A 45,164-nucleotide genomic window follows, 5' to 3' on the forward strand; every position below is an offset into this window, starting at 1 on the left:
ATCGAGGCCGCCTGACCCGGGGGGTCTCCCCGCCGAGGGGAGGGCATGCGGCGGGGCCGGTAGAGTCGGGGCCTCATGCCGGGAATGCCGCGAGTGCTTGCCGTACAGAACGGAGCGAACGGGGGGTCCTGGGCGGTTCGGGGAATGGCTGGCCGCCGCCGGGGTCGCCGTCGACGTGATCACCGCTTTCGACGGGTCCGCCCTCCCGTCACGGCTGGAGCACGACGGCCTGATCGTGCTCGGCGGCGGTTACCTGCCGGACGACGACGACAAGGCCCCCTGGCTGCCGGCCGCCCGCGCCCTCGTCGAGCAGGCCCTCGCCCGGTCGGTGCCGTTCTTCGGTATCTGCCTGGGCGGGCAGATGCTGGCCTCGGTCGCCGGCGGGAAGGTCCAGGGCGACGCCGGGGCCCCCGAGCACGGCAGCACGTCCATCACCATCAGGGCCGAGGCGGCGGACGACGCGGTCTTCGGCGGGCTGCCCGCCGTCGTGCCGGCGGTCGAGAACCACATCGACGCCATCACGGCCCTGCCGCCGGGCGCCGTCTGGCTCGCCGAGACCGAGCGCTGCCCCTACCAGGCCTTCCGGCTGGGCGACCGCGCCTGGGGCGTGCAGTTCCACCCCGAGGTGGGGCCCGAACGCATCCTGCAGTGGGACGCCGAGCACACCCGCCGGCGGGGTCTCTACCTCGACGAGCTGTACGCCGCCGCCGTGGCCGACGACCCTCTCGCGCGGACGGCCTGGGGTGAGGTGGCGTTCCGGTTCGCCGCCGTGGTCGAGCAGGGCGCCTGAAAGCCTCGCGCCTGCACGATACGGACGGAACCGTCCGAACCACGTCGGGAACCCATGTGATCCGCGAATCCGGCCGAACTCGGCATCCGTCGAGGACGGTCCTTTTGTGGCATATGAGACCTATGTGACCTGCGGTTTCGCCGTCCTGCCTAACCGAAAGGTGCCATTGGCCTTACCTCTCATGCCGCTTGGCGCTACTTGAACGCGTGGCGCGTTCCAAGCGGCCACAGTGGCTGTGCGGCACTTCGAGAGAGGTAGCTTCCGTATGGCACGTGGCGGAACGGCTTCCCACAACGGCATGCCTCCCGGTGTGCGCCCGCTGACTGTGGGCGACCCGGTCGTCATCGGGCACTACCTGCTGCTCGGCCGGTTGGGCAGCGGCGGAATGGGCGTGGTCTACCTGGCCGAGCACCCGGGCGGGGGATACGTCGCGCTGAAGACGCCGCATCCGGTGCACCTGGGGGACCCGACGCTGCGGGCCCGCTTCGCCGAGGAGGTCGCGTTCTCCCGGCGCGTGGTGCCGTTCTGCACGGCCGCCGTCATCGAGGACGGTCTCGACGGCGAGCGGCCCTACCTCGTCACCGAGTACGTCCCCGGTCCCGCGCTCTCCCAGGTCGTCGCCGCCGGGGGGCCGCTCACCCCCGACCTCGCGTACGGCGTGGCCCTCGGCACGGCCGCCGCGCTCGTGGCCACGCACGAGGCCGGGCTGGTCCACCGGGACCTCAAGCCCGGCAACGTGCTGCTGTCGCCGCGCGGGCCGTTCGTCATCGACTTCGGGATCGCCCGCGACCTCGACGTCGCGATGGCGCACACGCAGGCCGGCCAGATCATGGGCAGCCCGGGCTGGGTCGCGCCCGAGCGGCTTCGCGGCCACCACGCCATCCCCGCCTCGGACGTCTTCTCCTGGGGCTGCCTGGTCGCGTTCGCGGCGACCGGGTTGCATCCGTTCGGCGCCGGCGACCTCGACGTGCTCACCCGGCGCATCCTGGTCGAGGAGCCTCGGATCGACGCCGTGCCCAAGCTGCTGCGGGGCGGCGTGGCGGCGGCGCTGCGGCGCGAGCCGGCCGACCGCCCGGACGCCGCCTGGCTGCTGGCCTCCCTGCTCGCCGCGGGCGGGGTCCACGTCACCGCCGACCCCCCGGCGGGCGGTCGCCGCCGTGCTCGACGAGATCTGGCAGCCCGTGCCCTACCCGGCGGGGACCATTCCCGGTCGGGCCGCACGTGGTCAGCGCACGCGGGGCAGGGCCGCGCAGGAAGCGGCACAGGGATCGGCGCAGGGGCTGACGCAGGGCAGGGCGGCGCGGCGCCGGGCGGCGCGCTCGCGGGCCCAGATGTCTCACGCGGGCTTCGCGGCGCTCGCCACCGTGACGATCGCCGCGATGACGGTGATCGCGGCGGGCACCGGGTCGGCCCACATGGAGAGCACGGCGGACCCGCCGCCCGCGTTGCCGGTGGTCATCCCCGGTGAGGACAGCGCGCTGCCGCCGGAGGACGTGCTGGCCACCGCCCGGCCGCCGGTGGTGCCCATCGCGGACAACGCCCGGCCCAGGGTGACGGTGACGGCCACGCGGACCATGCCGCCGCCCGGCTCGGTGCCAGGACGGGCGACCGCGGATGGCGGGTGGACCACCCCGGTGCCCTCGCCGCCGGCCGCCGGGGTGACCCTTCGTCCAGGGGAGGGGCGCTGCGTCACCGGGCGGCCGAAGGACTGCCGTTCCACCCGGCCCTCCCCACCGGGACAGCCGGGACACCCCGGGCAGCCCGGCCAGTCTGGGCAACCGGGGCAGAGCCACTCCCCGGTTCCGTCCTCGGGGATCAGCCAGGAGCCGCAGTGGGGCGACGGGGAGTCGCCACCGCCGAGCCCGAGCCCGCCGCCGGAGAGCCGGCCGCCCAGCGTGGTGGCCACCCCCGCGCCGTCCATACCCTGAAACGCCGTCGTGGGCAGGCGCGTCCATGCAGCATGCTGAGTGTTCATGAACGCAGCTCTCGAACTCGACGACGTGACCGTCCGCGTGGTCGGCCGGACCCTGGTGACCGGGGCCGACTGGCGGGTCGAGCACGGCCAGCACTGGGTGATCCTCGGCCCCAACGGCGCGGGGAAGACGACGATGCTCTCGGTCGCCGCGGCCGTACGGCATCCGAGCTCGGGGACGGCCACAGTGCTCGGGCGGCGGCTCGGCCGGGTCGACCTGCGGGAGCTGCGCCGGAGCATCGGCCTGGTCGCGGCCAGTCAGCGGCTCGTGGACGAGTCGCTGCTGGAGGAGGAGGGCGCCACCGCGCTGACCGTCGTGCTCACCGGGCACACCGGGACGAGCGCGCCGTTGTGGGACCGGTACGGCGACGAGGAGCGGGAACGGGCGCACCGGCTGCTGGCCGACCTCGGCTGCAAGGACCTGGCCGACCGCAGGTTCCAGGTGTGCTCGCAGGGGGAGCGGGCTCGGATCCGGGTGGCCAGGGCGCTGATGGCCGATCCGGCGATCCTGCTGCTCGACGAGCCGTTCGCGGGCCTCGACCTGCCGGCGCGGGAGGACCTGATCGAGGCGCTGGAGGACCTGGCGCGCACCCGGCAGGGGCTCACGACCGTGATGGTCACGCACCACCTGGAGGAGGTGCCGGCCACCACGACGCACGCCCTGCTGATGCGGGACACCCGCATCCTGACCGCGGGTCCCGTGGGGGAGGTGCTCACCGGGCCGAAGCTGTCCGAGTGCTTCGGCCGTAGGCTGCGCATCGACTCGCTGGACGGCCGCTGGTACGCCCGCGCGCTGCGGGTCTGACCGGCCCCGCGTACGGCGAGGCCCCGCCGCCGATCCGTCAGATCCCCGGGGGTGACCTGCGGATGGGCGGCGGGGCCCGCCACCGACCTGTGTCCGAGATGTCCGCTGTGGTTAGTGAGCCCCGGCGAACTGCGCCTCCTCCGTCGAGCCCTTCAGGGCCGTCGTGGAGGAGTCCGGCGCGACGGCCGTGCTGACCAGGTCGAAGTATCCGGTGCCGACCTCGCGCTGGTGGCGGGTGGCGGTGTAGCCGCGACGCTCGGCGGCGAACTCGGCCTCCTGGAGCCCGACGTACGCCGTCATGCCCTCCTGCGCGTAGCCGCGGGCCAGGTCGAACATCGAGTAGTTCAGCGAGTGGAAGCCGGCCAGGGTGATGAACTGGAACTTGTACCCCATGTGGCCCAGCTCGCGCTGGAACTTGGCGATCGTCGCGTCGTCCAGGTGCTTCTTCCAGTTGAAGGACGGCGAGCAGTTGTAGGCCAGCATCTGGTCGGGGTACTCCCGCTTGATCGCCTCGGCGAACTCCCGGGCCACGTCGAGGTCGGGCGTGGAGGTCTCCATCCACAGCAGGTCGGCGTACGGCGCGTAGGCGAGGCCCCTGGCGATGCAGGCGTCGACGCCGTTGCGGACCCGGTAGAAGCCCTCGGCGGTGCGGTCGCCGGTGCAGAAGACGCGGTCACGGGGGTCCACGTCGCTGGTCAGGAGGGTCGCGGCCTGGGCGTCGGTCCGCGCGATGACCAGTGAGGGGACGCCCGCCACGTCGGCCGCGAGGCGGGCCGCGTTCAGGGTCTTGATGTGCTGGCCGGTGGGGATCAGCACCTTGCCGCCGAGGTGGCCGCACTTCTTCTCCGAGGCGAGCTGGTCCTCCCAGTGCACGCCCGCCGCGCCGGCCGCGATCATGGCCTTCATCAGCTCGAACGCGTTGAGCACGCCGCCGAAGCCGGCCTCGGCGTCGGCCACGATGGGCGCCAGCCAGTGCGGGGCGTCCTCGTCGCCCTCCGCCCAGCTGATCTGGTCGGCCCGCAGCAGCGCGTTGTTGATCCGGCGGACCACGGCGGGGACCGAGTTGGCCGGGTAGAGGCTCTGGTCGGGGTAGGTGTGACCACTGAGGTTGGCGTCGGCGGCCACCTGCCAGCCGGACAGGTAGATGGCCTTGAGGCCCGCCTTCACCTGCTGCACCGCCTGGTTGCCGGTCAGCGCGCCCAGGGCGTGGACGTACTCCTCGTGATGCAGCAGGTCCCACAGGCGCTCCGCGCCGAGCCGGGCCAGCGTGTGCTCCTCCTGCACCGAGCCGCGCAGGCGGACCACGTCCTCGGCCGTGTAGGTCCGCTCGACGTTCGTCCACCGCGGATTGGTGTCCCAGTCCTGCTGCAGCCGCTGGGCGGCTGCGGTGAGGCGATCCGACATCTCCGGTCACTCCCTTGTTGCGTACGTTGTCGTCACCTGGGGCTTGCTTCCGAGTTTGTGTCGATATCAAGACACTCACAAGGAGGCGCCAGTGGAAAGAACGCCAAATCTTCCGATTTCTGGAAGACTGGCGGGTATTCGACAGTGAAGAAACGCAGAGTTTTCGCTATGGACTAGACCAATCCGCGTGGGGTGGATCACGTACCGCTGGAAGAAACGCGGATTTTTCGCATAAGATCAGGCCATGACCTCCGTCCTGGGTGAAGAACCGCTGTCTTTGACGCACGAGCTCGATCTCCTGGCCTTCGGCCAGCGGCTCAAGCACCTGCGCAAGCAGCGCGGTCTCACGCTCTCCGAGCTCGGCGAGCGCGTCGGGAGAGCGCCCAGCCAGCTGTCGCTGCTGGAGAACGGCAAGCGCGAGCCCAAGCTCTCGCTGCTGAAGTCGCTGGCCGCCGCGCTGAACGTGCCGGTGGAGGAACTGCTGCGCAGGCAGGCGCCGAACCGGCGGGCCCAGCTCGAGATCGCGCTGGAGGAGGCCCAGCGCGACCCGCTCTACGCGGGGCTCGGGCTGAACCGGTTGAAGGTCTCCTCACGGGTGCCGAACGACGTGCTCGAGCACATCCTGGGCCTGTTCGAGGAGCTCAAGGCCAGGGAGGCGAAGGGCACGGCCACGCCGGAGGAGGCGCGGGCGGCCAACGCCGAGCTGCGGCGCAAGCAACGCGAGCTGGGCAACTACTTCGAGGAGATCGAGAAGGCCGCCGCCGAGGCCCTGACCGCAGTCGGCTACCGGACCGGCGCGTTGTCGGAGAGCACCGTCCAGGCGCTGGTGTCGCACTTCGGGTTCGCCGTGCACACCGCCCCCGACCTGCCGCGGTCGGCGCGGTCGGTGACCGACCTGCGCAACCGGCGCATCTACGTCAAACGCCAGCAACTGGGCATGCACACGCCGCGTACCGTGCTGCTGCAGACGCTCGGGCACATCGCGCTCCAGCACCACAAGCCGCGCGACTTCGCCGACTTCCTGCGCCAGCGGGTGGAGGCCAACTACTTCGCCGCGGCCGTCCTCGTGCCCGAGGCGGCGGCCGTGCCGTACCTGCGGGAGGCCAAGCAGGACAAGGCGCTGTCGGTGGAGGACCTGCGCGACGTGTTCGCGGTGTCCTACGAGATGGCGGCGCACCGCTTCACCAATCTCGCCACCCGCCACCTCGACATCGTCTGCCACTTCGTGCGCAACGACGCCGGAGGGATCATCTACAAGGCGTACGAGAACGACGGGATCGTCTTCCCGGCCGACGAGCAGGGGGCGATCGAGGGCCAGCGGATGTGCCAGCAGTGGTCGGGCCGCCAGGTGTTCCTCTCGCCCGACCGGTTCTCGCTGTACTACCAGTACTCCGACTCGCCCACCGGCACGTACTTCTGCGTCGCCCACGTGGACCCGTCGCAGGAGAAGGACTTCGCGATCACGCTGGGCGTGCCGTACCGGGAGTCGCGGTGGTTCCGCGGGCGCGAGACCACCCACCGCACGAAGTCGAACTGCCCGAACGGCGAGTGCTGCCGCCGCCCGCCGGCCGAACTCGCCCAGCGCTGGGAGGGCTACGCGTGGCCGTCGGCGCGCGCCAACTCCCACGTGCTCGCCGCGCTGCCGCCCGGGTCGTTCCCCGGTGTCGACGAGGCCGACGTGTACGCGTTCCTGGAGCGCCACGCCGCTCACGGCTGAGAGGCCCTGCCACGCCTGGAACCCCGACCAGGCCCTCGCCATCCGGGAGCCGCGGTTCCCTCCGGGTGACAAAGGCAGAAAAAAGTGCCTTCTGCCGCCGACCGTGGCACTCGTGCAAGATCGAGGCCGTGAGATTCCTTGCCGCCACCCTGCTGTCCGACGATCCGAGCCTGCCCGGGTACGTCCCGGGCGGCGAGCGTGAGCGGTTCCGGGAGGTCGTCGACTTGGCGGTGTGGGCCGAGCGGATCGGCTACGACGCCTTCGGGGTCGGGGAGCGTCACAACCCGGTGTTCCTGTCGTCGGCGCCGGCGGTGGTGCTGTCGCACATCGCCGCGAAGACGACCCGCATCCGGCTGGTCACGACCGTGGCGGTGCTGTCGCTCGCGGATCCCGTACGGACCGCCGAGGAGTACGCGACGCTCGACCATCTCAGCGACGGACGCCTGGATCTGATCATCGGTAAGGGGAACGATCCCGTCTCGCCCGGAATGTTCGGCGTGGCGGAGGACGAGCTGTGGGACCGTCTGGAGGAGAGCTACGAGCTGGTTCGGCGGCTGTGGCGCGAGGAGCGGGTGACCTGGTCCGGACGGTACCGGCCCGAGCTGAAGGACGCGACGACCCGGCCGCGCCCGTTCCAGCGGCCGGCCCCGCGGGTGTGGCACGGCTCGGCGACGAGTGAGCGCTCGATCGACCTGGCCGCGAAGTGGGGGGACCCGCTCTACTCGGCCAACGGGTTCCGGCGCACCGAGCACTACCTCGGCCTGGTGCGCCGTTATCGGGAGCGGCTCGCCCGGTACGGGCACGACCCGGATTCCGCGCTGGTGGGCGTGGGGGCGCACTCGCCGGTCATCACCGATCGGTCCCAGGACGCGCTCGCCCTGGCCCGGCCCGCCTTCGAGTCCTTCCGGCGCATGCCCGTCGCCAGCCGCAACCACTTCCCGTTCGACTCGTTCGAGGACTTCCTGGCGAACGGGTCGGCGCTGGTGGGCACGGCCGAGCAGGTCACCGCCAAGCTGCTGGACCTGCATGCCTCCTTCGGCAACCAGGTCTTCGGCGTCGGCCTGGAGGGGTTCTTCTTCGCCGATTCCGCGGTCACCCGGGCCCACCTGGAGCGCTTCTTCGCCGAGGTGGTCCCCGTCGTGCGCAGGGAGATCCCCACCCCCGCCTGGGAGGCGGCGGCGGCCGATTCCCCACTGGACCTACCGGGAGGGTGAAGTAATATCGCCGTGGGGGTGGGGTGCCATGGCCGCGAGATCCTCCGACGGCGACACGCGACGGGAGTGGGTGCCCGCGGTCCTGGCCGCACGCGACGACACGACCCGCCGGGTACGCGAGGTGCTGGACCGGGTGGGCGAGAAGTGGGCGGTGACCGTCATCGCCGAGCTCGGCAGGAAGCCGCGGCGCTACAACGAGCTGCGGCGTGCCATTCCGGGCGTCAGCCAGCGCATGCTGACCGCGACCCTGCGCGGCCTCGAACGCGACGGACTGGTGCGGCGCACCGTGCATCCGGTGGTCCCGCCGCGTGTCGACTACGAGCTGACCCCGCTCGGCGGGACCCTGCTGGACACCGTGTCGGCGCTGCTCGACTGGGCCGTGGAGCACATCGACGACGTCGACGGGGCCCGCGCCGAGTACGACGGCCGGCAGGAGGTCGCGGCTCCGGGATGACGTCCGAGCGGGTCGGGACGGCTCAGGCGCCGACCTCGATCACGATCTTGCCGCGGGTGTGACCGTCCTCCACCACCCGCAGCGCCGCGGGCGCCTGCTCGAAGGGGAACACCTGCGTGACGAACGGCCGGAGTGCGCCGGTCACAGCCAGGTCCGCCACCGCCTCCAGTACCGCTCTGTCGCGGACCCGCTCGACCGGCGAGCCGCCCAGACGGTCGACCGTCTCCCAGTCGACCGCCGTGATCAGCTTTGACCGGTCCTCCAGCAGGCCGGCCACCTCCTCCAGCGCGCTGCCGCCGACCAGGTCGTAGATCGCGTCGACGCCGTCCGGCGCCGCGGCCCGCACGCGGTCGGCCGCGCCCGGTCCCGGCTCGACGTGGACCACGCCCAGCGACTCGAGGAAGTCCTTCTTGCCCGCACCGGCGGTGCCGATCACCCTCACACCGGTGTGCTTGGCGATCTGCGCCGCCGCCACCCCGACGCCCCCTCCGACGCCGGTGATCAGCAGGGTGGCGCCGGGCGGCAGACCCAGTTGCCGCACGCCGTCGTACGCGGTGGCGGCCGCGATGGGCAGCGTCGCCGCGTCGGCGAACGACAGGCCGGCGGGCTTGGGCGCGGTCAGTTCGAGCGGAAGCAGCGCGTACTCGGCGTACCCGCCGGCGACGGTGTTGCCGAAGACCTCGTCGCCGGGCGCGAACTCGCCGGCGCCGTCCCCCACCTCCTCGACCACTCCGGAGACCTCGCCGCCGAACACGGCCGGGAAGTCGACCGGAGCGATCTGCGCGAGGTAGCCGCTGCGCCGCTTCCAATCGACGGGGTTGACCCCCGCCGCCCGCACCGCGACCAGCACCTGCCCGGGACCGGGGACCGGCCGCTCCACCTCCGCGAACGTCTCCACCTCCGGACCGCCGTACTGCGTGAACACGTATGCCTTCGGCATGGGAACCTCCTGTCTCGGACATGTGCGACAGGAAATAACCTACTCAACATGTAGGGCTTATAGGAATAGGGCTTTCGCGGTGAACATGAGGACATGCCCGGCGAGCGGTCGTCCGGGCGTTATGCCCGGCTCAACTCGTCGGCGGGCGCCGGTCAGTTCCCGGCGGCGCCGGTCAGTTCCCGACTGGTCATTTCTCGACGGCGGCGCGGACGAACGCCATGAGGTGCTCGCGCAGCGCCTCGCGTCCCTCGGGGGTCGCCGCCTCCTCCCCGACCGTGATCCGGGCGAGCTGTGGCATGACGGTCGGCCACATCGCCATGCCCACCAGCGTGAACACCATCCGGGCGACCGAGGCGTCCGGCTCCCGGCCGAGGCCCTCGGCGAGCGATTCGGTCTTCGACCGGCACTTGTCCACCCGGAGCTCCTGGCCGGGCAGCAGGTCGTCCTCGCCCCGGTAGTGCAGGGCCTCCCACATCAGCAGGCGTACCAGGTCGGGGTGGGTGGAGTAGAAGTCGAAGAGGTTGCCGACGTACTCCTCGGGGTCCTTGCCCGGCATCGCCACCGCAGCGGCGACCTCGTCGAGGGCCGTCTTGATCACGGTGTCGAACAGCTTCTCCTTGCTGCCGAAGTGCCCGTAGATCCGCTCCTTGTTGACGCCCGCCCGCTCGGCGATGCGGTCCACCCGGGCGCCCGCCACGCCGTAGGCCGCGAACTCCGTCCGGGCGGCCTCGAGCAGGGCGGCCTTGGTGGCGGCGGTGGGGTCCTTGGCGTCTTTGCGGGGCGACATCGGCTTCCTCCGTGTTCATAAGCGGCCGGGGGGTTCAGGGGTGGTCTCAGCATACCCGTCTCGGCCACCAACTAGTTGGTTGACAGCCAACTGGTTGGTTGGCTAACGTCCTCGGCCATGAGCACATCGACGTCCGTCCTCCTCCCGCCCGCCACGGGCGAGAGCCATGCCTCCGCGCGGCGTACCGTGGCCGCGTTCGTGCCGGCCGGGCTCCTCGCCACCGGGCACCTCTACGTCGTGATCCCCCTGCTGGCCCGGATGTCGGCCGACTGGGGCGCCCCCGCCGCCGTCCTGACCTGGCTCGTCAGCGCCTTCGGCCTCGGCTACGCCGGCGGCTTCCTGGTGTTCGGCCCGCTGTCCGACCTGTACGGCAGGCGCCGCGTGATGACCTGGGGCATGGCGGCCACGGCGGTGACGACCGCGCTGGTCGCGCTGAGCCCCGGGACCGGGGCGGCAGTCGCTCTGCGGGTGGTGGAGGGCGTCACCACCGCCGTCTTCGCCCCCACCGCCTTCGCCTACATCGCCGAGCGCGTCGAACCCCGCCATCGGGCGGTCGCGATGACCTCCGTGGTCAGCGCGCTGTTCGCCTCGGCAGTGGTCGCCCAGCTCGCCGGCAAGGCGCTCGTCGACCTGCTCGGGTGGCGGCCGGTCTTCCTGCTCGGCGGCGCCGCGTTCGCCGTCGTGACCGTGGTGCTGCGCCGGGTGATGCTGCCCGACACCGCCCGCCGTGCCGGAGCGAACCCCTATGCGGTCGTCCCCGCGCTGCTGCGCGACCCGCGCCTGGTTCTGGTGTACGCCGCCACGCTGACGGTCCTCGGCGCGTTCGTCGCCCTCTACACCGCGTTGCAGCTCGAAGGTCCCGCGGGCATCGCCGGCGACCCCTCCGCGCTGCTGGCACTGCGGGCCACCGCGCTGCCGGCGATCATCGCCATCCCGTTCGCCACGCCGTACCTGGCCCGGATCTCCCCGGCCCGCAGGGCGGCGCTGGCGATCGGTCTCGCCGCGCTGCTCGCGCTGGTGGTCGGGCTGGCCGCCCCCGGCGTCGCCGCGCTGGCGGTGCTGCTGGCCGTCTTCGCCTTCGCGATCGGCGTCGCCGCCCCCGCCGTGATCGAGACCGTGGGCCTGCTGGCCGGTCCCGCGCGGGCCACGGCCGTCTCCCTGTTCACCTTCTTCCTGTTCACCGGGGCCAGCATCGGTCCGGTCGTGGCCTCGGCCGCCGCGCCGTACGGCTTCGCCGCCCTCATGTACGGCGTGGCGGGGGTGCTCGTGCTGGGAGGGGGACTCGTGCTGATCGCCTCCTCCGGCCGCCGCATAAGGTGATGCCAGTGAACGTGGCGGACAGGGGGAGGACGGGCGTGCTGCCTGAGGTGGAGGCCTGGCTGAGTCGGCGTACCTCGTCGGCGGCCGACTGGCCGGCCCGCGCCCTGCTGTCCGCCAAGGGGGGCGCCACTGTCTCGGTGGTGCTGCCCGCGAGGAACGAGGAGGAGACGGTCGGAGAGATCGTCTCCGCCGTGCGCCGTGACCTCGTCGAGGCCGTGCCGCTCGTGGACGAGCTGGTCGTGATCGACTCCCGGTCGTCGGACGACACGGCGGCCCGGGCCTTACGCGCCGGGGCGAAGGTCTTCGCGCAGGACGAGATCCTGCCCGAGCTGCACGACCCGAGCTATGACGGCAAGGGCGAGGCGCTGTGGAAGTCCCTCGCGGTGACGACCGGCGACCTGGTGGTTTTCGTCGACGCCGACCTGCGCGAGTTCCGGACCTCGTTCGTGACCGGCCTGCTCGGGCCTCTGCTGGCCGACCCCGCCGTCGGATACGTGAAGGCGTGCTACGACCGGCCGCTGCTCGGCGCGACGGAACCGAACGCCGGGGGCCGGGTCACCGAGCTGGTCGCCCGGCCGCTGCTCAACCTGCACTGGCCGCTGCTCGCCGGGTTCGTGCAGCCGCTCGCGGGCGAGTACGCCGGGCGCCGCGGGGTCCTGGAACGGGTGCCGTTCGTCACCGGGTACGGCGTGGAGCTGGGACTCCTCATCGACCTCCTGGACATGGTGGGGCTCGACGCGCTCGCCCAGGTCGACCTGGGCCGCCGGGTCCACTCCCACCAGTCGACGGAGGCGCTCGGCGGGATGGCCGGGCAGATCATGCACACCGCCTGGGCGCGGCTGGAGCGCCAGGACAAGATCGTTCCGTTGCACGAGCCGTCCGCGCGGCTCGTCCAGTTCGAACGCGGCCCCGCCGGGCACCGCCCGCTGACGCGGGACGTCGGCGTGGCCGAACGCCCGCCGATGGCGACGATCCCGCAGTACGCGTCCCGGCTACGCTGAGCGGCTCCTTCCGCCGAGGTGTTACCGTTGGTAACACCAAGGAGAGGAGAGCCCCCGATGACCTTCTGCCCCGAGTTGAGCGACGACCTCCGCGAACTGCGCGACTGGGTCCACGAGTTCGCCCGGGACGTCGTCCGCCCGGCTGGGGCGGAGTGGGACGAGCGCGAGGAGACGCCCTGGCCGGTCATCCAGGAGGCCGCCAAGATCGGGCTGTACTCGCTGGACTTCTTCGCGCAGCAGTGGTTCGAGGAGTCGGGGCTCGGCCTGCCCGTGGCGTTCGAGGAGCTCTTCTGGGGGGACGCCGGGATCGGCCTGTCGATCGTGGGCACCGGCCTCGCCGCCGCCTCCATCGCCGCGAACGGCACCCCCGAGCAGATGGGGGAGTGGCTGCCCCAGATGTTCGGCACTCCCGACGACGTCAAGCTCGGCGCGTTCTGCTCCTCGGAGCCGGACGCCGGCAGCGACGTCGGCGCGATCAGGACGCGGGCCGTCTACGACGAGGCGAAGGACGAGTGGGTCCTCAACGGCGTGAAGACCTGGGCCACCAACGGCGGCATCGCCAACGTCCACGTCATCGTGGCCTCGGTCGACCCTTCCCTCGGCACCCGGGGCCAGGCGTCCTTCGTGGTCCCTCCCGGCACGCGCGGCCTGTCCCAGGGGCAGAAGTTCAAGAAGCACGGCATCCGCGCCTCGCACACCGCCGAGGTCGTCCTGGACGACGTACGGGTGCCCGGCCGGTGCCTGGTGGGCGGTAAGGAGAAGCTGGACGAGCGGCTCGCCCGGGTGCGCGCGGGCGCGCGGTCCGGCGAGCAGGCCGCGATGCGGACGTTCGAGACCACCCGTCCCCTCGTCGCCGCCATGGCCGTCGGCGTCGCCCGCGCGGCCTTCGAGTACGCCCGCGACTACGCCCGGGAGCGCGAGCAGTTCGGCCGCAGGATCGGGGAGAACCAGGCGGTCGCCTTCCTGCTCGCCGACATGGCCACCCGGGTGGACGTCGCCCGGCTGATGACCTGGCGGGCGGCGTGGATGGCCCGGCACGGACGGCGGTTCGAGCAGGCCGAAGGATCGATGAGCAAGCTGGTCGCGAGCGAGACGGCCGTCTGGACGACCGAGCAGGCCATCCAGATCCTCGGCGGGGCCGGCTACACCCGCGAGCACCCGGTCGAGCGCTTCCACCGCGACGCCAAGATTTTCACGATCTTCGAGGGCACCAGCGAGATCCAGCGCCTCATCATCGGCCGCGCCGTCACCAACCTGCCGGTTCGCTGAGTCGATCGCCAACCGCGACCTGACATTCAGGCCCCTTGACGACCGGACGGCCTGCTGACGGTTGGTGGCTGGTCGCGGATCAGCTGTCAGTAGGGCCGGCGTCGACTACGGTTCGGGCACGAGGTCATGCGCTCAACCAGGTACACGATCACGTACCCGGTCCGGCTGGCAGGCATCGCTGCCAACTCGTGCGTCTCGTTGGCCCGCCCTCGGCGCACCACCCCGGAGCTCGGGCGGCGCTCAGTCCGTGTCCGATCCGGTCTTCCACGCGAGACGGAGCTGCTCTTCGGCATCGGTGGCTTGGCGAAGACCCGCCTGGTAGGCCGGTTCCCAGGCCGTCCGGTCATTCAGGTCCGAGCCGAACGCGCGTACTGACTCCGGATCGGGCTCGAGGGTCACCACTGTTTGCGCCCCGGCGACCGCCAGCTCCTGGTGGAGCAACTCGCGGGGAAACAGATGCGCCTGCGGGTCGATCACGACGAGCGTGCGGGCTCCGGCCGCGAGTCCGGCGTTGGTCGCCGACCGCAGGGAGCCGTCCATGTAACGGCGGCCGTTGATGGTGATCGGTGGGTAGATGCCCGGGAAGGCGGTGCTTGCCGCCACGGCGGAGGGCAGTGGTGCGCCACTGGCACGGTCGAAGACCTCCTGCTCGCCCGTCTCGGCGTCCAGCGCGGTGATGAGCAGCTGCCGGTCCGGCCATTGGTCTGCGCCGGTCATGGCGCGCATCCGGGCGATATGTGCCTGCTCGGGGCCGGTCTCGGCGGCGAGCGCGATCTGGCCCACTCGGCGCCGCGCCTCGTCCGGGTTCGAGGCGGCACCGGCGAGCACCGCGAACGCCTCGCCCAGCCGGCGCCCGTCCACCTGGGGAGGAGTGCTGCCGGAGTCGGCAGGGCGCACCGGGGTGGCGAGCCGGTCGGGGTCCTGGCCGGTGGCCAGCAGTGCGGCGGTGATCGCGCCGGCCGAGGTGCCGACGATCAGGTCGGCCTCGCCGAGATCCACCCCGGCGCGGCGCAGTCCACAGGCAAGCCCAGCCATCCAGGCCATGCCGATGAGACCTCCGGCGCCCAGTACGAGTGCCCGGTCGAGTGAGTGCATGACTGTCTCCTCCCATTGTTGAAACAGTCGTACCATATACTGACGTAGGCTGAGATCGGCGCCGGCGAGAGGATGGATCCACCGTGGGGCGACCCCCAGATCCCGCCCGACGGGAGGCCACGCTGGCGCGGGCGACCGATTACGTACTGGCGCACGGCCTGGCCGGGTTGAGTTTGCGGCCGCTGGCCGCGGCTCTCGGTACCAGCCCGCGAATGCTGCTCTACGACTTCGGCAGTAAGCAGGAGTTGGTCTCTGCCGTCCTTGCCGAGGCCCGCCGCCGCGGTGCGACACGGTTGGCTGAGAACCTCCCGCCGGAGGCGGGCTCTCCGGAGGAACGCCTGCGCGGCATCTGGGCCTGGATGAGCGCGCCCGAGCGCGCCCCCTACGTCCGGCTGATCTTCGAGGTGCACGCCGACGGCCTGGCTCACCCCGAGAACTACCCGGACCGAGCCGAGGCGATCACGAATTGGTTCGACACCCTCGGCGCCACATTCCGCGACATCGCCACCACCCCTGACGACACCGTCACTCCCACGTTGGTCATGGCCGTCATCCGGGGCCTCCTGTTCGATCTGACGACCACCGGCGACCGTCACCGCACCGACCGCGCCCTGGACCGCTTCTGCGAACTCCTCCGGTATTGAATAAGACAAACGATCACGCTGTTACCGCAGGTCACAGCGCAGAATCTGCCCGCTGGCAGGAGGCATTCGATGCCCTGACGGGCCGGATCGCGGGCCGGTTCACGCGGGTCGAACCCCGCCGGCGGATACGGCGAGCCCGGCCAGGCCCTTTCCGGGCTGGAACGTCTCCTCCACTCGCCACCTTGTTCAAGCGACACGCACCAGGGGCACCCCGTTTGGGGTGGCCTCCCCGGCCCACTCGGCGATGGTCCAGCAGTTCTTGCGGGGCAGATCCGAAAGGAGACCGAGCACTAACTCGACGAGCACCAGGTCTGCCGCTAGAGGTCTCAGCAGAACATGAGGGAGACGTCCTGCCGGATGCACACCTGCAGGACTTCGATCAGGTCTTGTCCCCGTTCCGCGTACGCCTGCCAGTGTTCCGAAGGCCTGGTACGCCATGACGAGACGATCTCAGAGAGGCGGGGTAGCACCTGGGCGCATTCAGCCGCCGTCAGATCGCCGCTGTCATCCGGATGATCCAGTAGGGGGGCAAGGCTTGTCTCCACCGTGTCCCATGAGCGGTCACCGCCAAATCCGACCATCGAATCGAGGTCGAATCCCTCTGCTGTCGCCAGTGCTCTTCGGAAGTGGCCGAACCAGGTGCACGACCAGCTTACGTTACTGGTGACATCGTCGTTGGCTGGAGTGAGTATCACGCCCACCCGAACACCCCCTACATCGTCTGCCTCAGCCTGCCAGTAATACGACCTTGCCAATAAGAAGCTGGATTGAAGCGGTCCTGTTCGGAATGGAAGCCGGGGTGTGGAGCCCCTCCATTGATCAGCCCTTCAGTAGCAGGCCCGTTCCGAAGACGACAATGACGACGGCTATTCGTATCACCCAGTGGAAGTGGCGCCGGTGACTGTCTTCGATCATCCCTGCTCGCTGGTAACTCTGCGCTACGGAGAGGGCTTGCATGGCGATGGTCAGGCCGATCCCGATCGAGACGACCGTCAGGGTCGCATCGGAGTTGATGATCGATTCGGCCAGCTTGTGTGATCCCGCTTTGCTGCCGGCGACCACCAGGGCCGCCATCTCGAGCACGGTGAGCACTGAAAGGAAAATGGTTTGCACGGCCAGGATGACCAGGAATTGGTTGGCTAATCTCCGTCCCTGATCCGGGGACATCTTCTTCCGCGACTCCGTGCCGACGATACGCCAGGCCTCGTATGCGCCACGATATTCCACGATCACGGCAAGCAGAACCACCGGTATCACCTGTGCCAGCAGGCCTGCGTAAGCGGATGTGTCCATCTATGGTTTCTTCTCCCGATGTCCTGCCCGTAAGGGAACGGGAGCCTATCTTGCCAGAAAGGGGCGAGGCGGACGATCTTGCCCGGGATGGCTGATCGGTACATTCGACCGCGGGCCCCTTTGCCGCCTCATCGCAATTGGGGTGCGAAGCCTTCGGCTTCGAGCAGCGATCTGGCGATGTGGTTCGTCAGGTTGCGGAACCCGAGGGCGGAGCCGCGGAGGTGCTCGAGCCGGTGGAACGCGGCCAGGTCAGGGGCGCCGAAAGGTAACGGGAGGTACGTTGCGGTCTTTCGCCGGACGGCGAGCGTGGGAACTCCTATCCTGGAAGATCTTGACCCCCGCCCCCGAGCGCCGCGCGCACCCCGGCTCCACCCTCAACTGCGAAGAGCCGCTTCCGTGCCCATACTTCAGGAGCCGACGATGGATGACGAGATTCAGCTGATCAGTGACGGCGACGGACTGGCGGTCATCGGGAATCCGACGGCTGTCGAACGCTTCCTGGTCTCTGAGGGACTGCCGTCGAAGGACCTCGGACTGCAACGGCTCAGATCTGTTCTCAGCACCGGGGCCGGAGTCGCACAGGCAGGTTCCGAGATCGCCGCCAACTCAGGTCGCTGGGTGAAGCTGTCCAAGGAGTCCGCGCGGCTTGTCGACAAGTACGGGCTGAGGACAAGCTCGAAGTCGGGTCTCAGCTCCGGTGTGCTGAAGGGGAAAAACGGCCAGATCAAGGGATTCGTCGAATTCGCGAAGGGGCCCGGATCGCTTCTGACCAACCCGGCGCTTCTGGCCGGTGCCGCGGGGATCATGGCACAGCTTGCGATGCAACAGACCATGGACGAGATCACCGACTATCTCGCCACGATCGACGAGAAGGTCGACGACGTGCTCCGCGCCCAGAAAGACGCCGTGCTGGCGGACATGATCGGAGTGGACCTCGTGATCGAGGAGGCCATGACCATCCGAGAGCAGGTGGGCCGGGTCTCCGAGGTCACGTGGTCGAAGGTGCAGGCCACGTCGGTGACGATCGCACGAACCCAGGCGTACGCGTTGCGTCAACTCGACGCGCTCGCGGAGAAGATGGAGCACAAGACCAAGATCGGCGATCTCGCGAAGACGTCCAAGGAGGCCGAGTCCAAGGTTCAGGAGTGGCTCGCCGTTCTGGCTCGCTGCTTCCAACTGCAGGACGCGATCGCCGTGCTCGAACTCGACCGGGTGCTGGACGCGTCCCCGGAGGAACTGGACCGGCATCGCCTCGGGCTTCGGGCCGCACGGCAGAACCGGCTGGAACTCATCTCCCGGAGCACCGAGCGTCTGATGGCCCGCATGGATGCGGCTGCCGGCGTGGCCAACACGAAGGTGCTGCTGCACCCGACCACGTCCCGGGCTGTGGTGCATTCGAGCGACCATGTCGCGATCGCCGTCGTCGACTTCCACGGGCGGCTCGGGATCGAGCGCGGTCGACAGGCATTGGAAGCGAGACGATGGGTGGACGCGGCCGCGGAGGTGAGGGACAAGGTGCTCGAGACGGGAGCAGAGGGCGTCGATGCCGCCAGGCACCTCGGCAACGAGACCCTCGACCGGGCCAGATCGGTGACGGGCAAGCTCTCCAGCGGGATTGCCGAGCGAGCGCTCCGCCGGCGCGGGAACGACGAGGAACGCGACAGGAAGGCTGAGTGAGCGCCGACCTGCAGCCACGGGTGCTCTCCGGTCGGACTCCGGCGACCATGCGCTGACGGTGGCCGGTCGGTGCCCCCTCGTGAGTGCGTCGAAAGACAGCCGATGGGGTCGTACGGGTAGGAAGGGGTACCGGGGCTGGGGGAGCGTGGGGAAGCGCCGATGACGACGGCGTTCATCCTGTGGGAAGGCGGCAGCCTGGGAGCCGCGCAGGTCGGCATGCTCCGCGCGCTCACCGCTCACGGGATCGGCGCCGACATGGTGGTGGGCGCCTCCATCGGTGCGCTCGACGGCGCCTACTACGCCGCACGCCCCGACGCCGCGGGCGTGGAGGAACCGGCCCGGCTGTGGCTGTCGGTGAGCAGCCACGACGTGTACCCGGTGAGCGGGCCCGACGTGCTGCGCACACTGGCAGGAAACCTGCCCTTCCATCCCCTGCCGGGCACCGTCGTCGTCGACCGGCCGCACCTCGACCCGAACCCGTTCGACGCCGAGCCGGCCGACCCGATCGTGCTGGTCCCCGCGCACCTGACGACCCTTACACCGCAGGCGATCCGGCGGCTGCGCCGTCGTGTGGCCGAGCCCTCGCAGGGCACGGTCCGCTGGCGCACCTGGGGGCTGGACGCCGAGGTCGCCCGCGTACGCGAGTGCCAAGAGCTGCGCCGATGGCCCGCCTGGGAGCCGCCGGTGGACGCACGCGGCGCCGCCGCGGAGCGGACCGGCGGCGCGCTGGTCTTCCGTGCCCCGCCGTCCCGCCTGCGCCTGTGGGGCGTCGACGTGGCCATGCTGGGCGAGTGGTCACCCCGGGCATGGACTACGTGTACCTCGACCCGGTCAGCCAGTGGGCGTCCTGCGGGAGCGACGGCGAGGTGCAGGTCTTCCGTGACTACCACCGCAAGGTGTCGGCGGCCCGGACCGCCCGCCGGGAGGTCCTCGCCGGTCTCCCGCCCGCCGCGCATCCCGACGACGTGAACCGCCTCGTCTGGCGGCACGCCGAGACGGTCCGCGCGCGCCGCGGCCCCGCCGTCCGGGTCTGACGCCGAGCCGGCCGCGGGAGGGCCGACACGGGTTGCGCCGACCTGCGAACCGCCCCCCGCCTGGGCAAGTACGATCGACCCGTGACCGAAATGACCGAAACGACGCCAGGCTGGCTCGCTCCCGACGAGATCGAGTCGATGCGGGGCCGGATGCCGATCCTGTACGTGGACGCTGTGCCGGTGCGCGTGGACGACACGGGCATCGTGACCCGCGTCGGCCTGCTGCTGCGGATCGGCGCCGACGGCACCGTGAGCCGGGCGCTGGTGTCCGGGCGGGTGTACTACCACGAGCGTATCCGCGACGCCCTCCTGCGCCACCTGGAGAAGGACCTCGGACCGGTGGCGCTGCCGAGCGTGCCGGTCTCGCCGACGCCGTTCACCGTGGCGGAGTACTTCCCGACCCCGGGGGTCACGCCGTTCCACGATCCCCGCCAGCACGCGGTCTCGCTGGCGTACATCGTGCCGGTACGCGGGGACTGCCGGCCCCGGCAGGACGCACTGGACCTGGAGTGGTTCACGCCCGAGGAGGCGGCCTCCCCGGTCGTGCAGCAGGAGATGACCGGCGGCCAGGGCGTGCTGCTCAAGCAGGCGCTTGCCCACGTCGGCCGCCTGACCTGATCGGGTCATTCCTCGGCGAAGGCAGGGCCGAGCGCGTCGCCCAGAACCTGTGAAGAAGGTCGCGAGGCAGCGGGATGCGCTCGGCGTACCTTCCCGGCAGTTTCTAGGCCAGCTCGCGGTCCAGCACAGTGGGGGAAAGGGCGTGCTGGACGACCATCGCAGCGGCGCCGACGACGCCCGCGTTCTCGCCGGCCTGTGAGGTGACGATACGAAGGCGCTCCGTGGCCAGCGGCAGCGAGCGACGGTAGATCGACTCCCGCACGCCCGCCAGCAGCATCTCGCCGGCCTGTGCGAGCGCCCCGCCGACCACGATCAGCGATGGGTTGAACAGGCTGACGCCGGCGGCCAGCACCTCGCCGATCTCCCGGCCGGCCTGCCGCACCGCCTGGCCGGCGATCGGGTTGCCGGCCTGTAGGAGGGCCACGACGTCGGCGTTGGTCGTCGCGTCGAGGCCGGCGGCGCGGAGCTTGGCGGCGATGGCGGGCCCGCTGGCCACGGCCTCCAGGCAGCCGCTGTTGCCACAGCGGCAGCGCACGTCGCCGGCGTGCGGGGCCAGGATGTGCCCCAGGTCGCCGGCCGCGCCGACGTCGCCTCGATGCAACCGGCCGTTGCTGATCAGGCCGGAGCCGATGCCGGTCGCGACCTTGACAAAGATCATGTTCTCTTCGTCGGGGAAGCAGCGGACGTGCTCCCCGAGCGCCATCAGATTGACCTCGTTGTCCACCAGGACCGGCACGGCGAAGCCGGCGGCGATTCGCGCGGGCACGTCGTATCCGTTCCAGCCCGGCATGATGGGCGGGTGGGCCGGCTTGCCGGTTGAGTGCTCGACCGGGCCGGGCAGTCCGACGCCGACGCCGGCCACGGGAGCGGTGGGGGCGTGGTCGGCGCGCATCCGTCGCCAGGTGTCGATGAGCAGGCCCAGCACCGCGTCAGGGCCGTCGGCGATGTCCAGCGCGAGCCTCTCGACCGCCAGCGGCTCACTGGTCAGGTCGGCGATGGCGACGGTGGCGTGGGTGGCCCCGACATCGGCTGCCAGCACCACTCGCGCGCGGGCGTTGAACACGAACCTGCTCGCGGGCCGGCCGCCGGTGACCGCGCTGTTGCCCCACTCGGCGACCAGCCCGGCGTCCATGAGCGCGTCGAGACGCAGGCGGATGGTCGACCGGGCCAGTCCGGTCTCGGCTGCCAACTCGGTACGGGTGCGCGCCTGCCCGTCCCGCAGCAACCGAAGCAGCTCGCCAGGCGACGTCGAGGTGGCGCTTTGCCCGTTACGCACCCCCTAATTAAAGCGAAGCGATCGTCATTCGTCGGCACCAGGGCCACTTGGCACACTGATCAAAAAAAGTTTTGGTGCCTGTGGCAGAACTTTCGTTGACCATCGACATAAGTCGACTTACGTTCATCGTATGTCTGTGACCGATCTATTACGGGCGTCCGGTGGGACCGGGTCCGAGCAACCGCCGCTGCGCGTGGCGGTCGTAGGCACGGGGTTCATGGGACAGGTGCACGCGGAGGCGGCCCGGCGCGCCGGGGCGAGCGTCGTGGCAGCGGTGGCGTCCCGCCCCGAGGGGGCCGCCGGTGCGGCACGCGCGGTCGGCGCGGACGAGGGCTACCCGGACCTAACGACCCTGCTCGACCACGCCGAGGTCGACGTGCTGCATGTCTGTACGCCCAACGCGTCGCATGCCCCCGTCGCCGCCGCCGCGCTCGCCGCCGGTGTGCACGTCATCTGCGAAAAGCCGCTTGCCACCGGGAGCGCGGAGGCCGTTGCGCTCGGTGAGGCGGCCGGCGATCGGGTGGCCACGGTGCCGTTCGTCTACCGCTTCCACCCCATGGTCCGTGAGTTGCGGGCGCGGCTGGCCGCGGGGGAGGCCGGCGTCGTCGCCAGCGTGACCGGCGGCTACCACCAGGACTGGCTGTCCCGCCCGTCGGACGACGACTGGCGGGTCGATGCCGCGCTCGGCGGGCCGTCGCGGGCGTTCGCCGACATCGGTTCGCATTGGTGCGACCTTTTCGAGTTCGTTACGGGCGACCGGATCGCGCGCCTGTCCGCGCGCACCGCGGTCGTGCACGAGCGCGCACGCGGGAACGGGAAGCCCACCGAGGACCTGGCCTCCGTGCACTTCACCACCACCGCCGGCATGGTCGGCACTCTGGTGGTGTCGCAGGTCGCCGCGGGTCGCAAGAACCGGTTGCACCTGGAGCTCTCCGGCACCGAGGCGAGCTTCGGCTTCGACCAGGAGGACCCGGAGCGGCTGTGGGTCGGCCGGCGCGAGGGCGGCCAGACGCTGCTGCGCGACCCCGGAACGCTGCACCCCTCCGCCGCGCGCTACGTCCGGCTGCCGGCCGGGCACGCGCAGGGCTACCAGGACTGCTTCAACGCGTTCGTTGCCGACACCTATCGGGCGGTGCGCGGCGAGGACGTGCCGGACGGCCTGCCCACGTTCGCGGACGGCCTGCGCGCCGTCAGGATCACCGAGGCGGTGCTGGCCTCGGCGGCCGCGGACGGCGCGTGGAGAGAGGTGCCGGCATGACGTCAGGCATCGCGACGAACGTGCGGCTGAAGGGGATCTCCAAGTCCTTCCTCGGCGTGCCGGTGCTGCAGGGTGTGGACCTGGAGCTGCGCGGGGGCGAGGTGCACGCGCTGATGGGGGAGAACGGCGCGGGCAAGTCCACGCTGCTCAAGGTTCTGGCCGGGGTGCACCGCCCGGACGGCGGCACCATCGAAGTCGACGGCGCCGAGGTGTCCTTCGCCGGCCCGACCGACGCGCAGCGGGCCGGCATCGCGATCATCCACCAGGAGTTCACCCTGCTGCCGCATCGCAGTGTCGCCGAGAACGTCTACCTCGGACGCGAGCCCGTGCGGCGGATGCAGGTCGACCGGCGGCGCATGGTGGCCGACACCCGCGAACTGCTGGACTGGCTCGGCGAGGACGGGATCGATCCAACCGACGCCGTGTCGTCGTTGTCGGTCGCTCAGCGGCAGGTCGTGGAGATCGTCAAGGCGCTGTCGACCGACGCTCGGGTGCTGGGGATGGACGAGCCGACCGCAGCGCTCGCCGATCACGAGGTCGAACTGCTCTACGACCTGGTGCGCCGGCTGCGCGAGCGGGGCATCGCGATCCTCTACGTCTCGCACCGCATGCGGGAGGTGTTCGACCTCTCCGACCGGATCACCGTGCTCAAGGACGGCCGGTTCGTCACCTGCGCCCCGACCGGAGAGCTGACCTCCGAGGACCTCGTCCGGCACATGGTGGGCCGCGACCTGGGCGAGTACTACCCGGACCGGGCCGCCCCCGACGACCTCGGGCCGGTCGTCTCGCGTTGCGCGGCGCCGGCAACGACCGCGTTCGTGAGCTGGACATCGAGGTGCGCGCCGGAGAGATCGTCGGGCTGGCCGGGCTGCAGGGATCTGGCCGCTCGGCGGTCGCACGCGCGGTGTTCGGCGTCGAGCCGTTCACCCGGGGCGTGGTGGAGGTGGACGGGGTGGCACAGCGGGTCACCCGGCCCCGGACTGCGGTGCGCCTCGGGATCGCGCTGGTCACCGAGGACCGCAAGGGAGACGGGCTGGCACTCCGCCAGTCCGTGCGCGACAACACGCTGCTGGTACGCCGCGCCGCGCTGCGTGGCGCACGCTCCCGCGCGAAGTCGGACGTCAAGGCGTTGCTCGACATGGTGACCGTGGTGGCCCGCGGCGAGCACCAGGAGGTGCGCTTCCTGTCCGGCGGCAACCAGCAGAAGGTCGTGCTCGCCAAGTGGCTGGCGGTCGAGCCGAAGGTGCTGGTCGTCGACGAGCCGACGCGCGGCATCGACGTCGGCGCGAAGCGGGCCGTACACGAGCTGCTGCGCGATCTCGCGAGGCGCGGCGTGGCGGTGCTGATGATCTCTTCGGAGCTCCCCGAGCTGATCGGGATGAGCGACCGGATCCTCGTCATGCACGACGGTGCGCCGGCCGGTGAGCTGCCCGCCGGCGCGAGCGAGGAGGCCGTGATGGCGCTGGCCACCGGGCACCGGGCCGGTGAGGCGGCGTGAGCGCTCTCGAGGAGAAAACCGTACCGGTCACGCAGAAGGTCACGCGGCCGGCGGTTCACCGACGACTCACCCCGGTCGCCATCGTCTACATCGCACTCGCCGCACTTCTGATCGTCGGCAGTGTGCTCGTCGGGCTCCGCGGCGAGGTCCTCCTCGACCAGGGCGGCATCCTCAACATCCTCACCCGGGCCACCGCGCTCGGCCTCGTCGCGATAGGACAGACGATGGCGATCCTCACCGGATCCCTCGACCTGTCCGTCGCCTACCTGGTCGGCCTCACCTCACTGATCGCCGCGGAGACGATGGCCGGGCGGGACGGCATGGTCGTGCCCGGCGTGCTGCTCGCGCTCGGCGTGGCCGCCGGCGTCGGTCTGGTCAACGGGCTGGTCATCACCGTTCTCAAGGCCAACGCGTTCATCGCGACACTGGGCGTGGCGCTGATCCTGCGCGGCTACCTCGAGGACAACTACACCGGCCCGGCCGGCGACGTACCGCGTGGCTTCCAGCACCTCGGCTACGACCGGATCGGCCCGGTGCCGGTCGCGGCGCTGCTCATGCTGGCCGTCGCCGCCCTGTCCTGGTGGTACCTGTCGCGGACCCGTCCCGGCTACCACATGTACGCCGTCGGCGGCGACATCGAGGTGGCCCGGCTGTCGGGGGTGCCGACCCGTCGGATCATCGTCACCGCGCACGTGCTGTGCTCGGTCGCTGCCGGCCTCACCGGGATCTACCTCGCCAGCCGGCTCGGATCGGGCGCCCCGTACGTCGGCACCGACGCCGGGTACGACCTGGAGTCGATCGCCGCCGTCGTGCTCGGCGGGACGCTGCTTGCCGGTGGCCGGGGTGGCGTCGTCGGCACCATCGGCGGCGTCTTCATCCTGGCCACCTTGGACACGATCTTCGACGACCTCGAGGTCGATCCGTTCTTCAAGGACGTGGTGCGCGGCGTCGTGCTCGTGACCGCGGTCGCGCTCTACGCCCGGCGCATGATGGCCAATCGCGCCCGCGGGAGGTTGACATGACCTGGCGTCCTCGCCTGGCCGAGGGCACCGCGCCGGTGCTCGTCGTGCTCCTTCTGCTGCTCGTCGGGCTGGCGATCGTCGGCCCGGCCTACGACGAGCCGTCCGGTTACCTGGCGCTCCTCAAACGTGCCGCGCCGCTCGTGGTCCTCGCGATCGGGCAGTACTTCGTCATCGTCTCCGGCGGATTCGACCTGTCGGTCGGCGCGCTGGTGACCGCGGGCGTGGTCATCGCGGCCCGGCTCATCAACGGGAGTGAGTCGGCGACGGTGTGGGTGATCCTGCTCGTGCTCGGGTTCGGCGTGCTGGTCGGCCTGGTGAACGGTCTGGTCACGACGAAGCTCCTGGTGCCGTCGTTCATCGTCACGCTCGGCATGCTGCTCGTGCTCGACGGCGCGATCTTCCTGTGGACCGGTGGCGCGCCACGCGGCGCGCTGTCCGCCGGGTTCCGGATGTTCGGGCGCGGTGCCGTGGATGTCCCGGTGCTCGGCAAGGTCCCGTGGTCGGTGCTCATCCTGCTGGCGGTCCTGGCGGCGGCGGTGCTGTTCATGCGCGGCGGCACTGGCCGGGCGCTGGTCGCGGCCGGCGACAACGAGGCCGCCGTGCGCCTTTCCGGTGGCCGGGTCGACCGGCTCCGGCTGCTCGCGTTCGTCCTCTCCGGACTGCTCGCCGCGGTCGCCGCGATCCTGCTCGGCGGGTTCGCCAGCGTCTCGGCGCAGGTCGGCGACGGCCTGGAATTCCGGGCGATCACCGCCGTCGTGCTGGGCGGCGTGCTCCTCGGTGGTGGGCGAGGGTCGGTCGTCGCGGCCGCCGCCGGCGCACTGTCCCTGGAGGCTCTGTTCACGCTGCTGAACCTGCTCGGCGTCAGCGGCGCCCTCGAGTCGGCCGTGCAGGGCGTGATCATCATCGCCGCCGTCGCCTACGCCTCCCTCGGCAGCGGCGTACGGCTGCGGTTGTGGCCGAAACAGCGGAACCCCGTGCGACCGGCGCAACCCGAGTCCTCCTGAAGTCCCCCCGGTAGTAAGGAGATCAACGATAATGACCAGGAAATGGGCCATAGTGGTCGTGGCGGGCGCGCTCGCGCTCGCCGGGTGCTCGAGCGACCTACCCGACGACAAGGCGGCCCCGAGCGGGGGATCGACCAGTTCGAGCGGGGGATCACCCAGTTCGGACGCGAGCAAGTCCAAGTTCTTCGACCAGGCCGAGTACGACCGCCAGCTGGCGTTCCGCAACGCCACGCCGGAAGGCCCGGACGGCAAGCCGTGGGAGCAGATGCTCCAGCCGGAAATGGTCGACACCGCGAAGTTCGCAAAGCCCGGCGGGAACTACACCCTCTGCTTCTCCAATGCCTCAGTGGACAACCCATGGCGGCAGGTGGGTTACAAGACCATGCAGCAGGAGGTGAAGCTACACCCGGAGATCACCAAGTTCACCGTGCTGGACGCGGAGGCGAAGGACGACAAGCAGATCAGTGACATCCAGTCGCTGTCCGGCCAGAACTGTTCCGCGATCATCATCTCGCCGAACACCACCGCCACGCTGACGCCGGCCGTCGAGCAGGCGTGCAAGACCGGCGTGCCGGTGATCGTGTTCGACCGAGGCGTCAACACCGACTGCCAGGCCACCTTCATCCACCCCATCGGCGGCTTCGCCTTCGGGGCGGACGGCGCGGAGTTCCTGAAGGAGAAGGTCAAGCCGGGCGGCAAGGTCCTCGCTCTGCGCATCCTGCCGGGCGTGGACGTGCTCGAGCAGCGGTGGGCGGCCGCCAACGAGATCTTCGCCGGCAGTGGGCTCAAGGTGGTCGGCGTGGAGTTCACCGACGGCGACGCGGCCAAGACCAAGGGCATCGTGACGGACTACATCCAGCGCGAGGGTCAGATCGACGGTGTGTGGATGGACGCCGGTGCCACCGCCGTCGCCGCCGTGGAGGCGTTCCAGGACGCCGGGGTCGATGTGCCCGCCATCGTCGGCGAGGACCAGCAGGACTTCCTGCGGCTGTGGGCCGACGAAGGCCTGACCGCGGTCGCGCCGACCTATCCCACCTACCAGTGGCGGACTCCGATCATCGCGGCGCTGAAGGTCCTCAAGGGCGAGCAGGTGCCGAAGGAGTGGGTGCTGCCGCAGCCGCGGATCACCGGCGAAAAGGTCAAGGATTACGTCAAGCAGGACATGCCGCCATTGCACTACGCGATGTGCGGGTGCGAGGACATGCCGGGCTACCCGGGGCCGTGGAAGTGAGCAGACATCCGCTCGGGGTCAACACCTGGGTGTGGACCTCGCCGCTGACCGACGCGACCCTGGGCGCCCTCGCGGCCAAGGTCGCGGGGTGGGGCTTCGATGTGCTCGAACTCCCGGTGGAGAACCTGGGCGACTGGGAGCCGCGACGGGCCGCCCAGGTGCTCGCCGATCACGGTCTCGGCGCCACCGTATGCCTTGTGATGCCGGCCGGTCGTGAGCTGGCCGCGGCCGACCCGGCCACCATCCGGTCCACCCAGGACTATTTGTTCGGCGTGGTGGACGCCGCCGCGACGGTCGGGTCGCCGGTGATCGCCGGGCCGGCGTACGCCTCGGTCGGCCGGACCTGGCGGATGTCACCGGCCGAGCGGGCCTCCGCGTACGCGCAACTGCGGGACAGCCTCGCCCCCGTGGTCGAGTACGCGGGCGCGGCCGGCGTGACGGTGGCCGTCGAACCGCTCAACCGCTACGAGACGAGCCTGCTCAACACCATCGGCCAGACCCTCGATGCGATCGGTGACCTACCGCACTGCGGCGTCGCGCTGGACCTCTACCACCAGAACATCGAGGAGACGGACATCCCGGCGGCGATCCGCGCGGCCGCCGGCCGGGTGGCGCACGTCCAGGTGTGCGGCAACGACCGCGGTACGCCCGGCGCCGGCCACCTGGACTGGCCGGCCATCCTCGCCGCGATCGACGACGCGGGCTACGCCGGCCCGCTGTGTATCGAGTCGTTCACGGCGGAGAACGCGACGATCGCGACAGCCGCCTCCATCTGGCGCCCACTCGCCGTGAGCCAGGACGCGATCGCCGTGGACGGACTCGAGTTCCTGCGAGGGGTGATGCCCCGGACCCGACGCTAGACCCGACGGCCGACTCAACACCAGCCCGACGGCGCCGGCACGCCGCACGGTCACGACCCCCCAGTAGTTCCTCGCGTCATGGAGGTACCGCATCTCATGAACGTGACCTGGCGTCCCCGGTGGGGACGGTGGTTCGCGATGCCCGTGGCCAGCGCGCTGGCGCTGACCATGATGGGCTCGACGCCGGCGACCGCGCACGAGGGCACGCAGGATGAAGCCCACGTGCTGATCTTCACGAAGACCACTCAGTTCCGGCACACCGAGGCGATCGAGCAGGGCGTTCCCGTGCTGGAGGCCGCCTTCGCCGACGCCGGCATCACCTCGCAGCACACCGAGGACTCGTCCATCTTCAACGACGAGGACCTCGCGCGTTTCGACGCGCTCGTGATGTTCCAGGCCTCGGGCGACCCGTGGACCGCCGACCAGAAGGCGGCCATGGAGCGCTACATGCGGGCCGGCCACGGCATCGTCGCCATCCACAACGCCACCGACATGCGTGGCAACTACGCGTGGTGGGACAACATGATCGGCACGCTGATGCCCGGTCACGCCGCCACCGGCACCAGCCCCGGCCTGCCCGGCACCGTCCGGGTGGAGGATCAGGTCCACCCGTCCACCAAGCACCTGCCGCAGCGGTGGGGACGCGCGGACGAGTGGTACAACTACGCGCTCAACGTCCGCGGCAACGCGCACGTGCTCGCCACGATGGACGAGACGACGTACGCCCCGGGCGGCAACGCCATGGGCTACGACCACCCGATCTCCTGGTGCAAGCCGTACGACGGCGGCCGCGCCTGGATGACCGGCATGGGTCACTTCGGCGCCCACTACACGGGCGAGGCGGCGCTGGTGCAGCACATCGTGGGTGGCGTGAAGTGGGCCGCCGGGATGGAGAAGGGCGACTGCGGCGGCACCACCTGGGACAACTTCGAGCGGGTCCCGCTGGACCAGAACACCAGCGCCCCGTACGCCATGGACGTCGCGCCCGACGGCCGGGTGTTCTTCACCGAGCTGGTGCGCGGCCAGATCCGCGTCTACGACCCGCGGACCAGGACCACCTCCACGGCGATCACGATCCCGGTGTACTCCGGCGGTGAGGACGGGCTGCTCGGCATCGCGCTCGACCCGGACTTCGCCAAGAACGGCTACCTCTATATCTACTACTCACCGGCGAGTGCGAACGACAGCGACCCGGCGAACTTCGTCAACCGCCTGTCCCGCCTCACCGTCGGGCAGGGCTCGCAGATCGACCGCGCCACGGAGAAGGTCCTGCTCGAGGTGCCGGCGCGCCGGCTCCCCGACGAGCCCGGTCACACCGGCGGCGGCCTCGCGTTCGGTCCGGGCGGGAACCTCTACCTGGGCGTCGGCGACGACGTGAACCCGCACTCCGAGCCGTCCGGCGGCTACGCACCGCTGTCCGAGCGGGACGGAACCTTCCACGACGCGCGGGCGACCTCGGCCAACACCAACGACCTCCGGGGCAAGCTCCTGCGGATCCACCCGGAGCCGGACGGCACCTACTCCATCCCCGCGGGCAACATGTTCGCGCCGGGCACGCCGAAGACCCGGCCGGAGATCTATGCGATGGGCTTCCGCAACCCGTTCCGGTTCTCGATCGACCCCAAGACCGGGGACGTCGGGCTGGCGGACTACTCGCCGGACAACAGCAACGACAACCCGGACAACCGGGGCCCCGCCGGTATCGCCGAGTGGAACCTCATCACCGAGCCCGGCTTCTACGGCTGGCCGCTGTGCATGGGCAACAACGAGCCGTTCCGCGACGTCGACTACCGGACGAACCCGGTGACAGTCGGCCCGTACTTCGACTGCGCCAAGCCGATCAACGACTCGATCCGCAACACCGGCCTGACCGAGCTGCCGCCGGCCAAGCCGGCCACGATGTGGTACGGCTACAAGCGGTCCTCGGTGCCGTCGGTCATCCCACAGGGCGGCGGCCTGGCTCCGATGGGCGGCCCGTTCTACGACTACGACCCGGACCTGCAGTCGGACACCAAGTTCCCGGCGTACTACGAGGGGAAGCCATTCTTCTACGAGTGGTCGCGGAACAAGATGTACTCGATCATCCCGAACGGGAAGGGCGGGGTCGAGAAGGTCAATCCGTTCCTGCCGCAGCAGCAGTTCCTCGCGCCGATCGACTCCAAGTTCGGTCCTGAGGGCTCGATGTACGTGCTGGACTGGGGTGGCGGGTTCGGCCGCGACAACCCGGACTCGGGGCTGTACCGGATCGACTACATCTCCGGCTCGCGTTCGCCCACGGCGAAGATCAGCGCCTCGCCGGACTCCGGCCAGGCGCCGCTGCCGGTCCGCTTCGACGGCTCGGCCAGCACCGACCCGGAGAAGGAGCAACTGCGGTACGAGTGGGACTTCACCGACGACGGCGTCGTCGACTCGACCGAGGTGAAGCCGGCCTTCACCTACACCGCGAACGGCGTCTACAACGCCCGGCTCACGGTGACCGACCCGGCCGGCAAGACCGGGATGACGACGGTGCCGATCACGGTCGGCAACACCCGGCCGGAGGTGAAGTTCAACCTGCCGCCCAACGGCGCGTTCTTCGACTTCGGTGACGAGGTGAGCTGGGACCTGTCGGTCACCGACGCCGAGGACACCAAGATCGACGACGCCGACGTGGTGATCCAGCCGGCGATGGGCCACGACGAGCACGCGCACCCGGCCGAGCCGCTGCACGGGCGTACCGGCTCGGTGGTAACCGCCCTCGGCGGCGGGCACGGCGAGGACATGAACGTCTTCTACGCGCTCGACGGCCGGTACTCCGACTCCGGCGGCGCGGGAGGCACCCCGAGCCTGACCGGTTCGCAAACCACGCTGATGTTCCCGAAGCAGCGGGAGGCGGAGTTCTTCGACGACTCGTCGAACGTGACGGTCGGCCCGTCGCGGGACATCGAGGGCCACGCGAACTCCATCTCCGGCCAGAACGGCGCCTGGGCGTCGTACGACCCGGTCAACCTGCACAACGTCGACCGGCTGGTCCTGCGCGTGTCGGCTGCCGGCGCAAGCAAGATCGAGCTGCGGCGGGGCGCGCCGGACGGTGAACTGCTCGGCACCGCGCAGGTGCCGGCGACCACGAGCGGCGGCTACGTCGACGTCCCGGTCGACGTGTCCGACCCCGGCGAGACGTTCAGCCTGTACGCGGTGTTCCCGGGTGCGGGTGAGCGGCGGCTGAACTTCATCGAGGCCGACGGCAAGGGTGTCTCACCGACGAGCAAGCCGAAGGTCGCCGTGACCTCTCCGACGCCGGCCGACGAGCTGGAGCCGGGCGAGATCCAGGTGACCGCGGACGCGAGCGACGCCGAGAACAAGATCACCAAGGTCGAGTTCTTCGTGGACGGCACGTCGATCGGCACCGACACCACAGCGCCGTACTCGGTGACCTGGAACGCCGCCGCCGAGAAGCGCTACCAGTTGACCGCGGTCGCGACCAGCGACAAGGGTTACCGCACGAAGTCCCGCGTCGTGCAGGTCGAGGTCGGCGACCTCCTCGGCGCCTGGCAGACCTACGCCAACACCACCGCCGGCTTCGATCGGCCGGACCAGGACACCTGGATCGTCAAGGCCGGCGGAGAGAACATGTGGCAGGGCACCGACCAGTACGGCTCGGTGTACCTGCCGGCAGCGGCCGGCGACACCTGGACCGCCACGGTGAAGATCGAGAGCCAGACGAACACCAACAACTCCGCCAAGGCCGGCCTGATCGTCCGCAACGACATCACCCGTCCCGGCGTATCGCCCGGCTACGCGGCGATGACGATGCGGGCGGGCCTCGGGTTCGAGTGGCTGCGCGACACCGACGGCAACGGCCAGCTCGACGCCAGCACCGGCGCCAGTACGACGAGCTATCCGTCCTGGGTGCGGATCGTGCGGGACGGAGGGAAGTACTACGGGTACTGGAGCAAGGACGGGAAGTCGTTCACCCTGGTCGGCGACCCGGTGACGCTGCCCGGCGCGGCCGGCACGCAGGACGTCGGCCTCGCGGTCACCGCGCACAACGCGTCCGCCACCAGCGAGGTGAAGTTCAGCGGCTTCTCGCTGGTCGACCGGGCCATCCACCCGGCACCGCCGGAGACCTCGCCGATCTGCGCGATCCGCGGCTCGGACACCTTCGACGGTGACGCGCTGAACACCAGCCGGTGGAGCACGGTGCGGAACGCGCCGAACCTGCCCGTACGGGTCGCCGACGGCGGGCTGGTGCTGCCGGTCACCAACGGTGACATCAACGAGGGTGCCGCCGGGCCGATCAGCTACGTCGGCCAGCGTGCCAAGACCGGGCCGTGGACGATCACCACCAAGGTGACCATCCCACACGATCGCGAGTGGCAGCACGCCGGTCTGCTCATGCACGGCACCGACAACGACTACGTCAAGCTGGCGTTCACCCGTAACTCGTCCGGCGGTCGGATCATGGAATTCCAGACCGAGGCCGGCGGCACGCGGACCTGGCACGCCAACGTGGGCGTGCCGGCGGACTTCCCGTCCACCGCGCACCTGCGGCTGGTCAGCGACGGTCAGAAGCTGACCGCGGCGTACTCCGCCGACGGCCGGACCTGGACGGCGCTCGCCGGCTCCGCGAACGTCATCCCGAACGCGACCGTCGGCCCCATGGCCGCCGGGGACACGGGGGCGGCGCGGGTCAACGCCGTGTTCGACCACTTCACCATCACGCCGGACGGCACGGACGACGGTGTCCGCGCGCCCGGCGACGAGTTCGACGGCAGCGCTGTCGACGGCTGCCGGTGGAACTCGGTGGTGCGATACGACTCGTCCAAGGTCGCGGTGAGCGGCGGTGCGCTGCGCGTCGAGACCCAGCCGGGCGACATCAACGGCACCGACAACGCCTCGCCGCGGAACTTCATCCTGCAGAAGATCCCCGCGGACGTCGCCGCCGGCAACTGGACGATCGAGACCAGGCTGACGCCGACGATGCTGCACAAGTGGCAGCTGGCCGGCTTCCTGGTCTACAACAACGACGACAACTACGTGAAGTTCGACGTCGTCGCCGGCAATGACGCCGGATCGCCGGCCAACCTGCGTGCCGAGCTGGTTTCGGAACGCAACGCGCAGTTCGGCAACGGCGGCAACCGGTCGATCGACATCGCGGACTCGTCCGAGAGCGGCTGGTACTACCTGCGGCTGAGCCGGAGTGGGAACACCTACTCGGCCCAGATCAGCGACGGGGGGGTCAACTGGACCTCACTCGGCCAGCCGGTCACCAACGACGCCGCGATGACCTCGTTCGGCCTGATGGCGATAGGCCCGGAGCAGACGCAGCCGGTCACGGTCGCGTTCGACTACTTCCGGGTCCTCGACACGACGGCGCCGAGCCTGACCGTGTCGGTCGATCCGGCGCAGCCGAACGGCCGGCGTGGCTGGTACACCTCGCCGGCGACGGTCACCGCGTCGGCGAGCGACGACCGCGACGGCCCGGTGCGCATCGAGTTCGCCCAGGGCGACGGCGCCTGGACCCAGTACCGCGAGCCGGTCCGGGTGACCGAGGACGGCCTGCGGGAGCTGCGGTTCCGGGCGATCGACGAGGCCGGCAACGTCTCCGCGCCGGCAGCGGTGTCCCTGCGCGTCGACACCACGGCCCCGGTCGTGAGCGTGGACGGCGTGGCGAAGGACGGCAAGTACGACGTCGGCACCTCGCTGCCGATCGCCGCCACGGCGCGGGACGCCACGTCGGGCGTCGACTCGGTGGCCCTCCGCCTGGACGGGGTGGCGATCGAGAGCGGTGCGGGTGCCGAGCCCACGGCGGGGGGTCACAAGCTGACCGTCGTGGCGACCGACCTGGCCGGCAACGACACGGAGGTGAGGGTCGCCTTCGAGGTCGTCGCCACCTACGACAAGACCCAGGCGCTGGTGCGGCGGTACCAGGCGGAGGGTCTGCTCGGCGACGAGCTCGCCGACCGCCTGTTCGGCCAGCTCCAAGCGGCCAAGGCCACGTCGGCGGCAGGCCGGACGGACCAGGCCAAGGCTGCCCTGGACCGGTTCACGGCGGCGGCTCGTACCGCCACCGACGAGTCGGTCCGCGCGCAACTGCTCGCGGCCGGTGCCTACCTGCGCGCCCGCCTGTGAGTAGATGGACGGGGAGCCGGTGCCGGCCGGCTCCCGACCGGTGCCGAGCACGCCCCGCGTGCTCCGGCATTTGGTCTTCTGGGGCGGCACCGCGCACGCGCCAGGAGGTGGCGGGCCAGGGCGAGCGCGGCGAGCAGCGCGACGAGCGCGCACACGCCCCACCAGCCGGCCGCGTCCCAGACGCGGATCCCGAGCCAGGATCCCGCGCTGCCGCCGAGGTAGGCACAGGTCATGTAGGCGGTGTTGAGCCTGCCGCGGGCGTCGGGCCGCAGGGCGTAGACCCGGGCCTGGTTGGCGACCATGCCGCACTGCATCGCGACGTCGAGCAGCAGCGTGCCGAGGGTCAGCGCGGCCAGGCCCGCCGTGCCGCCCAGCGACCCGGCGGCCAGGACCGCCGCCGAGAGGAGGACCCCGAGCATGCAGACGAGGTTCACCGGATCCGGCCCCACCCGATCGACCATGCGGCCGGCGACGGGAGTGCACAGCATGGTCGCCGCGCCGACCAGGGCGAGCATCCCGACGGCCTGCGCGCCCAGGCCGTACGCCGGGCCGGTGAGCAGGAGCGCCAGGCAGGTCCAGACGGCCGAGAACCCGGCGAAGACGGCCGCCTGGTAGACGCAGGAGCGGCGCAACTCGGGCTCGGCGCGCAGCAGGCGCAGCGGTTCGGCCAGGAGGGCCGGGTAACGCCGGCGGGTGGACGCGGCCGTGTCCGGCACCGTGACGGCCAGGCCCGCCGCGAGGAGCAGCGTCAGCGCCGCGGCCACCAGGTACGGAGCCCGCCAGCCCAGCCATTCGCCGAGGGTCCCGCTGAAGGTGCGGGCCAGCAGCATGCCGCCGGTCGATCCGCTCAGCAGCGTGCCGAGCACCGCTCCCCGGCGGTCGGCCGCCACCAGACCGGTGGCCAGGGGGCCGACGACCTGCGCGGCCACGGTGGTGAGCCCGACCAGCGCGGCGGCGGCGACGAGCGGCGGCAGAGCCGGCGCGCAGCCCGCGGCGAGCAGGCCGAGGCCGGTGAGGGCGAGCAGGATCACGAGGAACGGGCGGTGCGGGAAACGGTCGCCGAGCGGCACCAGCAGGACGATCCCGGCCGTGTAGCCGGCCTGGGTGGCGGTCACCACCAGGGCGCCCGCGTCGGGAGGCAGGTGCAGCCCGGCGGCGACCAGCGGCGCGATCGCCTGCGGGAAGTAGATGTTGCCCACGGCCACCGCGCAGGTGAGGGCCAGGATCGCGAGCATCCGGCGGCTCATGCCCCGACCACCGACTCACCCCGGCGCTGTCCGGTCATGTCGCTCACGACGACGAATGCGTGGGTCATGGACCGAAGTCCACGCCACGGGCCTTCCGCCGCCAATCGATGTAGCGTATGGCTTAATGATCAGCTTTGAGCTCGGCGTCGAGGATCTCGCGGACACGAGGTTCGCCCTCTCGCCCCTGACCGAGACGGTGCTCAGCCTGCGGGTGCTGCGCGACCCGGGCCTGTCCGCCGTGCATCTCCCGTGGCGCAGATCCGTCATCGGCAGGCTCGGCACGCTCGACACGGACCTGCTGATGTCCTTGGTGGCGGAGAGGTTCACCCTTCCCGATTTCCTGACCCCGAGGCCCGAGGTCTTCGCCCCGGGCTTCGACGAGGAACTGGCGGTGGTGCGCCGGACCCCTCCCGAGTTGGTCCGCCGCGACCTGGCGGTCACGCACGCGCCGGCTCCGCTCCCCGAGCCGCTGCGCGACGCCGCCGCCACCGACGACGCGCCGGTCGTACGGCTCCGGGACGCCGTCTGCGATCTCCTGGCGCGCTACTGGGAGATCGCGGTCAGGCCGATGTGGCCGCAGATGCGGCTGGTGCTGGAGGCCGACATGACCTACCGGGCGCGGCAACTGGCCGTGGGAGGCGCCCGCCTGCTGTTCGCGGGCATGCACCCGAACCTGCGCTGGGACGACGGCGTGCTGCACGTCGACAAGATGATCAGCAGCTTCCGGGGTCGCGGCGGCCGGGGCGTGGGGCTGCTGCTCGTGCCCTCCGTGTTCGCGCACAAGCCCGCGCCCCCGGTCGTCCCGGAGGAGCCTCCCACGCTGGTCTATCCCAGCCGTGGCGTGGCGACGCTCTGGACCCCGGCGCCCGTCGCGGACGAGACCGCTCTCGTGTCGCTTCTCGGCGCGCCGAGGGCGAGGCTGCTCGGCCTCCTCGGCGAGCCGCTGCCCACCGTCGAGATCGCGCGCCGTCTCAGGGTCACCCCGAGCGCCGTGTCCCAGCACCTGCGCGTGCTGTACGCCACGGGCCTGGTCACCCGGGCCCGCGACGGGCGGCAGGTCCTTTACCGGCGCAGTTCCCTGGGCGACACGCTGACCGGCGCGGGCCATCCGCGCGCGCCGTCTCGGCGGAGGAATCAGAACGAACATGACCAAATAGATCGCGATGTCTGTTCACGCGGCATAAACCCTTCGTTGTCGCGATGCACACCCTGCCGCGTCCTTAGCGTGGCTAACTTTCTCCGCTGCCGCACCGATCGCCGAATCCGCGACCGGGCGCCGGCTGCCGAGGAAGGACAGGGATGCGAAAAGGCGACATGCACGGGAGCCCGGCCGTCCGGGCCCGCGGAATCACGAAGTCATTCGGTGACGTGGTCGCACTCGACGGCGTCGACCTCGACGTGGCACGCGGGCAGGTCCACGGCCTGGTCGGCCCGAACGGCGCGGGCAAGACGACGCTCCTCGGCCTGCTGCTGGGCTTGGCGGTCGCGGACGGCGGACGCCTCGAGATCCTCGGTACGCCGGTCGGGCGCACGCTCGCCGTCCCCGACGGCGTCGCGGGCTTCGTGGACGGACCCGGGCTCTATCCCTCGCTCACCGCGCGCCAGAACCTCTCGGCCCTGGCCGCACTGGCCCGGTACGACACCGGTGGCGCCACAGGCGTCGACGACGCGCTTGAGCAGGTCGGGCTCACCGACGTCGCCGACGACCGTGTGCGGGGGTTCTCGCTGGGGATGCGCCAGCGGCTCGGGCTGGCCGCCGCGCTGCTCACCAAGCCGCGCCTGCTCGTCCTCGACGAGCCGGCCAACGGCCTGGACCCCGCGGGCAAGCACCACGTGCACCGCGTCATCACCGGGCTCGCCGCGGACGGGACCGCGGTGGTCCTCTCCAGCCACCGGATGGACGACCTCGCCGCGCTGTGCTCCGAGGTGACCATCCTCGCCGCCGGACGGGTCGTCTTCTCCGGTCCGGTGAGCAAACTCGCCGCCGAGAGCGGCGAGCTCGACTACCGGCTGCTCACCTCCGACCCCGTGGCCGCCCACCGGCTGGCGTCGCAGACGCCCGGGCTCCGCGTCGCGCCCGGCCGCGACCCCGCGGGGCGACCCGACACCGACGTACTCGTGGTCCGCGGGCCCGTGCCGGCCATCGACGAGCTGGTCGTACGGCTGGTGCGAGCCGGTGTGGCGCTCCGGGAGCTGGCACCCGTGGTGACGCCGCTCGAGGCCGCGTTCCTGACCCTGACCGGGACCGGCACCGTACCCACGAAGGCCGATCGGGAGGACCTGTGATGACCGCGACCGCCACCCGGCCCCGGGCCGGCGCCCGGCCGGCGCCCGTGCTGCCCGGCTACCGGTTCGAGTTGGTCAAGCTGCTCTCCCAGTGGCGCATCCGCCTGTTGCTGCTCGCCTGCTGGATCGCCCCGGCGGCCTTCGTGGCCGCCGTGAGCCTGCAGAGCTCGCTCCCCGCCGACACGGTGTTCGGCCGCTGGATGAACGCGACCGGCTGGGCGGGGGCGCTGGTCGTGCTGGACTTCTCGTGCAGCTGGGCGCTCCCGCTGCTGACGGCGCTGGTCGCCGGCGACGTCTTCGCGGCCGAGGACCGGCTGGGCACCTGGCGCCACCTCCTCGTGGCGGTGCGCTCGCCGAAGCGGATCTTCGTGGCGAAGGGCCTCGCCAGCCTGACCGTGCTCCTGCTGCTGGTGGCCGGGCTGGCCGCGTCGGGCATTGTCGGCGGCCTGGCCGCGGCCGGAAACCGGCCGCTCGCCGGCCTGGACGGCCATCTCCTCGCCCCGGCGGACGCCGCCGCCACGGTTATGCTCGCCTGGGTGTGCGTGCTGGCGCCGACGGTGGCGTTCGCCGCCGTCGGGCTCCTCGGCTCGGTGGCCCTGGGCCGCTCGCCGATGGGCCTGCTGATGCCCGCACTGCTCGCCCTGGTGCTGCAGCTCGCCCAGCTCCTCCCGCTGCCGGTGGCGGTGCGGATGGCCCTGCCGAACGGCGCCTTCCTCGCCTGGCGCGGGCTGTTCACCAGCCCGGCGCAGGTGGGCCCCCTCCTCATCGGCCTCGCGGTGAGCCTGGTGTGGGCGGTCACCGCCACCACGCTGGCCTACCGGCTGTTCCTGCGCCGCGACTTCACCGACCTGGCGTACGACGGGTCGGGCCGGCGGGTCGTCGTGGCGGCGATCCTGCCGCTGGCCGCACTGGTCGTCCTCACCGTGGGCGTGATCGCCGTCGCGGCCCCGGCCACGGGCTCGGGGATCGAGAAGGGGAAGCTGCAGGACTCGCTCGCCACGGCGTACGCCCATCTCTACCGGCTGCAGACGCGGGAGCTCCATCGCCCCGACGTCACCGAGGCCCAGCTCGGGGCGTCCGCGTCCTGCGACAAGGGCGGCTCCCCGGTCCCCGACCGGGGACCGGGCAACGACTGGCGGTGTGTCGTGTCCTGGCGCCTCCCCGGCGCGACCGCCGTCGGCTCCGCCATCTACCAGCTCGACGTCACCGCGGACGGGCGGTACGTCGCCGACGGAGACGGACCCAAGGAGGTGAACGGCTACTTCCAGGTGCGCACCCCGGCCGGGGACGCACCCAACCCCCTGTGGCAGTTCGACGGGAACGTCGACCTGCTCGCAAGCACCCCTAAGGAATGATCCATGCACGTCACGCGCCAGCGCGTCACGAAGGTCCCGCTCGGGCTCCTCAACGGACGCACCGGCCGGCGGACCCGCCTCCTCGCGGCCGCCACCGCAACCCTCGTCGTCGCCGGCGGCGGCATCGCCTACGCGTCCACCGACGGATTCGGCACCCAGCAGGTCGGCCAGACCACCGACAAGGGCCTGGTCGTGTCGAGTGACCAGTACATCGACCCCATCGGCGAGCGCCTCGTCATCAACAACGGCAAGATCATGTCGTCCTCGGTCAGCCCGGACGGCACCCACCTCGCGGCCTCGGTCACCGACGGCGGCATGGCGCTCGTCATCGTCGACCTGAAGAACTGGAAGGTGCAGCAGCTCGTCGGCAACAACGCGGCGGCGAACCTGCGCATCAGCGGCAACGACGTGGGCCAGGAAGGCCCGACGTATTCGCCGGACGGTTCGCAGCTGTGGCTGGGCCGGGCCGACGGCTACACCAGGTTCACCGTGAACCCCGACGGCAGCCTCGCCAACCCGACGAACGTCACCATCGCCGCACAGGGCTCGAAGCGCGCTCTGGTGGGTGAGCCGGTGTTCTCCGCCGACGGGACGACCGTGTACGCCGCCGTGAACGGCCAGAACCGCGTGGTCGCCATCGACGCGGCGACCGGGGCCATCCGGCAGAGCTGGGCCGTGGGCAACGCCCCTCGCGACATGGTCGTGGTCGGGACCAAGCTCTACGTGAGCAACGAGGGCGGGCGCCCGGCGAAGCCCGGCGAGACGACGATCAACTCGTACGGCACCCAGGTGCCGGCCGACCCGGACACCGGCGCCACCACCACCGGCACGGTCAGCGTCATCGACCTGGCGAACCCTGCCGCCGCCCCCGCGAGCATCGACGTCGGCCTGCACCCGACCGCCCTGTACGCCAAGAACGGCGCGCTGTTCGTCACCAACACCGCCACCAACGACGTGTCGGTCATCGACACCTCCAGCGACAAGGTCGTCCAGACCATCGCGACCCAGCCGTGGCCGGAGGCCTCGGTGGGTTACGAGCCCGACGCGGTGACGCTCACCGACGACGGGCACCTGCTGGTGACGCTCGGCCGCGCCAACGCGGTCGCCGTCTACCGTTACACGACGCCGCAGGAGCCGGTCGGCTACGTCGGCCTGCTCCCGACGGACTACTTCCCCGCGGAGATCACCACCGTCGGTGACGACGTGCTGGTCTCCAACACCCGTGGCATCGACGCCCGCCGCCCCACGAGCAGCGCCGGGCACGGCACCCACGACACGACGTCGAGCCTGCAGCGGTTCACACTGCCGGACGACAAGGAGATCGCGAAGTACACGGCCCGGGTCTTCGCGCAGAACGGCTGGGGCAAGAACGACGTCAAGAAGGCCGAGGGCAACAAGCAGAAGGCAGTGCCGGTTCCGAAGCGTCTCGGCGACCCCTCGACGATCAAGCACGTCTTCCTGATCGTCAAGGAGAACCGGACCTACGACCAGGTCTTCGGTGACATGCCGCAGGGCAACGGCGACCCGTCGCTGGCCCAGTACGGCGAGAACGTGACGCCGAACCAGCACGCGCTGGCGCGTCAGTTCGGCCTGTACGACAACACCTACGACATCGGCACCAACTCGGCCGAGGGCCACAACTGGCTGATGCAGGCCGACAACCCGGAGTACACCGAGTCCTCGGCCGGCGAGTACCTGCGCAGCTACGACACCGAGGACGACGCTCTCGGCCACCAGCGGACCGGCTTCCTGTGGACCGGCGCGCAGGCGGCGGGCAAGACCGTGCGAAACTTCGGCGAGTTCCACCAGTTCCTGACCAAGCCGTCCGGCGCGACCTGGCAGAACCTGTACTGCGACACCAGGAACATGGAGGCGACCGGCCAGGACACCGCCTACACCCTGAACTCGTCCTCGCCGATCCCATCGCTCAACGACGTGTCGGTGCACGGCTTCCCGAAGTTCGACACCAGCGTCCCGGACATCTACCGGTACGAGATCTGGAAGCGTGACTTCGCGGCCAACGGGCCGGCGAACCTGAACATGTTCTGGCTCTCCAGCGACCACACCGGCGGCCCGCCGAACGGGGCCGCCCAGGTCGCCGACAACGACCTGGCCGTCGGCAAGATCGTCGACACCATCTCGCACAGCAAATACTGGAAGGACTCCGCGATCTTCGTCGTCGAGGACGACTCCCAGAACGGCCTCGACCACGTCGACGGCCACCGTGCCCCGATCCAGATCATCAGCCCCTGGGCCAAGCACGGCACCGTGGACAGCCACTACTACACCCAGATCACCATGATCCGCACAATCGAGCAGATCCTCGGGATCCAGCCGATGAACCAGAAGGACAGCGCCGCCACCCCGATGGCCGCGGCCTTCACCGGCAAGCCCGACTACACGCCGTTCACCGCCCTGCCGAACCGCACGTCGCTGACGCTGGGCCTGTCGGGCTCCAACCTGCCGTCCTGCGGTGCGGACACCCCGGCGCCGCAGAACTCGGCTGCTGCGGCGGCGCCGTCGGCGAAGGTGCCCAAGGACAAGCAGGAGATCGCGACGAAGTGGGGCGCCTGGAAGTCGCACCAGTCGTTCAACGGGCCCAACGCCAGGGCCGACTCCGGGAACCCCGAGCAGATGAATCGCTTCTCGTGGTACGAGGCGCACGACTACAAGAAGCCCTACCCGGGTGACGACGAGATCTACGCGCCGGACCAGGTGCCGGGCGCCTACATCCCGTCGTCGGACAACGACGGCTGACGCGGGCTGATCAGACGGAAGGGCCCTTGACCGGCGTCACCGCCGGCCAGGGGCCTCTTCCGTCCCCCGCACGGGCGGCAGGCCGGCCGGGCGACACGTCCGCGCGAGCCGCGTCACCGCCGCGCCCGCGCGTCGCTGCCCGTCTTGGCCTGGAGAAGTTCGGTGAACAGGTTCTCCCACTGCGGCATGACGTTCTCCGGGGCGTACTCCCTGGCGGTGGCCGCCGCGGCGGCGCCCATGCGCAGCCGGAGGTCGCGGTCGGCGATGAGCCGGTTGAGCGCCGCGGCGAGGGCGTCCACGTCCTCACAGGGCACCAGGACGCCGTCGGTCCCGTCGGTGAGCACGTCACGGGGGCCGGTCGGGCAGTCGAAGGCCACGATCGGCAGCGCGTGGGTCATCGCCTCGATCATGACCATCGGCAGGCCTTCGAAGCGGCTGCTCAGTGCGTAGATCGAGGCCCGGGCGAGTTCGTCGTCGAGGCGGTTGGTGCGGCCCATCAACGTCACGTGCGCGGACAGGCCGTGCTCACGGATCAGCGCGCGCAGGGCGGCCTTCCTCGGGCCGGTGCCGAAGACGCGCAGGCGCCACTCCGGATGCTCCTTCACCACCTGGGCGAACGCCGGGAGCAGCAGGTCGAAGCCCTTCTGCCTGACCAGGCGGCCGGCGGCGACCACGACGGGGTGCTCCTGCCGGGACGGCACCTGGTTCACCGCGTGCACCGCGTTCGGGATCCGCACGATCCTCGTGCCGGGCAGCGCGCGCTCGTACTCACGCCGGTCGCCGGCCGTCAGCACGGCGATCGCGTCGAACGCGCCGTAGTGCCGGACGATCTCCTCGCGCAGCGCGCCGGGATAGGTGCCGAGGTTCATGTGCTCCTGCGCCACCCGCACGACGTTCCCGGAGGCGCGGCGCGCGGAGATGAGGTTCAGCGCCGGGCGCGTGGTGACGAGGACCCCGTCGTCCACCGAGGCGACGTAGTCGATGACCGCCTTCTCGACCCGCTCGGTGAAGTAGCCCGCGGCGAACTCGCCGTACGGCACGATCTTGCCGCGCAGCCGCCGCCACACGCGCCGGCCGAGGGAGTCGGCCTGTACGCCGGTCCGCTGGTCCACGAGTGTGGTGAGCGCGACGTCGGGATGCAGGCGGAACTGCGGCTCGTCACGGCGGCGCACCACGCTGACGATCTCCACCTCGTGGCCCAGCGCGGCCATCGCGTTCGCCTGGTTGACCACGGTGCGGATCGTGCCGCCCATGCCGTAGGCGTGCAGGAGCAGGTAACGGATCCTCATCGGACCTCCTCCTTCGGGAGGTAGCCCCAGCTGCGGCAGATGGGTTTGAGCAGGTCGGGTATCTCGTCCGGCCCGGGCAGGTCGCGTCCCGGCTGCACGGTGCCCGACCGGATCTTGTCGCTCCAGTCGCCCAGGCCCTTCTGCACCACCTTCTGCTCGCCGTACGCCAGCATTCCGGGCTCCCACTCCACCTCGAGAAAGTCGCAGATGGCGCGGGTCGTCTTCTCCGGCTCGGCGGTCAGGTCCTCGTACCGCACGGTCAGGCCGGTGAGCGCCTTCCTGGCCCGCTGCACCGCCTTCATGTAGCGCAGCGCGTCGGCGGCGGCCTCCTCCCGGGTGCGCTTGACGGGGTCGGCCTCATACCACGAGGCGGCGATGGAGGCGGGATGGCGCAGCAGGAAGACGTAGCGGGCGTCGGGCCAGCAGGCGGAGATCCGGGCGTACGCGAAGGCGTTGGCGGGGGTCTTGTCCACGATGGTCCGCTTGCCGCCCCGCACGAGTTCGCGGTGGAGCACCCGGTCCCACAGCATGTGCTCCAGGTCGGCCTGGTTGTGACCGAGCGCCTCCATTGCCTTGCGGGCCAGTGGCGTGCCGAACCCGACGGTCAGCCGCCTGACGTGCAGCTCGTGCGGGGCGTGCAGTTCGGGGTGGGCGTTCAGGACCGACCGCAGCAGGGTGGAGCCCGACCGCACCGGGGACATGATGAACACCGGCGCGACCAGAAGGCGGTCGGTGCGAGGGTCGGCGGGAGGACGCACCATTTCCTCCGGCGCCGGAGCCGGGGCGGGGCCGGCGGGCGAGGACTGGGCGGCGGGCCGGACGCGGGTGAGCTGGACTCCTGTGAATTTTACGAGTGCGCCGTTGATCCTCCGCTGCCATGTCATGGCCCGCGAGATTACCGGGGCTTCCGGGGAAATCCCTGAGAATCCACCCCCTGCTCACCTGTGACCCCGCCATGTCTCACCAGGTGGCTTGCGGCCGCCGCGCGGTCAGCCATCGGCGGGCCGCGTCCAGGTGGGCGTCGCCCAGCCCGTCCCTGGGGTCGACGGCCACCACCAGGAACTCGCCGACGCCCGGATGGCCGCGCAGAAACTCCAGATCGGCCGGGCCGAGATCGTCGTCGAACCACACGAACGGCCGGCCCCGGACGTACTCGGCGACGTGCCAGGTCTTGATGTTCACGCCGGGCGGGCGGGGTGGGTCGCCGTCGATCGGGATCACCGGCAGCGGGGGCAGCCCGATCCTGGGGCCGATCTCCTCGTTGGCGCGCTCGCCCCAGGTCGTCGCCCAGGTCAGCGCCGCGCCGGTCTCCCGGCGCAGCGCGGTCAGCTTGGCGCCGTGCCGGGGATCGAGCAGCAGGCGGAACCACTCGCCCTCCGCCACGCATTCGAAGCGGCGGAAGCGCGGCGAGGAGCGCCGCGCGGGGTTGAGCACCCCGTCGACGTCCAGCAGCAGCAGCGTCCCGTCCATCACGGCCATCATCCCGCCGTCCGGGTCCGCTCCTCCACCCCGAACGCGCAGGTGCGACAACGCGAAACCGGACCCGGCCGGACATCGTCCGAACCGGATCCGGTTTCGTCAGGGGTAAGGGATCAGCTGCAGGTGACCGACGGGGTGGCCGCGCTGCCGTTGGCGGTGAAGCCGAAGGTGGTGGACGAGCCGGCCGCGATGGAGCCGTTGTAGGGCGCGTTGCGGACGGTCACGCTGGAGCCGGACACGCTCTGCGTGCCGTTCCACAGGCTGCTGATGCTCTGCCCGCCGGGCCAGGTCCAGTTCACGGTCCAGCCGTTGACCGCCGAGCTGCCGGCGCTGACCGTGACCTCGGACTGGAAGCCGCCGGGCCAGGAGTTGATCGTACGCATCGTCGCGCTGCACCCGCCCGGCTGCGGCGAGGTGGCCGGGCGACGGGGCTGACCGGGGCGGTGGCGGTGGGGCG

General features: G+C 71.0%; 35 protein-coding genes and 2 pseudogenes. 25 read left to right on the plus strand and 12 right to left on the minus strand.

The genetic code is table 11. The annotated features are described in order from the left end of the window. Positions 1-97: 97 nt before the first annotated feature. The 3 genes from B1L11_RS30440 (at position 98) to B1L11_RS30450 (ending at position 3,567) form a co-directional block, all read left to right on the plus strand. Positions 98-790, plus strand: a complete 693-nt coding sequence (locus B1L11_RS30440) for a type 1 glutamine amidotransferase (RefSeq protein ID WP_079318797.1) — start codon at positions 98-100, stop codon at positions 788-790. Positions 791-1,100: 310 nt separating this feature from the next. Further along, a complete protein-coding gene (locus B1L11_RS30445) occupies positions 1,101-2,258 on the plus strand; it encodes a serine/threonine-protein kinase (RefSeq protein ID WP_179155395.1) in 1,158 nt (385 codons plus the stop codon). A 505-nt stretch (positions 2,259-2,763) separates the two neighbouring features. Next, entirely contained in the window at positions 2,764-3,567 is an 804-nt protein-coding gene (locus B1L11_RS30450; protein WP_079318801.1) for an ABC transporter ATP-binding protein, read from the plus strand. A 111-nt stretch (positions 3,568-3,678) separates the two neighbouring features. On the opposite strand, the gene aceA is transcribed toward B1L11_RS30450, so the two are convergent. Then, positions 3,679-4,971: an isocitrate lyase gene (gene aceA, locus B1L11_RS30455; RefSeq protein ID WP_079318815.1), complete on the minus strand. Its 1,293-nt coding sequence runs from the start codon at positions 4,969-4,971 to the stop codon at positions 3,679-3,681. 244 nt (positions 4,972-5,215) lie between these two features. On the opposite strand from aceA, the gene B1L11_RS30460 reads away from it, so the two are divergent. The 3 genes from B1L11_RS30460 (at position 5,216) to B1L11_RS30470 (ending at position 8,356) form a co-directional block, all read left to right on the plus strand. Beyond that, entirely contained in the window at positions 5,216-6,688 is a 1,473-nt protein-coding gene (locus tag B1L11_RS30460) for a helix-turn-helix domain-containing protein (protein WP_079318817.1), read from the plus strand. 128 nt (positions 6,689-6,816) lie between these two features. Next, on the plus strand, positions 6,817-7,902 hold the full coding sequence (locus B1L11_RS30465) for an LLM class flavin-dependent oxidoreductase (RefSeq protein ID WP_079318819.1): 1,086 nt from the start codon (positions 6,817-6,819) through the stop codon (positions 7,900-7,902). Positions 7,903-7,930: 28 nt separating this feature from the next. Next, entirely contained in the window at positions 7,931-8,356 is a 426-nt protein-coding gene (locus B1L11_RS30470; protein WP_079318821.1) for a helix-turn-helix domain-containing protein, read from the plus strand. 22 nt (positions 8,357-8,378) lie between these two features. Here the strand turns inward: B1L11_RS30470 and B1L11_RS30475 are convergent, their stop codons facing one another. Then, the gene (locus B1L11_RS30475) at positions 8,379-9,296 is read right to left on the minus strand and encodes an NADP-dependent oxidoreductase (RefSeq protein WP_079318823.1); all 918 of its coding nucleotides are present in this window, start codon (positions 9,294-9,296) and stop codon (positions 8,379-8,381) included. 187 nt (positions 9,297-9,483) lie between these two features. Beyond that, entirely contained in the window at positions 9,484-10,083 is a 600-nt protein-coding gene (locus B1L11_RS30480; RefSeq protein ID WP_079318825.1) for a TetR/AcrR family transcriptional regulator, read from the minus strand. Between the two features lie 117 nt (positions 10,084-10,200). Between B1L11_RS30480 and B1L11_RS30485 the strand changes: the two genes are divergently transcribed. From B1L11_RS30485 to B1L11_RS30495, 3 genes are read left to right on the plus strand one after another with little or no spacing between them, the layout of a single operon-like run. Then, the gene (locus B1L11_RS30485) at positions 10,201-11,403 is read left to right on the plus strand and encodes an MFS transporter (RefSeq protein WP_079318827.1); all 1,203 of its coding nucleotides are present in this window, start codon (positions 10,201-10,203) and stop codon (positions 11,401-11,403) included. 35 nt (positions 11,404-11,438) lie between these two features. Beyond that, positions 11,439-12,404, plus strand: a complete 966-nt coding sequence (locus B1L11_RS30490) for a glucosyl-3-phosphoglycerate synthase (RefSeq protein WP_218671415.1) — start codon at positions 11,439-11,441, stop codon at positions 12,402-12,404. A gap of 57 nt (positions 12,405-12,461) precedes the next feature. After that, positions 12,462-13,673: an acyl-CoA dehydrogenase family protein gene (locus B1L11_RS30495; protein ID WP_079318831.1), complete on the plus strand. Its 1,212-nt coding sequence runs from the start codon at positions 12,462-12,464 to the stop codon at positions 13,671-13,673. 240 nt (positions 13,674-13,913) lie between these two features. Here B1L11_RS30495 and B1L11_RS30500 read toward each other — a convergent pair whose 3' ends face one another. Continuing rightward, a complete protein-coding gene (locus tag B1L11_RS30500) occupies positions 13,914-14,768 on the minus strand; it encodes a patatin-like phospholipase family protein (protein WP_079318833.1) in 855 nt (284 codons plus the stop codon). An 83-nt stretch (positions 14,769-14,851) separates the two neighbouring features. Between B1L11_RS30500 and B1L11_RS30505 the strand changes: the two genes are divergently transcribed. Beyond that, positions 14,852-15,412 (plus strand): TetR/AcrR family transcriptional regulator, encoded by a 561-nt coding sequence (locus B1L11_RS30505; RefSeq protein ID WP_079318835.1) that lies wholly within the window; start codon positions 14,852-14,854, stop codon positions 15,410-15,412. A 326-nt stretch (positions 15,413-15,738) separates the two neighbouring features. On the opposite strand, the gene B1L11_RS30510 is transcribed toward B1L11_RS30505, so the two are convergent. Both B1L11_RS30510 and B1L11_RS30515 read right to left on the minus strand, forming a co-directional pair. After that, a complete protein-coding gene (locus tag B1L11_RS30510) occupies positions 15,739-16,113 on the minus strand; it encodes a hypothetical protein (protein WP_079318837.1) in 375 nt (124 codons plus the stop codon). A 118-nt stretch (positions 16,114-16,231) separates the two neighbouring features. Beyond that, positions 16,232-16,705, minus strand: coding sequence for a hypothetical protein (locus B1L11_RS30515; RefSeq protein WP_079318851.1), 474 nt, complete (start codon positions 16,703-16,705; stop codon positions 16,232-16,234). A 420-nt stretch (positions 16,706-17,125) separates the two neighbouring features. Here B1L11_RS30515 and B1L11_RS30520 point away from each other — a divergent pair, with 420 nt between their 5' ends. The 3 genes from B1L11_RS30520 (at position 17,126) to B1L11_RS30530 (ending at position 20,034) form a co-directional block, all read left to right on the plus strand. Beyond that, complete coding sequence (locus tag B1L11_RS30520) at positions 17,126-18,382, plus strand: hypothetical protein (RefSeq protein ID WP_079318853.1); 1,257 nt, start codon at positions 17,126-17,128, stop codon at positions 18,380-18,382. Between the two features lie 159 nt (positions 18,383-18,541). Beyond that, positions 18,542-19,351 (plus strand): patatin-like phospholipase family protein, encoded by an 810-nt coding sequence (locus tag B1L11_RS30525; RefSeq protein WP_079318855.1) that lies wholly within the window; start codon positions 18,542-18,544, stop codon positions 19,349-19,351. Between the two features lie 155 nt (positions 19,352-19,506). Continuing rightward, positions 19,507-20,034 (plus strand): NUDIX hydrolase family protein, encoded by a 528-nt coding sequence (locus B1L11_RS30530; RefSeq protein ID WP_079318857.1) that lies wholly within the window; start codon positions 19,507-19,509, stop codon positions 20,032-20,034. 103 nt (positions 20,035-20,137) lie between these two features. On the opposite strand, the gene B1L11_RS30535 is transcribed toward B1L11_RS30530, so the two are convergent. After that, positions 20,138-21,310 carry an ROK family transcriptional regulator gene (locus tag B1L11_RS30535; RefSeq protein ID WP_079318859.1) on the minus strand — a complete coding sequence of 391 codons (1,173 nt, stop codon included), beginning with the start codon at positions 21,308-21,310 and terminating at the stop codon, positions 20,138-20,140. Positions 21,311-21,440: 130 nt separating this feature from the next. Here B1L11_RS30535 and B1L11_RS30540 point away from each other — a divergent pair, with 130 nt between their 5' ends. From B1L11_RS30540 to B1L11_RS30570, 8 genes and pseudogenes are all read left to right on the plus strand, one after another. After that, positions 21,441-22,568 (plus strand): Gfo/Idh/MocA family protein, encoded by a 1,128-nt coding sequence (locus B1L11_RS30540; RefSeq protein ID WP_079318861.1) that lies wholly within the window; start codon positions 21,441-21,443, stop codon positions 22,566-22,568. A 113-nt stretch (positions 22,569-22,681) separates the two neighbouring features. Beyond that, positions 22,682-23,026 (plus strand): annotated as a pseudogene (locus B1L11_RS54205) (ATP-binding cassette domain-containing protein); the annotation flags it as partial. 377 nt (positions 23,027-23,403) lie between these two features. Continuing rightward, positions 23,404-24,066 carry an ATP-binding cassette domain-containing protein gene (locus B1L11_RS54210; protein ID WP_306291727.1) on the plus strand — a complete coding sequence of 221 codons (663 nt, stop codon included), beginning with the start codon at positions 23,404-23,406 and terminating at the stop codon, positions 24,064-24,066. Then, positions 24,063-25,088, plus strand: a complete 1,026-nt coding sequence (locus B1L11_RS30550) for an ABC transporter permease (RefSeq protein WP_079318863.1) — start codon at positions 24,063-24,065, stop codon at positions 25,086-25,088. The genes B1L11_RS54210 and B1L11_RS30550 overlap by 4 nt, the downstream gene beginning before the upstream one ends. After that, positions 25,085-26,092: an ABC transporter permease gene (locus B1L11_RS30555; RefSeq protein WP_079318865.1), complete on the plus strand. Its 1,008-nt coding sequence runs from the start codon at positions 25,085-25,087 to the stop codon at positions 26,090-26,092. Before B1L11_RS30550 ends, B1L11_RS30555 begins: the two co-directional genes overlap by 4 nt. Before the next feature lie 31 nt (positions 26,093-26,123). Beyond that, on the plus strand, positions 26,124-27,323 hold the full coding sequence (locus B1L11_RS30560; protein ID WP_079318867.1) for a substrate-binding domain-containing protein: 1,200 nt from the start codon (positions 26,124-26,126) through the stop codon (positions 27,321-27,323). Next, positions 27,320-28,183 (plus strand): sugar phosphate isomerase/epimerase, encoded by an 864-nt coding sequence (locus B1L11_RS30565; RefSeq protein WP_079318869.1) that lies wholly within the window; start codon positions 27,320-27,322, stop codon positions 28,181-28,183. The genes B1L11_RS30560 and B1L11_RS30565 overlap by 4 nt, the downstream gene beginning before the upstream one ends. Positions 28,184-28,279: 96 nt before the next feature. Then, positions 28,280-34,294 carry a ThuA domain-containing protein gene (locus B1L11_RS30570; protein WP_179155396.1) on the plus strand — a complete coding sequence of 2,005 codons (6,015 nt, stop codon included), beginning with the start codon at positions 28,280-28,282 and terminating at the stop codon, positions 34,292-34,294. Here B1L11_RS30570 and B1L11_RS30575 read toward each other — a convergent pair. Further along, positions 34,273-35,529 (minus strand): MFS transporter, encoded by a 1,257-nt coding sequence (locus tag B1L11_RS30575; RefSeq protein WP_256863028.1) that lies wholly within the window; start codon positions 35,527-35,529, stop codon positions 34,273-34,275. The two genes, B1L11_RS30570 and B1L11_RS30575, sit on opposite strands and share 22 nt — an antisense overlap. A 721-nt stretch (positions 35,530-36,250) precedes the next feature. On the opposite strand from B1L11_RS30575, the pseudogene B1L11_RS52345 reads away from it, so the two are divergent. From B1L11_RS52345 to B1L11_RS30595, 4 genes and pseudogenes are all read left to right on the plus strand, one after another. After that, positions 36,251-36,538: pseudogene (locus B1L11_RS52345) on the plus strand (transcriptional regulator); the annotation flags it as partial. Positions 36,539-36,909: 371 nt separating this feature from the next. Further along, positions 36,910-37,827 carry an ABC transporter ATP-binding protein gene (locus B1L11_RS30585; protein WP_256863029.1) on the plus strand — a complete coding sequence of 306 codons (918 nt, stop codon included), beginning with the start codon at positions 36,910-36,912 and terminating at the stop codon, positions 37,825-37,827. After that, entirely contained in the window at positions 37,827-39,182 is a 1,356-nt protein-coding gene (locus B1L11_RS30590) for an ABC transporter permease (protein WP_079318876.1), read from the plus strand. The genes B1L11_RS30585 and B1L11_RS30590 overlap by 1 nt, the downstream gene beginning before the upstream one ends. A gap of 3 nt (positions 39,183-39,185) precedes the next feature. Continuing rightward, on the plus strand, positions 39,186-41,939 hold the full coding sequence (locus B1L11_RS30595) for a bifunctional YncE family protein/alkaline phosphatase family protein (protein ID WP_079318877.1): 2,754 nt from the start codon (positions 39,186-39,188) through the stop codon (positions 41,937-41,939). 113 nt (positions 41,940-42,052) lie between these two features. Here the strand turns inward: B1L11_RS30595 and B1L11_RS30600 are convergent, their stop codons facing one another. The 4 genes from B1L11_RS30600 to B1L11_RS30615 form a co-directional block, all read right to left on the minus strand. Continuing rightward, entirely contained in the window at positions 42,053-43,228 is a 1,176-nt protein-coding gene (locus B1L11_RS30600) for a glycosyltransferase family 4 protein (protein ID WP_079318878.1), read from the minus strand. Beyond that, entirely contained in the window at positions 43,225-43,989 is a 765-nt protein-coding gene (locus tag B1L11_RS30605) for a sulfotransferase (RefSeq protein ID WP_256863030.1), read from the minus strand. Before B1L11_RS30605 ends, B1L11_RS30600 begins: the two co-directional genes overlap by 4 nt. Positions 43,990-44,188: 199 nt before the next feature. Beyond that, positions 44,189-44,698 (minus strand): HAD domain-containing protein, encoded by a 510-nt coding sequence (locus tag B1L11_RS30610; RefSeq protein WP_143737651.1) that lies wholly within the window; start codon positions 44,696-44,698, stop codon positions 44,189-44,191. 122 nt (positions 44,699-44,820) lie between these two features. Next, a partial coding sequence (locus B1L11_RS30615; RefSeq protein WP_179155397.1) for a cellulose binding domain-containing protein occupies positions 44,821-45,164 on the minus strand: 344 nt, incomplete at its 5' end.

It is taken from the genome of Microbispora sp. GKU 823, assembly GCF_002027145.1.
In the GTDB taxonomy this organism is placed as follows: Bacteria; Actinomycetota; Actinomycetes; order Streptosporangiales; family Streptosporangiaceae; genus Microbispora; species Microbispora siamensis.

Coding starts and splice junctions, on each gene's coding strand:
- B1L11_RS30450 (WP_079318801.1), top strand. CDS start 2,764: ATGAACGCAGCTCTCGAACTCGACGACGTGACCGTCCGCGTGGTCGGC.
- aceA (WP_079318815.1), bottom strand. CDS start 4,971: ATGTCGGATCGCCTCACCGCAGCCGCCCAGCGGCTGCAGCAGGACTGG.
- B1L11_RS30460 (WP_079318817.1), top strand. CDS start 5,216: ATGACCTCCGTCCTGGGTGAAGAACCGCTGTCTTTGACGCACGAGCTC.
- B1L11_RS30470 (WP_079318821.1), top strand. CDS start 7,931: ATGGCCGCGAGATCCTCCGACGGCGACACGCGACGGGAGTGGGTGCCC.
- B1L11_RS30475 (WP_079318823.1), bottom strand. CDS start 9,296: ATGCCGAAGGCATACGTGTTCACGCAGTACGGCGGTCCGGAGGTGGAG.
- B1L11_RS30480 (WP_079318825.1), bottom strand. CDS start 10,083: ATGTCGCCCCGCAAAGACGCCAAGGACCCCACCGCCGCCACCAAGGCC.
- B1L11_RS30485 (WP_079318827.1), top strand. CDS start 10,201: ATGAGCACATCGACGTCCGTCCTCCTCCCGCCCGCCACGGGCGAGAGC.
- B1L11_RS30495 (WP_079318831.1), top strand. CDS start 12,462: ATGACCTTCTGCCCCGAGTTGAGCGACGACCTCCGCGAACTGCGCGAC.
- B1L11_RS30500 (WP_079318833.1), bottom strand. CDS start 14,768: ATGCACTCACTCGACCGGGCACTCGTACTGGGCGCCGGAGGTCTCATC.
- B1L11_RS30515 (WP_079318851.1), bottom strand. CDS start 16,705: ATGGACACATCCGCTTACGCAGGCCTGCTGGCACAGGTGATACCGGTG.
- B1L11_RS30520 (WP_079318853.1), top strand. CDS start 17,126: ATGGATGACGAGATTCAGCTGATCAGTGACGGCGACGGACTGGCGGTC.
- B1L11_RS30525 (WP_079318855.1), top strand. CDS start 18,542: ATGACGACGGCGTTCATCCTGTGGGAAGGCGGCAGCCTGGGAGCCGCG.
- B1L11_RS30530 (WP_079318857.1), top strand. CDS start 19,507: ATGACCGAAACGACGCCAGGCTGGCTCGCTCCCGACGAGATCGAGTCG.
- B1L11_RS30540 (WP_079318861.1), top strand. CDS start 21,441: ATGTCTGTGACCGATCTATTACGGGCGTCCGGTGGGACCGGGTCCGAG.
- B1L11_RS30555 (WP_079318865.1), top strand. CDS start 25,085: ATGACCTGGCGTCCTCGCCTGGCCGAGGGCACCGCGCCGGTGCTCGTC.
- B1L11_RS30560 (WP_079318867.1), top strand. CDS start 26,124: ATGACCAGGAAATGGGCCATAGTGGTCGTGGCGGGCGCGCTCGCGCTC.
- B1L11_RS30570 (WP_179155396.1), top strand. CDS start 28,280: ATGAACGTGACCTGGCGTCCCCGGTGGGGACGGTGGTTCGCGATGCCC.
- B1L11_RS30575 (WP_256863028.1), bottom strand. CDS start 35,529: ATGCTCGCGATCCTGGCCCTCACCTGCGCGGTGGCCGTGGGCAACATC.
- B1L11_RS30590 (WP_079318876.1), top strand. CDS start 37,827: ATGACCGCGACCGCCACCCGGCCCCGGGCCGGCGCCCGGCCGGCGCCC.
- B1L11_RS30595 (WP_079318877.1), top strand. CDS start 39,186: ATGCACGTCACGCGCCAGCGCGTCACGAAGGTCCCGCTCGGGCTCCTC.
- B1L11_RS30600 (WP_079318878.1), bottom strand. CDS start 43,228: ATGAGGATCCGTTACCTGCTCCTGCACGCCTACGGCATGGGCGGCACG.
- B1L11_RS30605 (WP_256863030.1), bottom strand. CDS start 43,989: ATGGTGCGTCCTCCCGCCGACCCTCGCACCGACCGCCTTCTGGTCGCG.
- B1L11_RS30610 (WP_143737651.1), bottom strand. CDS start 44,698: ATGGACGGGACGCTGCTGCTGCTGGACGTCGACGGGGTGCTCAACCCC.